The following is a 56,361-nucleotide window of genomic DNA, read 5'->3' on the forward strand; positions in this document are numbered from 1 at the left end:
CCGGGGGTACCGAAGAGGTACAGGATCAGGTCCTGGTCCAGGGTGATGCGGCCGAAGTCCATGGCGACCGTGGTGGTCGTCTTGTCACCGGTGTGCGTGAGGTCGTCGATGCCCGCGCTCGCGGACGTCATGACGGCCTCGGTCCTGAGCGGATTGATCTCGGAGACCGCGCCGACGAACGTGGTCTTGCCCACGCCGAAGCCGCCCGCCACCACGATCTTCGCGGAGGTGGTGGAGCGCGGAGCCGCTCCGCCGTCAGAGCTTGCGAAGTCCACTGAGAACCCTCTCGAGCAGCGTTACATCCGGCGTTCCGCCGGCCTCTCCATTGCCCGGCTGGTGGATGGCCACCATGCCGGCTTCCGCCAGGTCGGCGACGAGGATGCGGGCGACGCCCAGCGGCATCGAGAGCAGCGCGGAGACCTCCGCGACCGACTTCACCTCGCGGCACAGGGTGCAGATGCGCTGGTGCTCCGGCAGCAGGCCGGACAGGTGCATCGGGTCGGCCGTCGTGCTGACCAGCGCCTCGATGGCGAGCTGGTAGCGCGGACGGGTCCGGCCGCCGGTCATCGCGTACGGGCGGACGAGCGGCTGGTCGCCTTCCGAGTACGAATCTCCGTACGCGTCGGGGTAGGCGGGGGGCGGGGTCATTGATCCTCCGGGCTGGACAGCAGTGGTCAGCGTGCCGTCTGACAGGGCGGCCGGTGGGGGGACATGACGGCCTGTCGGGGGGTACTGGATTCCGGGTGTGCGGACCCGGTTCCCCGGCCGGAAGTACCGTCCGGCCGGGGAGGGGGTGTCAGATGAGCAGGCTTCCCTGGAGCTCCGCGCGCAGGTCCGGGGTGAGGACGTTGCCGGCGCGGTCCACGAGGAGGGCCATCTCGTAGCCGACGAGGCCGATGTCGCACTCGGGGTGCGCGAGCACGGCCAGCGAGGATCCGTCGGAGACGGACATCAGGAAGAGGAACCCGCGGTCCATCTCCACAACGGTCTGGTTGACGGCGCCGCCCTCGAAGATCCGGGAGGCACCGGCGGTCAGCGAGGTCAGGCCGGAGGCCACGGCCGCCAGCTGATCGGCGCGGTCACGGGGGAAACCTTCGGACATGGCCAGAAGGAGTCCGTCGGCGGAGACCACCACGGTGTGGGACACCCCGGGGGTGTTGTCCACGAAGTTGGTGATCAACCAGTTAAGGTTCTGCGCCGCCTGGCTCATCGAACTCAACTATCGCTCCTGCTGGTAAGTGGGGTCGATGTGGTAGCTCCCGGTCGCGGGGCCGGTGGTGCCGGCCTGGCGACCCTGCTGGATACCGCGACGGAGGTTGGTGAGACGGCCGCGGACGTCGTCCGGTGCACGCGAGACCTGCGGGCCGGCCTGGGTGTCGGCCTGCTGCTGGGCGGTACCCGCTACGAGGTTCGCACGCGGCACCCGGCGGGGCAGACCCGAGGTGGTGATCCCGCCGGCCGCGGGCTGGCGCACGCGCTCGGCCTGCCGCATCAGCTCGTCGTTCGGGGACGACTTCCAGCTGACCGTCGGGCTGCTGCCGGTGACCGCCGCGGCCGGCTCGGCCGCGGACTCCTGGCCGCGCCGCTGCGGGGCCGGTGCGACCGGTGCCGCCTGCTGCGACTGGTGCGGCTGCTGGGGTACGGCCGGACCCTGCCCGGCGGACTGCCGTCCGCCCTGGTGGGACCAGTTCGACTCCAGCGACTCGAAGATCGGGCTGCGGGACTCGGGGCCGTTCTGCGCCGGAGCCGGCGGCAGCGCCTCCGGCTGGTACGCCTGCGGGAGGCGCGGGGCCTCGGCGCGCGGGGCCGGCGCGGGGGTGTAACCGCCGGGCTGCCGGCCCTGCTGCTGCTCCCCGTAGCCGCCGACACCGGGGCCGCCCGGGCGGGCGAACTGGCCGGTGGAGGCCGGGTCCAGCGGGCCCGCGGGCTGCGGGCGCTCGAACTGGCCGGTGGTGCCGTTGCCGGGGCCGCCGGCGGCCTGCGGGGGCGGGGCGTTGAAGTCGGGGCGGGCGAACTCCGCCGTGGAGCCGGGGCCCGACAGCTCGTCGTGCCCGCGCGGGACCTCCTGGCCGCCCTGGGCCGCGGCGCCCCAGCTGGTGCCCTGCGGGACCCCGGCGGCCGGGCCGCCCGCGCCCGGGAGCTCCGGACGCGCGGCGCCGTCGCGCGCCGGCAGCTGCGGCCGCCTGCGCTTGACGGGGGCACCGGGCTGCTGCTGGGGCGTCCGGCCCTGCGGGGGCTGGGGCTGCTGGTGCTGCTGCGCCTGGCCCTGCGGCGGCTGCGGCCGCTCGAAGCCGTTGCCCTGCTGCGGGAACCCGCCGGGACCGCCCTGCTGCGGGAAGCCGCCCTGCGGACCGCCCTGCTGCGGGAGCCCGCCGGGACCGCCCTGCGGACCGCCCTGCTGCGCGAAGCCGCCGGGACCGCCGGCCGGCCGCGCCTGCGGAGCGCCGCTCTGACCGCGGGCCGGCAGCGGCGCGCCGCCGCCGAAGGCGCCCTGGCCCTGTGACTGGCCCGTCGGGGCGGAGGGACCGCCCTGCGGACGCGGACCCTGGCCCTGCGGGCCCTGCTGCTGGGAGCCGGGCGCGCCGTCGCGCCCCGGCAGGGCGGCGCGCTGGCCGCCGCCGGAGACCTGGCCGCGCTGCTGGCCGGCGCCCACGGTGGGACGTGCGCCCGCGCCGGGCACGGAGGGCTGCTGGCCGCCGGGAGCACCCGGAGCGCCGCCGGTACCGCCCTGGCCGCCGCCGGCACCCGGCATCGGGCCCGGCTTCTTGCCGCCCTGGGCGACGTCCACCGGGAGCATGACGAGGGCCGTCGTACCGCCCGAGTCGGAGGGGCGCAGCTGGATGCGGATGCCGTGTCGCAGGGACAGGCGGCCGACCACGAACAGACCCATCCGGCGGGACACCGAGACGTCCACGGTGGGCGGCGACGCGAGCCGCTCGTTGATCGCGGCGAGGTCCTCGGGGGAGAGGCCGATGCCGGTGTCGTGGATCTCGACGAGCACGCGGCCGTCGGGCAGCGCGTGACCGGTGACCTTGACCTTGGTCTGCGGGGAGGAGAACGAGGTGGCGTTCTCCAGCAGCTCCGCGAGGAGGTGCACGAGGTCGTTGACGACGCGGCCGGCGACATCGGTGCCGGGCACCGCCGCCAGCTCGATGCGTTCGTACTGCTCCACCTCGGACGCCGCGGCGCGGAGCACGTCGACGAGCGGGACGGGGCGGGTCCACCGGCGGCCCGGCTCCTCGCCCGCGAGGACGAGGAGGTTTTCGCCGTTACGGCGCATGCGGGTCGCGAGGTGGTCGAGCTTGAAGAGCGAGGAGAGCTGGTCCGGGTCGGCCTCGCGCGACTCCAGTTCGGAGATGAGCGAGAGCTGACGCTGGATGAGGCCCTGGGAGCGGCGCGAGAGGTTGGTGAACATCGCGTTGACGTTGCCCCGGAGGAGGGCCTGCTCGGCGGCGAGGCGGACGGCCTCGCGGTGCACGTCGTCGAAGGCCGCGGCCACCTGGCCGATCTCGTCGCGGGTGTGCAGGCCGACGGACTCCACGGAGGTGTCCACCTCGTGCGGGTCCGTCTCGGAGAGCTGCTTGACGAGCTCGGGCAGACGGTCCTGGGCGACGCGCGTCGCGGTGTCCTGGAGGCGGCGCAGCGAGCGGATCATGGACCGGGCCATGACGAAGGCGCCGATGAGGGAGACACCGAGGACGAGGAGGATCAGGGCACCGTTGACGATGGCGTCCTGCTGCGACTCGCTCTTGAGCTCGCGGGCCTTCTGCTCCATGTCCTCGAGCAGCGACAGCTCGATCGTCTGCATCGCGCGGATCTTGGTGTCGTCGGCGTCGTACCAGTCCATCCAGGAGCGGTTCTTCTCCTTGACGAACTGTCCCTGGGTGCTCAGCACGCGGCGGGCGTAGTGGTCGGCGCTGCCGATCTCGGAGTTGCCGTCGCCGAGCGCGCTGAGGAGTTCCTCGGGCTTGCCCTGGTAGACGAGTTCGAAGGTCTTTTTCGCCTGGCTCTCACCGCGCAGCGCGGAGAGGGCGTAGAGGCGGTCGTTCTCCTCCAGCTTGCCCTGCTTGTCGCCGCTCTCGGGAAGCGAGGCGGCGATGATGGCGCGCTGGATGGAGGCGTACTCCTTGGCGGACGAGAACGCCGCCAGGGCGCGGGTGCGCTTGATCATCTCGGGGTTGGAGGTGGCCTGGGCCATGTCCTGCGAGAGCGAGAGCAGCGAGACGATCAGCGCGTTGTACTCGGTGACGGTCTGCTGGGCGCCGTTCTGGTACGCCTTCTTGCGGATGTCCTCGATGCCGGTGAGCTGGCGGCCGATCTGGAGGATGTTGTTGCGGATCGACTTGAGGGTCTCGTCCTTGTCCTCCGCGTTGTCGACCTTGTCGGTCGCGGCGGCGAAGGCCTTGGCGGCGGCGTCGGTCTGGTCGCGGACGCCCTCGACGAGGCTGTTGGCCTTGCCGTCCTTGACGAGCGACATCGGACCGGCCGACTTGTCGCGCTCCTCCTGGAGCATGGCGGCGAGGCTGGTCGCCTGGCGGGTCATCGTCGTCAGCAGCTGCATGTGCTCGAGCTGCTGGATGTCCTCGAGCGAGTCGTTGATACGGAAACCACCGAGCGTGGTGGCGGCGACGACGGGCAGGGTCAGCAGCGACACGAGTCGCGTGCTGATGCGCCAGTTCTGCATGGCCAGACGGGAACCGGGCCCGGTGGGGGCCTTCGGTATCGCCTCTTCGGTCTCGGGCGACTCGGCCTTGCCCTTGGTCCTGCCCGGCTTGACGGCCTTGCCGGGCTTGCCGGGCTTCGGGGCCTTGCCGGACCTGCCGCGGCCCTTTGCCTTCACCGAGGAGGTGTCGGGTCCCGCTCCTTCGGCAGCCGGCCCGCGGTTCTGGGCGTGCTGGGGCGAGGAGCCACGGTCAATCCCGCCGCGCGGCTCCTGCTCCGCCGCAGCGCTGCCATCCCTCTTGAATCGTCCCTGCACTAGCGTCGCAACCTCTGGACCAGGCGCCCCGCCGGGTGAGCGGCGGAACGGTGTCGAGTCGTGGGGCACTGACGGCCCCGTGGTGGTCGTCGGTGACCGGCGCGTCTCCCTCTCCGTTGCCGCCGCGCGCGGCGCTCTCTTGCGCCACCTGCGCGCCGGCTGATACCCGCGGCGGTCCCGCGAATTCCAGCACAGTGGGGGATCTCCAACAAGGTGCGCGTGTCGCCCCGGCGAGCCGGTCACGGCTTGTGACGGATGGGCTACTCGATGTGGAGGCACTATGGGGAGGAAACGGACTTACGTCAACCAAAGCTGCTGTCCGGCAAGGTGTCCCAGTCGAGATGATCAGGAGCGGAATGGCGCATTCAGTGGCGCAATGTCCGTTTCGGCGGGCGCAATTGACCGCCTGTTATGCCCGTATTGCCCGCTCGCTGGTGAGCAAACTCACACGAGTGTGGCCATTACTTACCGGTTGAGTCGGGGATTCGGATGTTTAGCCTTGCCTGTTAAAGGGTTGGCGCCACATCCGGCGCATCCGACAACCCTCATCCCACGAAGCGACCCGAGGGCCCGAAACTCCGATGAAGACGACGCAGATGTTCCGCAACATAGCCAACCCCCGCCGCACCACGCTCGCGCACCTGAAGGACGCCGAGGAGCTGCAGGCGGCGCCGGCCACCCCGGAGCACTCCGTCGAGCTGCCGACCCAGACCGCGAACCCCCGCCGCACCGTCCTCATGGACGCGCCGGCCGCCGCGGCACAGTAGTCCCTCCGCAGTAGTGGCTGCGTAAAGGAGCGCGGAGCGTCGCCGCCCACCGCGTTAGCCTGGGGTCCGCAGACTCCAGCCAGCGGACATACAGAGGGGCAGACGCAACACGTGCGCATCGCCAGGTTCTCCATCGACGGCAATGTCGCGTTCGGCGCGGTCGAGGGCAGCACTGCCCCCGGCGCCGAGGGTGAGCTCGTCCTCGACATCATCAAGGGCATTCCGTTCGCGGACTTCGAGCTCTCCGGCACGAAGGTCCCGCTGAGCAAGGTCCGGCTGCTGCCGCCCGTGCTCCCGAACAAGGTCGTGGCCATCGGCCGCAACTACGCGGAGCACGCGGCGGAGCTCGGCAACTCCGTCTTCGACGACCAGGGCCGTCCCGAGGCCCCCGTCACCTTCTTCAAGCCCTCCACCTCCGTGGTCGGGCCGGGCGACCCCATCGTGTACCCCTCCTTCTCCCAGGAGGTGCACCACGAGGCGGAGCTCGCCGTGGTCATCGGCCGCATGTGCCGCGAGGTGCCGAAGGAGCGCGTCAAGGACGTGATCCTCGGCTACACCTGCGCCAACGACGTCACCGCCCGCGACGTCCAGCAGCGGGAGAAGCAGTGGGCCCGGGCCAAGGGCTTCGACAGCGCCTGCCCCCTCGGCCCCTGGATCGAGACCGGCCTCGACCCGGCGGCGGTCTCCGCGGGCCTGGCCGTCCAGTGCACGGTCAACGGCGAGCAGCGCCAGCTCGGCAGCACCAGCGACATGATCCGCTCCGTGGAGGACCTGATCGTGCACATCAGCGAGGCCATGACGCTGCTCCCGGGCGACGTCATCCTCACGGGGACCCCGGCCGGAGTCGGCCCCCTCAACGTCGGCGACGAGGTCGCCGTCACCATCGAAGGCATCGGCACTCTCACCAACAAGGTGATCAAGCGTGGCTAACGCGAACGTCCGCGTACGTTTCTGTCCCTCCCCGACCGGCAACCCCCACGTGGGCCTGGTCCGGACCGCCCTCTTCAACTGGGCGTTCGCCCGCCACCACGGCGGTACGTTCGTCTTCCGCATCGAGGACACCGACGCGGCCCGCGACTCCGAGGAGTCGTACGAGCAGCTGCTCGACTCGCTGCGCTGGCTCGGCTTCACCTGGGACGAGGGCCCCGAGGTCGGCGGCCCGCACGCCCCGTACCGCCAGTCCCAGCGCATGGACATCTACCGGGACGTCGCCCAGCGCCTCCAGGACGGCGGCTACGCCTACCACTGCTACTGCACCACCGAGGAGCTCGACGCGCGCCGCGACGCCGCCCGCGCGGCCGGCAAGCCCTCCGGTTACGACGGCCACTGCCGCGACCTGAGCGCCGAGCGGGTGGCCGCGTACGAGGCCGAGGGCCGCACCTCGATCGTGCGCTTCCGGATGCCCGACGAGACCATCACCTTCACGGACCTGGTCCGCGGCGAGCTCTCCTTCACCCCGGAGAACGTGCCGGACTTCGGCATCGTCCGCGCGAACGGCGCCCCGCTGTACACGCTGGTCAACCCGGTCGACGACGCGCTGATGGAGATCACGCACGTCCTGCGCGGCGAGGACCTGCTGTCCTCCACCCCGCGCCAGATCGCCCTCTACAAGGCGCTGATGGAGCTCGGCATCGCCACCGGCGTCCCGCAGTTCGGGCACCTGCCGTACGTGATGGGGGAGGGCAACAAGAAGCTCTCCAAGCGCGACCCCGAGTCCTCGCTCAACCTCTACCGCGAGCGCGGCTTCCTGCCCGAGGGCCTGCTGAACTACCTCTCGCTCCTCGGCTGGTCCTTCTCCAAGGACCAGGACATCTTCTCGATCGAGGAGATGGTGGCGAAGTTCGACATCGACGGCGTGAACGCCAACCCGGCGCGCTTCGACCTCAAGAAGTGCGAGGCGATCAACGCCGACCACATCCGCCGGATGGACCCGAAGGCCTTCGCGGACGCCTGCGCCCCGTGGCTGCGCGCCCCGCACGCCAACTGGGCGCCCGAGGACTTCGACGCCGACGCCTGGGCCCGGATCGCGCCCCACGCCCAGACCCGGGTGACCGTCCTCTCGGACATCACCGCGAACGTGGACTTCCTCTTCCTGAAGGAGCCCGTCGAGGACCAGGCGTCCTGGGACAAGGCCATGAAGGGCGACCCGGCGGCCCTGCTGACCACGGCGCGGGAGAACCTCTCCGCCGCCGACTGGTCGGACCCGGAGTCCCTCAAGCAGGCCGTCCTGACGGCCGGCGAGGCCCACGGCCTCAAGCTCGGCAAGGCCCAGGCCCCCGTCCGCGTGGCCGTCACCGGCCGCACCGTCGGCCTGCCGCTCTTCGAGTCCCTGGAGATCCTCGGCAAGGAGCGCTCGCTGGCCCGCATCGACGCGGCCCTGGCGAAGCTCTCCGCCTGACCCGCACCACCCCGTGGGGGCGGCAGCCGACACGGCTGGCGCCCCCAACGGCGTCGTCGGAGGGGGCCCCTAGGCTGCGTGCAGCCGATCACGCGCTCCACGGAAGGCCGTCCCGTGCCCCTCACCGCCCCCGACTTCGACCGGTACTTCACGCCGGGCCACTCCTTCGTCCTCGCGGGCGGCGAGCGCGGCACCCTCGCCGTGGCCGTCGCCGGCGACCTGTGGCTCCCCAGCGGCCGGGTGACCGCCTGCGACCCCTTCACCAGCCTGGGCGGGGGATGGGCGGCGCCCTTCACCGCGGAGGTGGCCCCCGGCCGCTACCGGGCCGAAACGGCGGTGGCCACCCTCACCGCCCCCGGCGCGGACCCCGGCGGCCGCCCGCACCTGCGCACGGCGGCCGCCCGGCTGGTGATCCGGGACACGGCGACGGTGACCTGGGAGATGGCCGTCACCGAGGGCCAGGACCCGTCCCGGCTCGAGGGCGACGCGTACTTCGGCTACGGGGTGGACGCGGGCACCGGCTGCTTCTATGACCCGGCCGCCGACGACTCCTTCCCGGAGTGCGAGGGCGACGAGGGCCCGCTCTGGGACGCCTTCGAGGAGGACGGCCACGGCCCCGGCCCGCATCTGGTCACCGGTGAGCACGGTCACGGCCTGGTGGCCTTCGGCTCCGGCTGGGGCGACGGCCACTACCCGACCTGGACCGGACGGGACGCGGACGGCGCGATCACCTGCTTCGTGACGGACTTCTTCGTCGTGCCCGCGCCCGGGGACGACGCGGCGTAGGCTCGGCCGCATGCCGATCCGCGCCGTGCTGTGGGACATCGACGACACCCTCTTCGACTACACGGGAGCCGACTCGGCCGGTCTGGCCGCCCACCTGCGCGCCGAGGGGCTCGCGGAGCGGTACGGATCCCCTCCGGAGGCCCTCGCGCTCTGGCGCAGGCTCACGGAGCTCCACTGGGCGCGTTTCGCCGCGGGCGAGGTCACCTTCCAGGGCCAGCGGCAGGACAGGGTCCGGGACTTCCTCGGGGAGCCCGCCCTGACGGCGGCGCGGGCCGACGCCTGGTTCGACAGCTACGTCGAGCACTACAAGGCCGCCTGGGTCCTCTTCCCGGACGTCCTGCCCGTCCTGGACGCCCTCGCCGTTAGCCACCGGCACGGGGTGCTCACGAACTCCTCCGCCGCCAACCAGGACCCCAAGCTGCGCCACCTCGGGCTGCGCGACCGCTTCGAGGTGCTGGTCTGCGCCGCCGAGCTGGGTGTGAGCAAGCCCGACGCCGCCGCCTTCCTGGCCGCCTGCGAGGCGCTGGGGCTGCCTCCGGGCCAGGTCGCCTACGTGGGGGACCAGCCGGAGATCGACGCGCGGGGCGCGCGGGACGCCGGGCTGACGGCCTTCTGGCTCGACCGGGAGGGGGGCCGGGGGTCCGGCCCCGCCGGTGTGCACCGGATCGAGGGACTTGACCGGCTGCCCGAGCTCCTGGCTGCGGATACCCGTTTTGGAGCACGGTCAGGCATCCGGTAATGTTCTTTCTGCGCCGCCCGGGCGGGCCGAAAGGCCGGACACGGAGGCGCTTACCAAACGAAAGGCCCTCAGGGTCTTGAAGTTCGGTGGGCTATAGTGTAATTGGCAACACGAGGGTTTCTGGTTCCCTTATTCTAGGTTCGAGTCCTGGTAGCCCAGCGCAGTGCAGCAGTAACGCAGTGCTTTGCCCCCGTTGTGTAGCGGCCTAGCACGCCGCCCTCTCAAGGCGGTAGCGCCGGTTCGAATCCGGTCGGGGGTACAGATCCTTCCCGCGGGATCTCCAGGGTCGCTCCCGGAGATCTTGATGCAGGATCGCTAGGGCCCCCGTTGTGTAGCGGCCTAGCACGCCGCCCTCTCAAGGCGGTAGCGCCGGTTCGAATCCGGTCGGGGGTACCAAGGTCTGGCAGGTCTAGACCATTGGGCTATAGTGTAATTGGCAACACGAGGGTTTCTGGTTCCCTTATTCTAGGTTCGAGTCCTGGTAGCCCAGCGCAGTACCGCAGTAAAGCTAGCCCCCGTTGTGTAGCGGCCTAGCACGCCGCCCTCTCAAGGCGGTAGCGCCGGTTCGAATCCGGTCGGGGGTACAAGAGGAGAGGCCCTCCGCGATCATCGCGGAGGGCCTCTTCCGTGTTTCCGGAGCCCCGGAGGGCCGACGGGTGCCGGACGCAAGTGCGGGCCCGGAGGCGCGAGTTCGGACGTGTGCGGCGTCGTACGCGCCCCCGGGCCCAGGGGTTGGAGTGGTGGAGGTCTACGGCCGCGGCGGCTCAGCCGGAGCGGCGCAGGGCCTCCGTGAGACGGGCGGCCGCGTCTATGACGGCCTGGGCGTGCATGCGCCCCGGGTGGCGGGTCAGGCGCTCGATCGGCCCGGAGACCGACACGGAGGCCACCACCCGGTTCGAGGGGCCGCGTACGGGCGCCGAGACGGACGCCACGCCGGGCTCCCGCTCGCCGATCGACTGCGCCCAGCCGCGGCGCCGTACGCCGGACAGGGCCGTGGCCGTGAAGCGCGCGCCCTGCAGACCTCGGTGGAGCCGCTCGGGCTCCTCCCAGGCCATCAGGATCTGCGCCGCCGACCCCGCCTTCATCGGGAGGGTGGAGCCCACCGGGACGGTGTCCCGCAGGCCCGACAGCCGCTCGGCGGCCGCCACGCAGATGCGCATGTCGCCCTGACGACGGTAGAGCTGCGCGCTCTCGCCCGTCACGTCACGGAGGTGCGTGAGCACCGGTCCGGCCGTTGCCAGCAGGCGGTCCTCGCCGGCCGCGGCGGCAAGCTCTGCCAGCCGCGGACCGAGGATGAACCGGCCCTGCATGTCCCTCGCCACCATCCGGTGGTGTTCCAGTGCCACGGCCAGGCGATGTGCCGTGGGTCGTGCGAGCCCTGTCGCCGCGACCAGCCCGGCGAGGGTGGCCGGACCGGACTCCAGTGCGCTCAGTACCAGAGCTGCCTTGTCGAGAACGCCGACGCCGCTAGAGTTGTCCATGAAACGATATTCACGTCTCACACTGTGAAACGCAAGTTCAAATTTTCCAAGAACGAGCGAGTCTGTATGTGCGGGTCCACGAACCACTGGGTCCGAGCCGTCGTTCCGCGGGTGGGGTAGCGGGCGATCAGGCGCACCAGATCTCTAAAGAAGCGCCGGCACAACCGGCCGGCCGGAGGGAAAGCGATGGGTAGGACACTCGCGGAGAAGGTCTGGGACGACCACGTCGTCCGGCGCGCCGAGGGCGAGCCCGATCTCCTCTTCATTGATCTCCACCTGCTGCACGAGGTGACCAGCCCGCAGGCTTTCGACGGTCTGCGCCAGGCCGGCCGCAAGGTCCGCCGTCTGGACCTCACCATCGCCACCGAGGACCACAACACCCCCACCATCGACATCGACAAGCCGATCGCGGACCCGGTCTCCCGGGCCCAGCTGGAGACGCTGCGCAAGAACTGCGCCGAGTTCGGTGTCCGCCTCCACTCCCTGGGTGACGTCGAGCAGGGCGTCGTCCACGTCGTGGGCCCGCAGCTGGGCCTGACCCAGCCGGGCACGACCGTGGTCTGCGGCGACTCGCACACCTCCACGCACGGCGCGTTCGGCGCGCTGGCCTTCGGCATCGGCACCAGCCAGGTCGAGCACGTGCTGGCCACCCAGACCCTGCCGCTGGCCCGCCCCAAGACGATGGCGATCACCGTCACCGGCGAGCTGCCCGAGGGCGTCACCGCCAAGGACCTGATCCTGGCGATCATCGCCAAGATCGGCACCGGCGGCGGCCAGGGCTACATCCTGGAGTACCGCGGCGAGGCCATCGAGAAGCTCTCGATGGAAGCCCGGATGACCATCTGCAACATGTCGATCGAGGCCGGCGCCCGCGCGGGCATGATCGCCCCCGACCAGACCACCTTCGACTACCTGGAGGGCCGCGACCACGCCCCGACGGGCGAGGACTGGGACGCGGCGGTCGCCTACTGGAAGACGCTGCGCACCGACGAGGACGCGGTATTCGACGCCGAGGTCGTCATCGACGGGGCCTCGCTGTCGCCGTTCGTCACCTGGGGCACCAACCCGGGCCAGGGCGCGCCGCTGTCGGCCAACGTCCCCGACCCGGCTTCGTACGAGGACGCTTCGGAGCGCCTCGCCGCCGAAAAGGCCCTGGAGTACATGGGGTTGACGGCCGGACAGCCGCTGCGCGAGATCAAGGTCGACACCGTCTTCGTAGGTTCCTGCACCAACGGCCGCATCGAGGACCTGCGCGCCGTCGCCGGGATCATCGAGGGCCGCAAAGTCGCCGACGGCGTACGGATGCTGGTCGTCCCGGGCTCGGTGCGGGTCGCCCTGCAGGCCGTGGAGGAGGGCCTGGACAAGGTCTTCAAGGAGGCCGGCGCCGAATGGCGGCACGCGGGCTGTTCGATGTGCCTGGGCATGAACCCCGACCAACTGGCACCCGGCGAGCGTTCCGCGTCCACCTCCAACCGCAACTTCGAGGGCCGGCAGGGCAAGGGCGGACGCACCCACCTGGTCTCCCCCCAGGTGGCCGCCGCCACCGCGGTACTGGGCCATCTGGCCTCTCCCGCCGACCTGTCCGACGCCCCCGTCACCGCCGGAGTCTGAACCATGGAAGCCTTCACCACCCACACCGGCCGGGCCGTTCCGCTGCGCCGCAGCAACGTCGACACCGACCAGATCATCCCCGCCCACTGGCTGAAGAAGATCACCCGTGACGGGTTCGAGGACGGGCTGTTCGAGGCCTGGCGCAAGGACCCGGAGTTCGTGACCAACCGTCCCGAGCGGGCGGGCGCGACGGTCCTGGTCGCCGGTCCCGACTTCGGCACGGGATCCTCGCGCGAACACGCCGTCTGGGCCCTGCAGAACTTCGGCTTCAAGACGGTCATCTCCTCCCGCTTCGCCGACATCTTCCGCGGCAACTCGCTGAAGAACGGTCTGCTGACCGTCGTCCTGCCGCAGGAGACCGTCGACCGGCTGTGGGAGCTGACCGAGGCCGACCCCACCGCCGAGATCACCGTCGACCTGGTCGACCGCCAGGTCCGAGCCGAAGGCGTCGAGGCGGAGTTCGAACTCGACGACAACGCCCGCTGGCGTCTGCTGGAGGGTCTGGACGACATCTCGCTCACCCTTCAGAACGAAGCCGACATCGACGCGTACGAAAGCGGCCGCCCGGCCTTCAAGCCCCGCACGATTCGCCACTGATTCCAGCCTGATCAGCGCTTATTCACCTTTGGGTGATCACATCGGCAACACTGTGCCCCCCGCCTTCCGGCGGGGGGCACAGCCGTATGTTGAGGCCCCGTGAGGCGACAACTCGCCCCAGATGGCACAATCTGTGCATGGAACGCGACAGTCAACTCGAGCTCTACGAACTCGTCGCGGACCGGTTGAAAGAAGCACACGCAAGGGTGCGCGCACTGCAAGTCCCGGAGGGCGTAAGGATGACGCTGTCCCGGAAGCTGTTGGTCGTCACTGCCGCGGCGAAGCACGATCTGGCCGATGCGGCAAGGCGCCTGGACAGGTTGATGAAGGACCTCGACGAGGGTCGATTCCCTGAAGGCGACTGATGCGAAGGAACTCCGTAACGACCTACATCGTTGCGGCACTAGGGTGATTAGCCCGTTTCGTGTTTGATTTGCGGTATATATCCGCCTAACGTGCGAAATAAGCTTGAACACATTCGTTCTGGCGATGTCTCCGAAGGGGAAGACGTGAACAAGGCGCAGCTCGTAGAAGCGATTGCCGACAAGCTGGGCGGCCGCCAGCAGGCCGCGGACGCCGTCGACGCGGTACTGGACGCCATGGTCCGCGCGGTCGTCGCGGGCGACCGGGTCTCGGTCACGGGCTTCGGCTCGTTCGAGAAGGTCGACCGTCCGGCCCGCTACGCCCGCAACCCGCAGACGGGGGAGCGCGTCCGGGTCAAGAAGACCTCCGTCCCCCGTTTCCGCGCGGGTCAGGGCTTCAAGGACCTGGTCAGCGGCACCAAGAAGCTCCCCAAGGGCGACGAGGTCGCCGTGAAGAAGGCCCCGAAGGGCAGCCTGACCGGCGGCGCATCCGCCACGGTCAAGAAGGCCGCCGCGAAGAAGGCCACCACGGCGAAGAAGACCGCCGCGAAGACCACGGCCGCGAAGAAGACCGTGGCGAAGAAGGCCGTCGGGAAGAAGGCCGCGCCGACCGTCAAGAAGACCGCCGCGAAGACCACGGCCGCGAAGAAGGCCACGGGCACGGCGACGGCCAAGAAGGCCGCCCCGGCCAAGAAGACGGCGACGGCGGCCAAGAAGACCACCGCCACCGCCAAGAAGACCGCCCCGGCGGCCAAGAAGGCCACCGCGACGAAGGCGCCCGCCAAGAAGACGGCGACGCGCAAGGCCACCGCGAAGAAGACCACCGCCCGCAAGAAGTAAGGGCACGGGTTACACACGCCGGGCCGGCTTCCCCATCCGGGGAAGCCGGCCCGCGGTGCGTCCTGCCGCGGCCGGAGCCCGGCGGCGGATCCGGGACGGGGCTCAGAAGGTCTGCAGGGTCACCAGCGTGATCCGCAGCGACGGGCCCTCGCCCTCCGTCTCGATGCGCACCCGCTGCCCGGGCCGCAGCAGCCGCAGACCCCCCGCGTCGAAGGCGGCGGCCTCGAAGGGCACCGGGGTGCCGTCGTCCAGCAGCACACTGCCGCTGCGGGTCTGGGAGTCGTACGTGTACGCGGTCGCCTGCATACGGGCACTGTATCGGGCCGTGTGCCGCCCCACCCCGAGGGCCAGGGCCGTCCGCAGGTCCGCCCCCGTGTCCACGTCCCGGCGTACGCTCTCCACGTCGGCGAGGGCTATTTCCACCGCGCCCGAGGCCGAATGCCGGGCGCGGGAGGGGCCGCCGAACGAAGGTGCCAATTCCACGTCGGGCCCGGCGGAAAGCAAGGTGGTGCCGATTCGGGCGGCATCCGCCAGAAATGCCCGGGGAAATTGCCCCGCGATATCGAGCACACGTAGCAATTCCGGCGGCCGCAGCGCCGGCAGATCGGCGTTCATCGCGGCCACCGCCGCCCCGGGCCGCACCGCCCGCACCGCCCGCGCCCCGTGGTCCAGCGCCGCGTTGAGCCCCGCGCCGGGGGCGTCCGGCAGGATCCGCGCCCCCAGCCGCGCCAGCTCCGCGCCCGCCACGGCGTCGTCCGTGACGACCACCACATCCGCGACCGAGGCGCAGGCCAGCGCCCCCGCCACGGTGTCCTGCGCGAAAGCCAGCGCGAGCCCCGGCCGGGAGGCGCCCACGGCCGCCGCGAGGCGGCTCTTGGCCAGCGCCAAGGGCTTCAGGGGGACCACCAGGCTCCATGCGGCGTTCGTGGCGGCCCCCTTCCCTCCGGTGCGCTGCGGCACCCGCCCGACCCGTCGGCAGGTCATGACCCGGTCATCACTCGGCCCATTGTCGCCCCCGAGCGGCCGCAGGGGGGCCTCGTGGTGCGAGCGGGGCGTACGGTGTCCTCGACAGAGACCGGACCCGGCGCGACACTTGTCCGGCGCCGAGGTGCCCAAGCCACGCACCGGTCCTAGAGGAAGGTGTCCGAGTGTCCCGCCGCAGAATCGGCTTCTGGTACCGCCTGGCGGCGGTCATCGCAAAACCGCCGCTGGTAGTGCTCTTCAAGCGGGACTGGCGGGGAATGGACCACATTCCGGCCGAGGGCGGATTCATCACCGCCGTCAATCACAACTCGTATCTGGATCCGCTCTCCTACGCGCACTTCCAGTACAACACCGGCCGGGTGCCGCGTTTGCTCGCCAAGGCAGGGCTCTTCAAGGTGCCTTTCGTCGGCATGATCCTGCGCGGCTCCGGTCAGATCCCCGTCTACCGCGAGACCACCAACGCCCTGGACGCATTCCGGGCGGCCGTGGACGCGGTCGAGCGCGGTGAATGCGTGGCCTTTTACCCGGAAGGCACCCTCACCCGCGACCCGGAGATGTGGCCCATGGCCGGCAAGACCGGCGTCGCCCGCGTGGCGCTGATCACCAAGGCCCCCGTCATTCCCGTGGCCCAATGGGGCGCGAATCTCGCGATGCCGCCCTACGCCAAGGAGAAGAAGGTGCGGCTGTTCCCCCGCAAGACCCTCCAGGTGCTCGCCGGACCGCCCGTGGACCTCTCGGCCTACTACGACCGCGAGCCCACGCCCGAGGTCCTCAAGGGCGCCACCGAGGCCATCATGGCCGACATCACCAAGCTCCTGGAAGAGCTGCGGGGCCAGAGCGCGCCCGCGCAGCCGTACGACCACCGCAAGGCCAGGGCGCAACAGCGGCGCAAGGCCGCGGGGGAGGGCAAGAAGTGACACGTCCCGTCAAGGCCGCCGTGTTCTCGGCGGGTTCCTGGGGCACCGCCTTCGGCATGGTGCTCGCCGACGCCGGCTGCGAAGTGACCCTGTGGGCCCGCCGCCGGGAGGTGGCCGACGCCATCAACACCGGACGCACCAACCCGGACTACTTCCCCGGAGTGGAGCTCCCGGCGAACCTCCGCGCGACCACGGACCCCGCCGAGGCCGCCCGCGGCGCCGACTTCACCGTGCTGTCCGTCCCCTCGCAGACCCTGCGCGGCAACCTCGCCGAATGGGGCCCGCTGCTGGAGCCCGACACCGTCCTCGTCTCCCTGATGAAGGGCATCGAACTCGGCACCGCCAAGCGGATGAGCGAGGTCATCGAGGAGGTGGCCAAGGTCCCCGCCGAGCGCGTCGCCGTCGTCACCGGCCCCAACCTGGCCCGCGAGATCGTCGCCCGGCAGCCCGCCGCCTCCGTCGTCGCCTGCGTGGACGAGGCCGTGGCCCGGCGCCTCCAGGCCGCCTGCCACACCCCGTACTTCCGCCCGTACACCAGCACCGACGTCATCGGCTGCGAGCTCGGCGGCGCCGTCAAGAACGTCATCGGCCTGGCCGTCGGCATCGCGGACGGCATGGGTCTGGGCGACAACACCAAGGGCTCCCTCATCACCCGAGGACTCGCCGAAGCGACCCGTCTGGGCGTGGCGATGGGCGCCGACCCGCTCACCTTCTCCGGCCTCGCCGGGCTCGGCGACCTCGTCGCCACCTGCTCCTCGCCGCTCTCCCGCAACCACACCTTCGGCACCAACCTGGGCCGCGGAATGACCCTCGCCGAGACCATCGCGGTCACCAGCCAGACCGCGGAAGGGGTCAAGTCCTGCCAGTCCGTGGCAGATCTGGCACGGCGGTACGGAGTGGACATGCCGATCACCGACACGGTCGTCGAGATCGTGCACCACGGCAAGCCCCCGCTGGTCGCGCTGAAGGAGCTGATGGGGCGCAGCGCCAAACCGGAACGCCGCTGACTCTGTTCCGGACGTGTGAGCGGGTACCCTCGTGGCGATATGAGCAGCGAGAACCTCCCCCAGACCCCTGAGCAGCAGGGCCGCAAGCCCCGCGTGGCCGTCGTGTTCGGCGGCCGCAGCTCGGAACACGCCATTTCGGTCGTCACGGCGGGCGCGGTGCTGCGCTCCATCGACCGCGCCAAGTACGAGGTGCTGCCGATCGGCATCACCACGGACGGCCGGTGGGCCCTGACCGCCGACGAGCCCGAGCGCATGGCCATCGCGGACCGGCAGCTCCCGAGCGTCGAGACGCTGCGGGAGTCCCCGGAGGGCACCGTCGTGCTCCCCGTGGACCCCGCCAGCCGCGAGGTCGTCTACACCGAGCCGGGCAGCGTCCCCAAGGCGCTGGGCGAGGTCGACGTGGTCTTCCCCGTCCTGCACGGCCCCTACGGCGAGGACGGCACCCTCCAGGGCCTCCTGGAGCTCTCCGGGATCCCCTACGTCGGCTCCGGCGTCCTCGCCTCGGCCGTGGGCCAGGACAAGGACTACATGAAGCGGGTGTTCACCTCCTTCGGGCTGCGCGTCGGCCCGTACGTGACCATCCGCCCCCGCGAGTGGGAGGCCGACCCGGCCGCCGCCAAGGCGAAGATCCTCGACTTCGCCGGCGAGCACGGCTGGCCGCTGTTCGTCAAGCCCGCCCGGGCCGGCTCCTCCATCGGCATCACCAAGGTCGACGACCCCTCCGGGCTCGACGCGGCGGTCCAGGAGGCGCGCCGCCACGACCCGAAGATCATCGTGGAGGCGCTGCTGCGCGGCCGCGAGATCGAGTGCGGCGTCCTGGAGTTCGAGGACGGGCCGCGCGCCAGCGCCCCCGCCGAGATCCCCCCGGTCTCCAGCCACGACTTCTACGACTTCGAGGCGAAGTACATCGACTCCGCGTCCGGGATCGTGCCCGCCCCGCTGACCGCGGAGCAGACCGCCGAGGTGCAGCGGCTCGCGATCGAGGCCTTCGAGGCCGCGTCCTGCGAGGGCCTGGTGCGCGCCGACTTCTTCCTCACCGAGGACGGCGACTTCGTCATCAACGAGATCAACACCATGCCCGGCTTCACGCCGATCTCGATGTACCCGCGGATGTGGCAGGAGTCCGGCATCGAGTACCAGGAGCTGGTGGACCTCCTGATCCAGGCGGCCCTGCGCCGCTCCACCGGACTGCGCTAGGTCCCGTCGTCAAAGTAGCGCCAGGCCAGGCGGGACTTTGACGACAGGGCCTGGCCGCGCGTCCGGCCCCGTACAGCCGACCGCCCGCTGGGAGGGAACCCAGCGGGCGGCGGTGTGCGCGTGGCGGGGGACCGGGCGGCCCCCCCGCGGTCAGTACGAGGAGATCCCCACGGGAACGGTCCTGGCCACGGCCGCGGACAGACCGACCAGCATGCTCGCATCCGTGGCATGCTCCTTGGCGACCCGGATCTCCGTGTACGCCAGCCTCGCCCCGGTGGTGAACCGCAGACCGCCCTCCTCGGGCTTCTCCACCAGCCAGGCGACGCCATTGACCTCGACGCCGTCCTGCTGGGGATCCGCCATCTTGGGGGGTTTGGGGATACCGCACCGCAGTACGATCGCCGAGCCGCCCCACGCGGCGGTCAGATCCGACTCCGGTGAGGTGGGGGTCCGCGCCAGTCCGTCCACCGTTTCCGGGAGCTCCTCGTGCAGAGCGGCACAGAGCTCCGCGACCGCGGCGGGCGGAGCGGGCGGCGGATCCACCCGGCCTCCGGAATCCGCCGGGGCACAGCCCGCGAGGGCCAGGAAGACCGGCACGGCCGGCAGGGCCAGTACACGGAGGGGCCGGCGGTGCAGCAATGACATCACCGGCCAAGACTAGACGGGGGCTACAGATGGACCACCGGGCAGGTCAGGGTGCGGGTGATCCCCTCCACCTGCTGGACCTTGGCGACCACCATGCGGCCGAGATCGTCGACGGTGTCGGCCTGGGCGCGCACGATCACGTCGTACGGCCCCGTCACGTCCTCGGCCTGGATCACCCCCGCGATCTTGGAGATGGACTCGGCGACAACCGACGCCTTGCCCACCTCGGTCTGGATGAGGATGTACGCCTGTACCACGGAACCTCCAGGGCGGCCACGAGGATCATTTCCCCTAACCTTCGGATGGGCCCGGGGACATCGGGCGGGCCCGGGGAAGAAGGGACGCCACGGTACCGCGTCGCCGCGTGCCACGGGGAGACCCGGGGGCCCGGCGCCACGCACAGCGGGGCGTACGCAGAGCAGAAGTTGACCTATCTGTTGACGGTACCCAGAGCTGTGACGGCTCGCGACCGCAAGCGGACTTGCCAAGAAGGGGCACAGCGATGAAGGGCACTGTGGGCGAGCTGGGGGAGTTCGGGCTCATTCGGGAGCTCACCTCACGGCTCACCACCACCCCGGCGGTCCGGCTCGGACCCGGCGACGACGCCGCGGTGGTGTCGGCTCCCGACCGGCGGGTCGTGGCCAGCACGGACATCCTGCTCGAGGGCAGGCACTTCCGCCGCGACTGGTCCACCGCGTACGACGTCGGCCGCAAGGCCGCCGCGCAGAACCTGGCCGACATCGCCGCCATGGGCGCCGTGCCCACCGCGCTGCTGCTCGGCCTCGTCGTCCCGGCCGAGCTGCCGGTCACCTGGCCCACCGAGCTGATGGACGGCATCCGCGACGAGTGCCAGGTCGCGGGCGCCGCCGTGGTCGGCGGCGACGTCGTACGGGGCGACACCATCACCGTCTCCATCACCGCCCTCGGAGACCTGCGCAACCACGAGCCCGTCCTGCGCTCCGGCGCCCAGCCCGGGGACGTCGTGGCCGTCACCGGCTGGCTCGGCTGGTCCGCGGCCGGCTTCGCGGTGCTCTCGCGCGGCTTCCGCTCCCCGCGGGCCTTCGTCGAGGCGCACCGGCGCCCCGAACCGCCCTACCACGCCGGCCCCGCGGCCGCCGGGCTCGGCGCCACCGCCATGACCGACGTCAGCGACGGCCTGATCGCCGACCTCGGGCACATCGCCGAGGCCAGCAAGGTCCGCATCGACGTGCGCTCGGGGGCCGTGGACATCCCGACCCAGATGCACGACATCGGGCAGGCCGTCGGCGTGGACCCGCTCCAGTGGGTGCTCACCGGGGGAGAGGACCACGCCATCGTGGCCACCTTCCCGCCGGACGTGAAGCTCCCGGCCCGCTGGAAGGTCATCGGGTCGGTCCAGCACCGCTCCGCGCTGCCCCAGGTGACCGTGGACGGCGCCCCCTGGACCAGCACCGGCGGCTGGGACCACTTCGGCGCCGACCCGGCCGACGGGGAAACCCCGTGAGCGCCTCCGGTGCCGTCCCGCCGGCGTGCCTGACCGTCGCCGGATCCGACTCCGGCGGCGGCGCGGGCATCCAGGCCGACCTCAAGACCATGCTGGCGCTCGGCGTGCACGGCATGAGCGTGATCACCGCCGTGACCGCCCAGGACTCGCTCGGTGTGAAGGGGATCTGGGAGCTTCCCGCCGAGGCCGTCACGGCCCAGTACCGGGCCGTGGCGGACGACATCGGGGTGCGGGCCGTCAAGACCGGGATGCTGTCCTCGGCCGTACTGGTGGAGACGGTGGCGCGGCTGCTGGCGGACACCCCGGCGCCCGCCGTGGTGGACCCCGTCGGGGTCTCCAAGCACGGGGACGCGCTGCTCGCCGCCTCGGCGCTGGACGCCGTACGCCGGGAACTGCTGCCCCGGGCCACGGTGGCGACGCCCAACCTGGACGAGGTGGCCCAGCTCACCGGGCTGGCCGTGGAGACCGAGGACGACATGCGGCGGGCCGCCGACGCGATCCTCGGCTACGGCCCCCGCTGGGCGCTGATCAAGGGCGGCCACCTCGGCGCGCACGGCGACGAGGCCGTGGACCTGCTGAGCGACGGCTCCCAGGAGCTGTGGCTGCGCGCGCCCCGGCACGACAACCGGCACACCCACGGCACCGGCTGCACGCTCGCCAGCGCGATCGCGGCGGGTCTGGCCAAGGGCCGGACCGTCCCGGAGGCCGTCACGGCGGCCAAGGAGTACGTCACCGGCGCCATCGCCGCCGGCTTCGCGCTGGGCGCGGGCATCGGGCCGGTGGACCACGCCTGGCGGTGGCGCTGACCCGGGCCGCCTCCCGGTGTCAGGAGGCGGCCCACCGGGGCCCGGACAAGGCAAAAGGCCGGTTCACCAGAGGTGAACCGGCCTTCTTGGCAACCGGAAAGGGCTGCGCTACGACGACGGGAGGCGTCAGCGCGAGACCTTGCCGGCCTTGATGCACGAGGTGCAGGCGTTGAGGCGCTTCGGCGTCCCATTGACCACGGCACGGACGCGCTGGATGTTCGGGTTCCAGCGACGCGAGGTGCGGCGGTGCGAGTGGGAGATGTTGTTGCCGAAGCTCGGCCCCTTGGCGCAAACGTCGCAGTTGGCAGCCACAGGTCACTCCAAGACTTCAGATGCAATTACGGTGGAATCCGGCACACCGTAATCAGAGATCTGAAGTGGCTTGCCGGACGAATGACCCGACTCTCGACGGGCAACCTGAGCAGCATACAACGACTGCTTGGGTCCGAGAAAACTACCACGACGGGGCCCGGCTCCGCCCCGGGCCCCCCGAGCGGAGGGCCCCCTTCGTTACCCTGCGGTGAACCCTGGCCCGCACAAGGAGGAACGCCCGGTGGCGCACGAGCCTGGCCCGCACACCCTGGACGCCGAAGCCGTGCGCACCTGGAGCTCACTGGCCCTGGCCGCACTGGGCCGGGCCCGCGAGGACATCGACGCGATCAACGTCTACCCCGTCGCCGACGCCGACACCGGAACCAACCTCTACCTCACCGCCGAGGCCGCCGGCCGCGCCCTGGACGAGTCCCTCGCCGGAGTGACGGACCGCACAGCCGGACCCGCCTCCCTCGCCGAGGCCGTACGGGCCTACGCGCACGGCGCCCTCATAGGCGCCCGGGGCAACTCCGGGACCATCCTCGCCCAGCTGCTGCGCGGAGTCGCCGACGTCCTCGGCGCCGACCCCGGCGGCCACGGCCCGGGCCCGTTGCTCGCCCGGGCCCTCGGCCGCGCCGCCGAGGAGGCCTACCGGGCCGTCGCGCACCCCGTCGAGGGCACCATGCTCACCGTCGCCGGCGCCGCCGCGCGGGCCGCGGCCGCCGCCGGGACCGGGGCCGCCCCCGCCGAGGTCGCCCGGGCCGCCTACGAGGGGGCCCGGGCCGCCCTCGCCGAGACCCCGGGGCAGCTGCCCGCGCTGAGAAAGGCCGGAGTGGTCGACGCCGGGGGCTGCGGGCTGGTCGCCGTACTCGGGGCCCTGTGGCAGGCACTGTCCGGCCGGGAACCAGCCCCCGACCCGGTACGCGGCCCCGCCGTACCCGTACCCGTACCGCTGGACCCGGAGCCCTGCGACCTGGACCAGGGCGGTCCCGCGTACGAGGTGATCTACCTGCTGGAGGCCTCCGACGAGGCCGTCGCCGGACTCCGCGCCGGCCTCGACCGGCTCGGCGACTCCCTCGTGGTGGTCGGCGGCGACGGGCTGTGGAACGTCCACGTGCACGTCGACGACCCCGGGGCGGCCGTCGAGGCCGGGGTGGAAGCCGGCCGGCCGTACCGGATCCGCATCACCCACTTCGGCGACCAGCGCCGCCGCGCCACCGGCCCCCGCGCCCAGCGGGCCGTGGTCGCCGTCGTCCAGGGGGAGGGCCTGGCCGCCCTGTGCGACGAGGCCGGCGCCACCGCCGTGCTGGCCCGCCCCGGGGAACCGCCCGCCGTCCTGGAACTGCTCGACGCCGTACGCCGGGCCCACGCCCGCGAGGTGGTCCTGCTGCCCGGCGGCCCCGAGCCCCGAGCCGCCGCGGCGGCCGCCGCCGAGCGGGCCCGCGCCGAGGGAGTGCGGGTGGCCGTGATCCCCACCCGCTCGGCGGTCCAGGGCCTGGCCGCCCTCGCCGTGCACGACCCGGACGCCAGCTTCGACGAGGACGTGGTCGCCATGACCGCGGCAGCCGGCGCCACCCGCTACGGGGAACTCGCCGTCGCCGAACGGCAGTCCTTCACCTCCGCCGGCATCTGCCAGGCCGGGGACGTCCTCGGGCTCATCGACGGCGACGTCGCCGTCATCGGCGCCGGCCTGCCCGAGACCGCCGAGGCCGTCCTGGAACGGATGCTCGGCTCCGGCGGCGAACTGGTCACCCTCGTCCTGGGACCCGAGGTGCCCGACACCCTCGCCGCGCGCCTGGAGGCGTACGTCCAGCACGCGCACCTGGCCGTCGACACCGTCACCTACCGCGGCGGCCGCTGGTCGGCACCCCTGCTCATCGGAGTCGAATAGCCGGCTTGTCAGCGCGATGGTGTGCAATGGAACACGTGCCCGCGCTCGACGAAGACCTCAAGAAGACCCTCGGCCCCGCCACCGCCAAGGTGCTGGCCGAGCAGCTCGGCCTGCACACGGCCCTGGACCTGCTCCACCACTACCCCCGGCGGTACGCCGAGCGCGGCGAGCTGACCTCGCTGGCGGACCTCGCCGACCAGCTCGACGAGCACGTCACCGTCGTCGCCCAGGTCGCCGACGCCCGCCTGCTGACCTACCAGGGCAGCCGCGGCGGGGGCAAACGCCTCGAAGTCACCATCACCGACGGCAGCGGCCGCCTCCAGCTGGTCTTCTTCGGCGCGGGCGTCCACAAGCCGCACAAGGAACTGCTGCCCGGCAGCCGCGCCATGTTCGCCGGCAAGGTCTCCCGCTTCAACCACAAGCTCCAGCTCGCGCACCCGGCGTACGAGCCCCTCGGCGCCGACGCCTCCGACCGGGACGCGGCCACCGCCTTCGCCGGCCAGCTGATCCCGATCTACCCGGCCTGCGCCAAGCTGGAGTCCTGGAAGATCGCCAAATGCGTGGACGCCGTACTGCCCCGCGCCCAGGAGGCCGTCGACCCGCTGCCGCCCGCCCTGCGGGAGGGCCGCGGACTGGTCCCGCTCCCCGAGGCCCTCCTCAAGATCCACCGGCCCGCCACCAAGGCCGACATCGAGGACGCCCGTCAGCGCCTGAAGTGGGACGAGGCCTTCGTCCTCCAGGTCGCGCTGGCCCGCCGCCGGCACGCGGACTCCCAGCTCCCGGCGGTCGCCCGCCGCGCCGCCCCCGGCGGCCTCCTCGACTCCTTCGACGCCAAACTGCCCTTCACCCTCACCGAAGGCCAGCAGACCGTCTCCCGGGAGATCTTCGACGACCTCGCCACCAGCCACCCCATGCACCGCCTCCTCCAGGGCGAAGTGGGCTCCGGGAAGACGATGGTGGCCCTGCGGGCCATGCTCGCCGTCGTCGACTCCGGCGGACAGGCCGCGATGCTCGCGCCCACCGAGGTGCTCGCCCAGCAGCACCACCGCTCGATCACCGAGATGATGGGCGAACTCGCCGAGGGCGGCATGCTGGGCGGCTCCGACCAGGGCACCAAGGTGGTGCTGCTCACCGGCTCCATGGGCACCGCCGCCCGTCGCCAGGCCCTGCTCGACCTGGTCACCGGCGAGGCGGGCATCGTCATCGGCACGCACGCCCTCATCGAGGACAAGGTGCAGTTCCACGACCTCGGCCTGGTCGTCGTCGACGAACAGCACCGCTTCGGCGTCGAGCAGCGCGACGCGCTCCGCTCCAAGGGGAAGCAGCCCCCGCACCTGCTGGTCATGACCGCCACCCCGATCCCGCGCACCGTCGCGATGACCGTCTTCGGCGACCTGGAGACCTCCGTCCTCGACCAGCTGCCCGCCGGCCGCTCCCCGATCGCCACCCACGTGGTGCCGGCCAAGGACAAGCCGCACTTCCTCGCCCGTGCCTGGGAACGGGTCCGCGAGGAAGTGGAGAACGGCCACCAGGCCTACGTGGTCTGCCCGCGCATCGGCGACGGCGAGGACGACCCCAAGGGCAGGAAGAAGGCCTCCGCCGAGGACGAGGCCGAGAAGCGCCCGCCGCTCGCCGTGCTGGAGATCGCCGAACAGCTCACCCGCGGCCCCCTCGCCGGACTGTCCGTCGAGGTCCTGCACGGGCGCATGGACCCCGCCGACAAGGACGACGTCATGCGCCGCTTCGCCGCCGGCGAGGTCAAGGTGCTGGTCGCCACCACCGTCATCGAGGTCGGGGTGAACGTCCCCAACTCCACCGTCATGGTGATCATGGACGCGGACCGCTTCGGCGTCTCCCAGCTCCACCAGCTGCGCGGCCGCGTCGGCCGGGGATCCGCCCCGGGCCTGTGCCTGCTGGTCAGCGAGATGCACGAGGCCAGCCCCGCCCGCGCCCGGCTCGCCGCCGTCGCCGCCACCCTCGACGGCTTCGAACTCTCCCGGATCGACCTGGAACAGCGCCGCGAGGGCGACGTCCTCGGGCAGGCCCAGTCCGGCGTCCGCTCCTCGCTGCGCATGCTCGCCGTCATCGAGGACGAGGAAGTCATCGCCCAGGCGCGGGAGGAGGCCGCCCGCGTGGTCGCCGCCGACCCCGGCCTGGAGCACCTGCCGGGGCTGCGCACCGCCCTCGACGCCCTGCTGGACACCGAGCGCGAGCAGTACCTGGAGAAGGGCTGAGGCGCACGACCTATCGTTGGAGGCCAGACGGAGGTCCCAGAACCTCCCCCGACCGCCCAGCGAAGGACCCCAGATGACCCGCGTGATCGCCGGCACCGCCGGCGGCCGGCGGCTGGCCGTGCCGCCCGGCACCGGCACCCGCCCGACCTCCGACCGGATGCGCGAAGGGCTCTTCTCCACCTGGGAGTCCCTGCACGGAGTCGAAGGCTCCAGGGTGCTCGACCTCTACGGCGGCTCCGGCGCCGTCGGGCTGGAGGCCCTCTCCCGGGGCGCCGCCCACACCCTGCTGGTCGAGGCCGACGCCAAGGCCTCCAAGGCCATCCGGGACAACATCAAGACCCTGGGCCTGCCCGGCGCCGAATTCCGGGCGGGCAAGGCCGAGCAGGTCGTGGCCGCCGCCGCGCCCGGGGACCCGTACGACATCGTCTTCCTGGACCCGCCGTACGCCGTCGAGCACGGCGATCTTGGCGAGATCCTGCTCACACTCCGGGCCAATGGCTGGCTCACCGGCGATGCGCTCGTCACCGTGGAGCGCAGCACCAGGAGCGGTCCGTTCCCGTGGCCGGAGGGGTTCGAGCCGCTGCGTTCGCGCAAGTACGGCGAAGGCACCCTTTGGTACGGTCGCGCCGCCTTCACCAGCGAAGACTCATGATGCCCGCACGGGAGACCGAGGGAGTTCAGTTGCGCCGCGCCGTCTGTCCGGGGTCGTTCGACCCCATCACCAACGGGCACCTCGACATCATCGGCCGGGCCTCCAGGCTCTACGACGTCGTGCACGTCGCCGTGATGATCAACCAGTCCAAGAAGGGGCTGTTCACCGTCGAAGAGCGGATCGACATGATCCGCGAGGCGACCGCCGACTACGGCAACGTCGAGGTCGAGTCCTTCCACGGACTGCTCGTCGACTTCTGCAAGCAGCGCGACATCCCCGCCATCGTCAAGGGCCTGCGCGCCGTCAGCGACTTCGACTACGAACTCCAGATGGCCCAGATGAACATGGGCCTCTCCGGGGTCGAGACCCTGTTCGTGCCGACCAACCCCACCTACAGCTTCCTGTCGTCCTCCCTGGTCAAGGAGGTCGCCGCCTGGGGCGGGGACGTCGCCCACCTGCTGCCCGCGCACGTCCACGCGGCACTGGTCGAACGGCTGCGCGCGAAGTGACCCGGGGGCGGACGGGCCGGGGTTCACCGGCTCGTCCCGCCCGTGCGTCCGGTGGCCCTACAGTCGTCTCGTCAGTCCGAGGCAGAGAGAGCGCGAGCCCCCCATGGACGTACAGAAGAAGCTGGACGAGATCGTCGCGGCCGTGGGCGGCGCCCGTTCCATGCCGATGTCGGCCTCCTGCGTGATCAACCGCGCGGAACTCCTCGCGCGGCTCGAAGAGGTACGCCAGGCCCTGCCGGGCTCGCTCGCCCAGGCCCGTGAGCTCATCGGCGGGCGCGAGCAGATGGTCGAGGAGGCCCGCCGGGAGGCGGAGCGCATCATCGAGTCCGCGCACGCCCAGCGCGGCTCCCTGATCTCCGACACCGAGATCGCCCGCCGCTCGCAGGGCGAGGCCGAACGGATCCTGGCGGAGGCCCGCCGGGAGGCCGCCGAGATCCGGGCCGAGGCCGACGAGTACGTCGACAGCAAGCTCGCCAACTTCGAGGTCGTGCTCAGCAAGACCATCGGCTCCGTCGACCGCGGCCGCGAGAAGCTCCTGGGCCGCGGCCCGGGAGCCGACGGGCAGGACCCCACCGGCTCCTACGACACCGACGCCCCCGAGCCCAGCCCGGACCCGCGGATCCGGCGCGAGCAGGCGGACGCGTACGTGGACCGGAAGCTGGCGACCTTCGAGGCGGTGCTGGCCAAGACCCTGGAGGCCGTCGGACGGGGCCGGCAGAAGCTCCTGGGCCGGGCCCCCGCCGACGACCTGGGCGCGCACATGGCCGCCCAGGACGCCGCCGGACCCCAGGGGACCCGGCCGTCCAGCGACGCGGAGTTCCTGGCCGGCCTCGCGGAGCCGGGCCCCGGACCGCTGCCGTTCCCGGACCGGCAGGAGCCCGCGTACGACACCTGCGCCGCGGCCTACGCGGCCCCGTACCCCGGCCAGCCGGTCCACCCCCAGCAGGACGGCTACGCCTACCAGGCCCCGTACGCGGGCTACCAGCAGCAGCCGGACCCGTACGGCGGCTACCAGCAGCAGCCCGACCCCTACGCGGCGTACCAGCAGCCGCAGCACCCCCCGCGGCCCGCCCTCGACGAGACCAGCTTCTTCGACACGAGCATGATCAACCTGGATCAGCTGCGCCAGTACGGGCAGGGGCGTTAGGGCCGGATTGGGCTCAGGGCGAAGCGCCGGGTATCCTGGCTGTTCGGTCGCGCCTATGCGTCGCGATCCATGCTGCCCGTGAGCGGCGGAATCTTTGATCTTCAGCGATCTGTGAAAGCAGGAACGGCCCTGAACACCCGCCTCGACCACCGCAACCCCCTCGTGTTCGACACGCACGAGCTGGGGCGGCGTCCTGGCGCCATGCAGCGGCTGTCCCGCGAGATCGCGGCGCCGGCGGACTTCGGTCTCGTCGACGTCATCGGAGTGCCGGAGGGCGCCCCGCTGAAGCTCAACCTCCGTCTCGAGTCGGTCATGGAAGGGGTGCTTGTCACAGGCACCGTCCGTGCATCGGCGGTGGGGGAGTGCGTAAGGTGTCTGGAGACCGTCGAGCGCGAGCTCAAGGCGGACTTCCAGGAGATGTTCTCGTACCCTGACGCCGACGACCGGGGCCGCGCCAAGGCGGAGCCGGCCGACGACGCCGAGGACGACGAGGACATGCTCTTCCTCGAGGACGGCTTGTTGGACCTCGAACCCGTGCTGCGTGACGCGGTGGTGCTCGCACTGCCGATGCAGCCGGTGTGCCGGGAGGACTGTCTCGGACTGTGCCCCGATTGCGGGCTCAGCCTGAACGACGACCCGGAGCACCACCACGACGCCGTCGACATCCGTTGGGCGGCTTTGCAGGAACTCGTCGTGACCGATCAGGACGACGAGAAGGACAACATGAGCGGCACTGCATCTGACGACGTTCAGAGCGCCGCCGAGAAGCAGGAGAAGTAGCCGTGGCTGTTCCGAAGCGGAAGATGTCGCGCAGCAACACGCGCCACCGCCGGTCGCAGTGGAAGGCTGCGGTCCCCACCCTGGTTTCGTGTGAGCGTTGCCAGGAGCCGAAGCTCCAGCACATCGCGTGCCCGAGCTGCGGCACCTACAACAAGCGCCAGGTCCTCGAGGTCTGAGCGGCTGGTGAGAGGCGCAATGTCTGAGCTGTCCAACGCTGAGAAGCAGGCAGACAGTAACAACGCGGCCTCGTCCCACACGCTTCTGGAAGGGCGGCTCGGGTACCAACTCGAGTCCGCCCTTCTGGTGCGTGCGCTGACCCACCGTTCGTACGCGTACGAGAACGGCGGCCTGCCCACCAACGAGCGGCTGGAGTTCCTCGGGGACTCCGTGCTCGGCCTGGTGGTCACGGACACGCTGTACACCACCCACCCCGATCTGCCGGAAGGCCAGCTGGCCAAACTGCGGGCCGCGGTGGTCAATTCTCGTGCGCTGGCGGAGGTCGGGCGCGGCCTCGAACTCGGCTCCTTCATCCGGCTCGGCCGGGGCGAAGAGGGCACGGGTGGCCGGGACAAGGCTTCCATCCTCGCCGACACCCTCGAAGCGGTGATCGGCGCGGTCTACCTCGACAAGGGCCTCGACGCGGCCTCGGAGCTGGTCCACCGGCTCTTCGACCCGCTCATCGAGAAGTCCTCCAACCTCGGTGCCGGCCTGGACTGGAAGACCAGTCTCCAGGAGCTCACGGCGGCCGAGGGCCTCGGCGTACCGGAATACCTGGTCACCGAGACGGGACCGGACCACGAGAAGACCTTCACAGCTGCCGCCCGCGTCGGTGGTGTCTCGTACGGCACCGGTACCGGCCGCAGCAAGAAGGAAGCGGAGCAGCAGGCCGCGGAGTCCGCCTGGCGCGGCATCCGCACCGCCGCGGACGAACGGAAGGCGGCGGAAGCCGCGGCCGTCGCCGCCCCGGCACAGGACGACGGGGCGCCGACGCCCGCCGAACCGGTGCCGGACGCCTGACCGCTCCCCTTCCGCAGTGACCCCGTCGCACCCCGGTGCGGCGGGGTTTCCTGTTCGACGCCCCTTCCAGGAGGAACACCATGCCCGAGCTCCCCGAAGTCGAAGTGGTGCGGCGCGGCCTGGAGCGCTGGGTGGCCGGGCGGACCGTCGAGGCGGTGGAGGTGCTCCACCCCCGGGCCGTCCGCAGGCACCTCGCGGGCGGCCCCGACTTCGCGGCGCGCCTGGCCGGCCGGACCATCGGGACGCCGCGGCGCCGGGGCAAGTACCTGTGGCTGCCCCTGGAGGGGTGCGAGCTGTCCGTCCTCGGCCACCTCGGGATGAGCGGGCAGCTGCTGGTGCAGCCGGCCGGCGCCCCCGACGAGAAGCACCTGCGCATCCGGCTGCGCTTCGCCGACGACACGGGCACCGAGCTGCGCTTCGTCGACCAGCGCACCTTCGGCGGGCTCTCACTGCACGAGACCGTCCCCGGCAGCGACGAGGGCCTGCCGGACGTGATCGCCCACATCGCCCGCGACCCGCTGGACCCGCTCTTCGACGAGGGGGCCTACCACCTGGCGCTGCGCGCGAAGCGCACCACCGTCAAACGGGCGCTGCTGGACCAGTCGCTGATCAGCGGGGTCGGCAACATCTACGCCGACGAGGCCCTGTGGCGGGCGAGGCTGCACTACGAGCGCCCCACCGCCACGCTCACCCGCCCCCGGAGCGCGGAACTCCTCGGCCATGTCCGCGAGGTCATGAACGCCGCGCTCGCCGTCGGCGGGACCAGCTTCGACAGCCTGTACGTCAACGTGAACGGCGAGTCCGGCTACTTCGACCGCTCCCTCGACGCGTACGGACGCGAGGGCGAGCCCTGCCGCCGCTGCGGTACGCCGATGCGGCGGAGGGCCTGGATGAACCGGTCCAGCTACTTCTGCCCGCGCTGTCAGCGGCCGCCGCGCGCCGCGTCGTAGGCCCCCCGCGAGACGAGTACCTCGTCCATGCTGCCCTCCAGGAAGTGGATCAGGGCGAGCAGCCGGTCGGCGACCTCCCGGCCCAGGGGGGTCAGCTCGTAGTCGACGCGGGGCGGGTTGGTCGGCTGTGCCTCGCGCAGGACGATGCCGTCGCGCTCCAGGGCGTGCAGGGTCTGGGAGAGCATCTTCTCGCTCACGCCGTCGACACGGCGGCGCAGCTCGTTGAAGCGGCAGGAGCCCTCGCGCAGCGCGCCCACGGTGAGGCTGCCCCAGCGCCCGGTGACGTGCTCCAGGGTTTCCCGCGAGGGGCAGGCGCGCGCGAAGACGTCGTACGGCGGGTCGGCCCGGTCGGCTTCGGTACAGGCTGGGTTCTCCATACCGCAAGCGTACCTCTGGGTAGCGCTAACTGTCTGCTTGCGCTTTCTAAAAGTTAGTGCTTCTCTTTCCTCGGCGCAGCCATGCGCCACGCCGGTCGCACTGCGGCGCCCCACGCCTTCGAGGAGAACAGTCATGTCCGCGAACGTCCCCGCCCCCGTCGTCTCCATCGCCTACCACTCCGGTTACGGGCACACGGCCGTCGTCGCCGAAGCCGTGCGTGCGGGAGCCGCCGCCACCGGCGCCACCGTCCACCTGGTCAAGGTCGACGAGATCACCGAGGCCGAGTGGGCGCTGCTGGACGGCTCGGACGCGATCGTCTTCGGCTCGCCCACCTACATGGGCACCGCTTCCGGCGCCTTCCACGTCTTCGCCGAGGCCACCTCGAAGCGCTGGTTCGGTGACGTGTGGCGGGACAAGGTCGCCGCGGGCTTCACCAACTCCGCCTCCAAGGCCGGAGACAAGCTGAACACCCTGCAGTTCTTCCAGATGCTGGCCTCCCAGCACGGCATGAGCTGGGTCAGCCTGGGCCTGAAGCCCGGCTGGAACTCCACCACCGGCAGCGAGTACGACCTCAACCGCCTCGGCTTCTCCTCCGGCGCGGCGGCCCAGACCAACGCGGACGAGGGTCCCGAGGGCGTCCACAAGGCCGACCTCGCCACCGCCGAGCACCTGGGCCGGCGCGTCGCCGAGCACACCCGCGTGGTCGTGGCGGGCCGGGCCGCCCTGGCGGCGGCCGCGGTGTGACGGCCGCCCGGCCGGCCGGGCCCGGTCGGCCCACCGGTGGCCTCGCGGGGCCGGCGGGTCTACGGCACGGCCTACGGGGGGCCGGTCAGAAGCCGAATTCCTGGGTCCACCAGGGGCCGCCGGAGCCGAAGTGGACACCGACGCCCAGGGTGCGGAATTCGCAGTTGAGGATGTTCGCCTTGTGGCCCGGGCTGTTCATCCAGGCCTGCATCACGGACCTCGCGTCCCCCTGGCCGCGCGCGATGTTCTCGCCGCCCATGCCGGAGATCCCCGCGTTCTGGGCCCGCTGCCAGGGGGAGTTCCCGTCCGGGTCGGTGTGGTCGAAGAAGCCCCGTACGGCCATGTCCTTGCTGAAGGCGCCGGCCAGCGCCGCGAGCGGCGGGTTCGCCCGGACCGGTACGCAGCCGGCCTGGGCGCGCTCCTGGTTCACCAGGGCGAGCACCTCGGCCTCCTCGGCGGAGTGCCCGTCGGCGGCCGTCGGTGCCACCGGCTTGGGCGCCGCGGGGGGCTTGGGGGCGGCGGGTGGTTCGGGGGCGGCGGGCTTCGGTGCCGCCGGCTTCGGGGTGCTCTGCTCCGGCGCCTTCGTGGAGGCCGAAGGGGACGGGGAGGCGGAGGCCGTGGGCGACGCCGACGGGGAGGGAGAGGCCGAGGCGGTGGGAGAGGCCGAGGGGGTGCCCGGGGCCGCGCTCGCCGGGGCCGAGGAGGCCCGCCCCGAGAGGTTCGCCAGGCCGTTCGGCTGATCCGCCCGCTTGCCGGAGGCGGCGGGCGAGGGCTCGGCGCGGGTCTGCGTCTTGTCGCCGGCGCCCGTGCCGACGTACGGGAAGGAGCCGCCGACCGGGACGAACCCGGTCGTCACGGCCGCAGTACCGAGGGCCGCCGCCACGGACGCGCCGAGCAGCCCGGTGCGCACGGCGGTGCGCTTGGCGCCGCGCCGAGGTGCGGCGTGGAGTCGGTGGCGTCCCATGGGTGCCGTGCCTTCCCTTTGCAAGATCAAACTTTGCTCACCCGAACGAGTGACTCATTGGTGGGGGACTGTAGCCGATGGGCCAAGGGGGGCGAGGGGCCCCCAAACGCCCGGCCCGGTTAGCGTTCATGCATGAATGAAGACGTCCGTATGACCGCCTGGGTGCGCGGCCGTGTACAGGGAGTGGGCTTCCGCTGGTTCACCAGGGCCAATGCTCTGGAGATCGGCGGGATGACCGGCTTCGCGCTGAACCTCGACGACGGCCGAGTGCAGGTCGTGGCGGAAGGTCAACGTGAGAATTGCCACCGGCTCCTGGAAAGGCTCCGCGCCGGCGACACGCCCGGACGGGTGGACGGGGTGACGGAGATCTGGGGCACGCCGCGCGGGGGCTACGACGGCTTCGAGATCCGGTGACCGGGCGGCCGGTCACGGACCGATTCGAGGTCCGGAACGCCGGCACCCGGTCGGATCTGCGCATTCGCCGCCGACACGTTGCCGCGACGGTCGATCCGTGGAAGGCTCGGACACGAGGTTGATCTCTCCGCCCCTCGCGCGGACCGGGCCGCCCGCCGATACGGGGCGTGATCGTGTTGACCGTCAAACTTTTTGGTGAGACGCTGGAAGCCCCGCGCACCCGAGCTGTTTGGCAGTGGTGGCACTGGCTAGTGCAGTGATTGTCCGTCGCTGCCGGACATCCGCGGGTGCGATTCCCTCACGACCCACACCGCTTCGGTCGGTCACTCAGTGTGGAGGACCATCCATCATGGCAAAGGCGCTTCTCGGTTACGTCGGCGGTTCCGACCCGCGACTCCTCGCCGAGATGCGACGGCTCCAGCAGCGCGTCCAGGACCTCGAGTCCGAGCTCGGACGGATCCAGTCCGAGAACGACGCTCTGACGGCGGCCGCCGCTCAGCACGGTGACTCGCTGCTCGACAGCATCGAGATCGACGTACCCCAGGCGGAGCCTGCGCTCACCTGATCCGCGCTCACTCGTCACTCGATTCCAGCCCCGAATGATCTGCAAGGGACGCCTCGGCGTCCCTTCTTTCTTTCCACCGGACCTCCGCCGGGCCGCCCGCGCCGCACCGCGTCTCGCGGGGCCATTGGGCCAGGTGGGGGAGTGATCCCTCCAACGTCTGATCTGCCCTGCACCTTCATGGGTGAAACCGGACGCGAAAGGTAGAGTCCGGCGGCGTGCACCTCAAGTCCCTGACCCTGCGTGGCTTCAAATCCTTCGCCTCCGCCACCACCCTGCGCTTCGAACCCGGGATCACCTGCGTCGTCGGCCCGAACGGATCCGGCAAGTCCAACGTGGTGGACGCGCTGTCCTGGGTCATGGGGGAGCAGGGAGCCAAATCCCTGCGCGGCGGAAAGATGGAAGACGTCATCTTCGCGGGCACCACGGGACGCCCGCCGCTCGGACGCGCCGAGGTCTCCCTCACCATCGACAACTCCGACGGCGCGCTCCCCATCGACTACGCCGAGGTCACCATCACGCGGATCATGTTCCGCGGCGGCAGCAGCGAATACCAGATCAACGGTGACACCTGCCGGCTCCTCGACATCCAGGAGCTGCTGTCCGACTCCGGCATCGGCCGCGAGATGCACGTCATCGTCGGACAGGGGCAGCTCGACTCCGTCCTGCACGCCGATCCGATGGGCCGGCGCGCCTTCATCGAGGAGGCCGCGGGCGTACTGAAGCACCGCAAGCGCAAGGAGAAGGCGCTGCGGAAGCTCGACGCGATGCAGGCCAACCTCGCGCGGGTGCAGGACCTGAGCGACGAACTGCGCCGTCAGCTCAAGCCGCTGGGCCGGCAGGCGGCGGTCGCCCGCCGGGCCGCCGTGATCCAGGCCGACCTGCGCGACGCGAAGCTGCGGCTGCTCGCCGACGACCTGGTGGCGCTGCGGAGCGCGCTGGACGCGGAGATCGCCGACGAGGCCGCTCTGAAGGAGCGCAAGGAGTCCGCCGAGCGGGACCTCGCGGACGCGCTGCGCCGGGAGGGCGAGCTGGAGGAATCGGTACGCCGCCTCGCGCCCCGGCTCCAGCGGGCCCAGCAGACCTGGTACGAGCTGTCGCAGCTGGCCGAGCGGGTGCGCGGGACCGCCTCCCTCGCCGAGGCCCGGGTCAGGAGCGCCTCCGCGCCCGTGGAGGAGGAGCGGCGCGGCCGGGACCCCGAGGAGATGGAGCGGGAGGCCGCGCGGATCCGGGAGCAGGAGGCGGAGCTGACCGCCGCGCTGGAGGCGGCCGAACGGGCGCTGGAGGACACCGCCGCGCACCGGGCCGGGCTGGAGCGGGCCCTCGCCGAGGAGGAGCGGCGGCTGCGGGACGCCGCACGGGCCATCGCCGACCGGCGTGAGGAACTGGCCCGGCTCACCGGGCGGCTGGGGGCGGCCCGGTCGCGGGCGGGCGCCGCGCAGGCGGAGATCGAGCGGCTCGTGGCGGCCCGGGACGAGGCGGAGGCCCGGGCGGTGGCCGCGCGGGAAGAGTACGAGGAACTGGCCGCGGAGGTCGGCGGGCTCGAGGACCCTTCGGCGGAGGAGGAGTACGAGGCGGCGAAGGCCGGGCTGACGGGGGCGGAGGTCGAGCTCGCGGCGGCCGGGCGGGCGCTGGCCTCGGCGGAGCGGTCCCGTGCGGCCGTATCGGCGCGGCGGGACGCGCTCGCGCTGGGGCTGCGGCGCAAGGACGGCACGGGGGCGCTGCTGGCCGCGCGCGAGCGGCTGGCGGGGCTGCTGGGACCGGCGGCGGAGCGGGTGACGGTGGCGTCGGGGTACGAGGCCGCGGTGGCCGCCGCGCTGGGCTCCGCCGCCGACGCGGTGGCCGTGGCCTCGGCGGGGGCGGCGGCCGGTGCGATCCGGCACCTGCGGGAGGCCGACGCCGGGCGGGCGACGTTCCTGATCGCCCCGCCCGCCGCCGTGATTCCGGGGCAGGCCCCGGCGGCCCCCGCCGCCCCGGGCGGTGCGGGCCTGCCCGGGCAGGCCCGCGGCCCCGAGGCCGGTGCCGGGACCGCCGTCGAGGGAAGCGCCCAGCCCGCCGCCCAGCCCGGCCCCGCCGCCGCCCACCGCGCCGGTCAGCCGCTCCCGTGCGGACCGGGCCCCGAGCCCCGGACGACGGCGGCGCCCGCGGTGGCGGCGGGGACGCCCGCGTACCTGGAGGCCGCTTCGCTCGTCCACGGGGACGAGGAGGTGCGGCGGGCCGTGGCGTGGGTGCTGCGGGAGCACGTGGTGGTCGGGAGCCTGGAGGAAGCCGAGGCCCTCGTCGCCGCGCGGCCGGACCTGGTCGCGGTGACCGCCGACGGGGACGTGCTCGGCGCCCACCTCGCGCACGGCGGCTCGGCGGGCGCCCCCAGCCTGATCGAGGTGCAGGCCGCCGTCGACGAGGCGGCGGCGGAACTGGAGCGGCTGGACGGCGAGTGCCGGGAGCTGGCTGCGGCCGAGGAGGGCGCCCGGCGGCGGCGCGCCGAGGTGGCCGCCCTCGCCGAGGAGCTGGCGGAGCGGCGCCGGGCCGGGGAGCGGGCCCGGGCCGGGGTCGCCCAGCAGCTCGGCCGGCTCGCCGGGCAGGCGAAGGGCGCTCTGGGCGAGGCCGAGCGCAGTGCCCGGGCGGCGGCCACCGCCCAGGAGGCGCTGGAGCGGGCGCGGGCCGACGTGGAGGAGTGCGCGGAGCGGCTCGCGGTGGCGGAGGAGCTGCCGCTGGCGGAGGAGCCCGACACCTCGGCCCGGGACCGGCTCTCCGCCGACGGGGCGAACGCGCGGCAGACCGAGATGGAGGCCCGCCTCCAGCTGCGTACCCACGAGGAGCGGGTGAAGGGTCTGGCCGGCCGGGCGGACGCGCTGGACAGGGGCGCCCGCGCCGAACGCGAGGCCCGGGCGCGCGCGGAGCGGCGCCGGGAGCGCCGGCGGTACGAGGCCGAGGTGGGCCGGGCCGTCGCCGAGGGGGCGCGGCAGCTGCTGGCGCACCTGGAGGTGTCCATCGGCCGGGCGGAGCTGGAGCGGACGGCCGCCGAGCAGGCCAAGGGGCTGCGCGAGCAGGAGCTCGGCGAGGCCCGCGGCCGGGGCCGTGACCTCAAGGGCGAGCTCGACAAGCTGACGGACTCCGTGCACCGGGGCGAGGTGCTCGGCGCGGAGAAGCGGCTGCGGATCGAGCAGCTGGAGGCGCGGGCGCTGGAGGAGCTGGGGGTGGATCCGGCCGCTCTGGTGGCGGAGTACGGGCCCGACCAGCCGGTTCCGCCGTCCCCGCCCGCCGAGGGCGAGGTGCTGCCGGAGGATCCGGAGCACCCCCGCAACCGGCCGGGCCCCTTCGACCGCGCCCGGCAGGAGAAGCGGCTGAAGGCGGCCGAACGGGCCTACCAGCAGCTGGGCAAGGTGAACCCGCTGGCACTGGAGGAGTTCGCGGCGCTGGAGGAGCGCCACCAGTTCCTGAGCGAGCAGCTGGCGGACCTGCGGAAGACCCGGGCTGATCTCCTTCAAGTGGTGAAGGAGGTCGACCAGCGGGTCGAGCAGGTCTTCACCGAGGCGTACCGAGATACCGCCAGGGAGTTCGAGGGGGTCTTCTCGCGGCTGTTCCCCGGCGGCGAGGGGCGTCTGGTGCTCACCGACCCGGACGACATGCTGGCCACCGGTGTGGACGTCGAGGCCCGGCCGCCCGGCAAGAAGGTCAAGCGGCTGTCGCTGCTGTCGGGCGGCGAGCGGTCGCTGACGGCCGTGGCGCTGCTGGTCTCCATCTTCAAGGCGCGGCCCAGCCCCTTCTACGTGATGGACGAGGTCGAGGCGGCCCTGGACGACACCAACCTCCAGCGGCTGATCCGCATCATGGAGGAGCTCCAGGAGAGTTCGCAGCTGATCGTCATCACGCACCAGAAGCGGACGATGGAGGTGGCCGACGCGCTCTACGGCGTCTCGATGCAGGGCGACGGAGTCTCGAAGGTGATCAGCCAGCGGCTCCGCTGAGCCGCCTGCTGCTTCAAGAAGTGAAATCAAGATCCCTCACTCGACCTTAATGAGACCTTCACATCACCTATTGACTTCAGGAAATGAACACATAGGCTCTGTGCTGCCTCCCGCCTTCCAGTGGTGCCCGATCTTGACCTGTGCGCCACTGAGGAGAACGGACACAAACCCCCCACGGAGCACACCTTGAGCAGCAGCACAGCGCAGGCACCGGCACCCGGCGGCGGACGCGCGTCCCAGCCCGACCACCTCGGGCACGTCATCTTCATCACCGCGGCCGCCGCGATGGGCGGTTTCCTCTTCGGATACGACAGCTCCGTCATCAACGGGGCCGTCGTCGCGATCCGCGACCGCTTCGACATCGGGTCGGCCGCGCTGGCCCAGGTGATCGCCGCCGCGCTGATCGGCTGCGCGCTCGGCGCCGCCACCGCGGGCCGCATCGCCGACCGGATCGGCCGTATCCGCTGCATGCAGATCGCCGCCGTCCTCTTCACGGCGAGCGCCATCGGCTCGGCCCTCCCGTTCGCGCTCTGGGACCTCGCCATGTGGCGCGTCATCGGCGGCTTCGGCATCGGCATGGCGTCCGTCATCGGCCCCGCCTACATCGCCGAGGTGTCCCCGCCCGCCTACCGGGGCCGGCTGGCCTCCTTCCAGCAGGCCGCCATCGTCATCGGCATCGCCATCTCGCAGCTGGTCAACTGGGGCATCCTCAACCTCGCCGACGGCGACCAGCGCGGGAAGGTCGGCGGGCTGGAGGCCTGGCAGTGGATGCTCGGCGTGATGGTGGTCCCGGCCGTGCTCTACGGGCTGATGTCCTTCGTCATCCCCGAGTCCCCCCGCTTCCTGATCTCCGCGGGCCGCACCGCCGAGGCGCGGAAGGTGCTGGCCGAGGTCGAGGGCGCGCACGTCGACCTGGACGCGCGCGTCGCCGAGATCGAGGCGGCCATGCGCTCCGAGCACAAGTCCACCTTCAAGGACCTGCTCGGCGGCCGCTTCGGCCTGATGCCCATCGTCTGGATCGGCATCGGCCTCTCGGTCTTCCAGCAGCTCGTCGGCATCAACGTGATCTTCTACTACAGCTCCTCGCTGTGGCAGTCCGTCGGCATCGACCCGACCAGCTCGTTCCTCTACTCCTTCACCACGTCGATCATCAACATCATCGGCACGGTGATCGCGATGATCTTCGTCGACCGGATCGGCCGCAAGCCGCTCGCGCTGATCGGCTCGGCGGGCATGGCCGTCTCCCTCGGCCTCTGCGCCTGGGCCTTCTCGTACAAGACCGGCACCGGCGACAGCATCTCCATGCCCGACACCCAGGGCACGGTCGCCCTGATCGCCGCGCACGCCTTCGTGCTCTTCTTCGCCCTGTCCTGGGGCGTGGTGGTCTGGGTGCTGCTCGGCGAGATGTTCCCGAACCGGATCCGGGCCGCCGCGCTCGGCGTCGCCGCCGCGGCCCAGTGGGTCGCCAACTGGGTCATCACCGTCACCTTCCCGAACCTGTCGGACTGGAACCTGTCCGGCGCGTACGTCATCTACACGGTCTTCGCCGCGCTCTCGATCCCGTTCATCCTCAAGTGGGTGCCGGAGACCAAGGGCAAGGCGTTGGAGGAGATGGGGTAACAACTCCCCGCCACCACCCCTCCCTCCGCGGTGCTGCCCCGGCTCAGTCCTTGAGCCGGGGCAGCACCTTTTCGCACAGCAACCGCAGGCTGCGCCGGCCCTCGTCCACCGGCATGCCCCCGCACAGCGGGTGCAGCACCAGGTTCCCCGCCTCGCCCGCGGCGCGGGCGTACGCCACCGCCTGCTCCGGGGTCAGGACCCGGTAGACGCCCTCCGCGCGCAGCTCCTCCACCGAGCGCGCGGCCGACCGTACGGCGCTGCGGATCCCCTCGGACTGCCACGAGGCGTACGTGGCCGCCTCGTGCAGGAAGCGCTCCCCGTGCTCCGCCCACACCCGGTCCGGGTCCTCCGCGACGTGCAGCAGCGGGGTCTCGGCCGCGGGCATCATGCAGAAGCCCTCCGTGCCGTGCTCCGCGAGCTGCTCCCGGTAGTAGGCCTCCAGCTCCGGCAGGTGCGCGCTGGGGAAGAAGGGCAGGCCCAGCCGCGCCGCCCGGCGGGCCGCCGCCCTGGAGCTGCCGCCGACCAGCAGCAGCGGGTGCGGCCGGGTGAAGGGGCGCGGGGTGACCCGTACCGTCCGGCCGCGGAAGGCGAACGGCTCGCCGGTCCACGCCTTCAGCAGGGTCTCCAGCAGCTCGTCCTGGAGCCGGCCGCGCCGGCCCCATTCCACGCCCTGCCGCGCGTACTCCTCCGGCCGGTAGCCGATCCCCGCCACGGTGACCAGCCGGCCCCCGCTCAGCAGGTCGAGCACCGCGATCTCCTCGGCGGCCCGCAGCGGGTCGTAGAGCGGCCCGATGATCGCCGAAACGGTGACCGCGATCCGGCGGGTGGCGCCGAAGACCGCGCCGGCGAAGGCGAAGGGGGAGGGCAGCCAGTTGTCGGGGACGCCGTGGTGCTCCTCCGTCTGGACGGTGTCGATCCCGTGGTCGTCCGCGTACTTCGCCATCTCCAGCGCCGCCCTGTAGCGGGCGCCGAGGCTCTCGGGGGTGCCGTCCGGGTCGACGAGGTTGAACCGGACCACGGTGATGGGCATGGAAAGGTCCCCCTTCGCCGGACGCGCCCCTGCGCCGGATGCGGCGGGGCGGGCGAGGGGGGACCTTAGCTGACGCAGCGTCAGTTGGACAGGGCTCCGGCCGGCTCGGGCTCCCCGCCGGACACCGGCGCCGCCGGCGCCGGTGTCCGCGGCAGTACGGCGTACAGCGCGGCGGACACGAGGATGCCGGTCACCCAGCCGAGGCCGTTCCGCCCGATCCAGGTCGAGGCGAGCGGCCCGCTGAACCAGTCCACCTTGGTGAAGAGCAGCCCCGCCACCAGGGCCGCGCCCCAGGCCGTCATCGCCTGCCAGGCGAAACCGCCCCGGTACCAGTAGGCGCTGCCGGGCGTCGTGTCCAGCAGCGCGGCGCCGTCGTAGGAGGTGCGGCGCAGCATGTCCACGCCGAAGACGCCGATCCAGGCGGAGAACGCCACGGCCAGCAGGGTCAGGAAGGAGATGAACGAACCGAAGAAGCTGGTCGCCACCACCATCAGCAGGAAGCCGAAGACCAGGCTGATGGCGGCGTTGACGCTGACCGCCCACGTGCGCGGCACCTTGATGCCCAGGGTCTGCGCGGTGAAGCCGGCCGAGTACATCGACATCGAGTTGATCAGCAGCATCCCGATCAGGGCGATCAGCAGGTAGGGCACCGCGATCCAGGTCGGCAGCAGTTCGCCGATGAAGGAGACCGGGTCCTGCGCGCTCGCCAGGTCCGGCGTGCCGACGGCCATCACCGCGCCCATCAGCACCATCGGCAGGACCACCACGCCCGCACCGCCGATCGTCGCGCCGACCATGCCCCGGGCGGAGGCGGTGCGGGGCAGGTAGCGGGTGAAGTCCGGTCCGGACGGCACCCAGCTGATGCCGCCCGCCGCGATGGTGCCTATGCCCGCGACCATCATCGCCGTGGAGCCCGCGGGCTTGCCGAAGACGGCGGACCAGTCGGTGGTGAAGAGCAGGTAGCCGAGGACGAGCACGCTGAAGCCGCCGAAGAGGTACGTCGACCACTTCGAGCAGACGCGCAGCGCGTTGATGCCGAGCCCCGAGACCACGAAGGTGCAGCCCACGAAGAAGAGCAGGGTGACGACGATGAGCGCGGTGTTGCTCTTCACGCCGAAGAGCAGGTCGAGGACCGTCAGTACGGCGTAGGCGCCGCTGACCGCGTTGATGGTCTCCCAGCCCCAGCGCGCCACCCAGATCAGGGCGCCGGGGAAGAGGTTGCCGCGCTGGCCGAAGACGGCGCGCGAGAGCGCCATGCCCGGCGCGCCGCCGCGCTTCCCGGCGATGGAGATCAGGCCGACGATCCCGTACGAGACCACGGGCGCGGCGAGCGCGACGACGAGCACCTGCCAGATGTTGAGCCCGTTGAAGATCACCAGCCCGGCACCCATGGTGAGCAGCAGCACGCTGATGTTCGCGGCGACCCAGGTCGGGACCAGCTCGCGCACGCGGCCGGTGCGCTCGGCGTCGGGCACGGGCTCCAGCCCGCGGGTCTCTGCTGCGGTCTTGCCGGTGGCCTGGGCTGCGGTCTCGGCGGGGGCCGGTATCGCGCCGGCTGCGGGCTCGGCGGGCATGCGGTTGCTCCGTGGGGCGTGCGGGGACGGGGGAGTGCCGCCCATCATCGTAGATTTGCGCCGAAAACCATAAATAGGGGCTTAGGGCCCGGTACGGCCGCCGAGGTCCGGGCTCCGGGGCCGCCGTGGCCGATACTGGGAGCGTTATGGAAATCCTCATCCTTGCCGTAGTCATCGCCCTGGTCGCGGTCGGCGCGATCAGCGGCCTCGTGGTCAGCAGCCGCAAGAAGAAGCAGCTGCCCCCCACGGCGCCGCCGGCCACGCCGACCATCACTGCCCCGCCCGCCGAACCGCAGGTGGGGGAGGACTCCGCACAGACGGTCGAAGAGCCGCGCCGGACCATCGAGGAGGTCGTGCTCCCCGAGACGGAGACCGCGGTCCCCGAGACCCCGGTCGCGGAAGCGCCCGTCGCGGAGGCCGCCCCGGCCGCGCCCGAGATCGAGGTGCCCGAGCCCACCGCCGGCCGTCTGGTCCGGCTGCGCGCGCGGCTCGCCCGTTCGCAGAACTCGCTCGGCAAGGGGCTCCTCACGCTCCTGTCGCGCGAGCACCTCGACGAGGACACCTGGGAGGAGATCGAGGAGACCCTCCTGATCGCCGACGTCGGTGTCGCCCCGACGCAGGAGCTGGTGGACCGGCTCCGCGAACGGGTCAAGGTGCTCGGCACCCGCACCCCCGCCGAGCTGCGCACCCTGCTGAAGGAGGAGCTGCTGACCCTGGTCGGCACCGACTTCGACCGCGCCGTGAAGACCGAGAGCGGCACCGACACCCCGGGCGTCGTCATGGTCGTCGGCGTCAACGGCACCGGCAAGACCACCACCACCGGCAAGCTCGCCCGGGTGCTCGTCGCCGACGGCCGCAGCGTGGTGCTCGGCGCCGCCGACACCTTCCGCGCCGCCGCCGCCGACCAGCTCCAGACCTGGGGCGAGCGCGTGGGCGCCCGTACCGTCCGCGGCCCCGAGGGCGGCGACCCCGCCTCCATCGCCTACGACGCGGTCAAGGAGGGCATCGCCGAGGGCGCCGACGTGGTGCTCATCGACACCGCCGGCCGGCTGCACACCAAGACCGGACTCATGGACGAGCTCGGCAAGGTCAAGCGCGTCGTGGAGAAGCACGGCCCGCTGGACGAGGTGCTGCTGGTCCTCGACGCCACCACCGGCCAGAACGGCCTGACCCAGGCGCGCGTCTTCGCCGAGGTCGTGGACATCACCGGCATCGTGCTGACCAAGCTCGACGGCACGGCCAAGGGCGGCATCGTCGTCGCCGTCCAGCGCGAGCTGGGCGTCCCGGTCAAGCTCATCGGCCTCGGCGAGGGCCCCGACGACCTGGCCCCCTTCGAGCCGGAGGCGTTCGTCGACGCCCTCATCGGCGACTGAGGCGGCCACCGCCGCCGGAGGATCCGTCCCGAGGATCTACGCAGACCAGTGCCCCCGCGTCCGTAGGACCCGGGGGCACTGCCGTGGGCGGGGGCCGTCAGCGGCGGAAGCGGTGGCAGGTGTAGGCGAGGGTGCCGAGCAGCAGCCGGGCCTGCGGGGGGCCGCCCGCGCTGTCCAGCGCGGGCCCGCGCAGCCAGGCCGCCGGGCCCAGGCCCGCGCGGTCGGAGGGCGGGGCGGTCAGGAAGGCGCCGTGGCCCAGGGCGCGCAGGTCCAGATCGGCGTCGTCCCAGCCCATCCGGTACAGCAGCTCAGGCAGCTCGGCGGCGGCACCCGGGGCGACGAAGAACTGGGCCCGGCCGTCCGGGGTCGCCGTCACGGGCCCGAGCGGCAGCCCCATCCGTTCCAGCCGGACCAGGGCGCGCCGCCCGGCCTCGGCGGAGACCTCGATGACGTCGAAGGCGCGGCCGACCGGGAGCATGATCGCCGCGCCTGGATACTCGCCCCAGATCTCGGAGACCTCGTCCAGGGTGGCGCCTCCCGGGACGGTCGGAGCGAAGTCCAGCGGGTGCGCCCCCGGCGCGCCGCAGTTCGTATGACCGCAGGAGCAGTCGCGGCCCGGACCCGCGGCGCGGGCCCCGGGGACGGCGTCCCAGCCCCAGAGCCCGGTGTACTCCGCCACCGTCGTGCACTCCGCGGTCCGCCCGCGGCGCCGGACGCCGGAACGGAACTCCTTGGTGCTGCGGCTGCCGCCGATCGTGAAGCCCATGCCCATGCCCCCTCCAACGGGTCGGACGCGCCGGTGGTTACGACGTCGGCGAGACCTGTCGGAGGCCGGGTGGGGCGCGCCCTCCGCCGAGGACGCCCGGCGCACTCCTCGCCGCGCGCGCCCCGAGCGCACTCCAGCCCAACCATTGCCGTTTCGCCTTGGTGTCAAGTGAATCGCGCCCGGCCGCCGACGAGTTCATTCAAAGGGGTGGCGAATGGTGGCGTTTCCCGAATCGACCTCGCTGACGGGGTGATCGTAGGATTACTTTCGGTGCACGAAGCCGGTCGGCAGGCCCGTCCGTGGGTATGCCGGAGGCAATCGGTGGAGGACCTGTGAAGGTCCCAGGTCACGCCGGCCACACCGGTCAGGGTTTCGTGTGAAGAGGCGATGCGGATGGGGGCGTTCCAGTGGGCGGCAACGGCGCAGGCGGAGCGAGCGGCGAATCCGCTGTCCGGAACGAACAGCTGACCTCGTGGTTCGTCCGCAGCGGCTGGTCCAAGGGCGAACTCGCCCGCCAGGTCAACCGCCGCGCCCGGCAGATGGGCGCCCACCACATCAGCACCGACACCTCCCGGGTGCGCCGCTGGCTCGACGGTGAACAGCCCCGCGAGCCCGTGCCGCGCATCCTCTCGGAGCTCTTCTCCGAGCGCTTCGGCTCCGTCGTCGCCATCGAACAGCTCGGCCTGCGCACCGCCCACCAGACCCCCTCCGTGTCCGGCGTCGACCTGCCCTGGGCGGGCCCGCAGACCGTGGAACTGCTCAGCGAGTTCTCCCGCAGCGACCTGATGCTCGCCCGCCGGGGCTTCCTCGGGACCTCGCTCGCCCTCTCCGCCGGCCCCGCCCTCATCGAGCCCATGCAGCGCTGGCTCGTCCCGGCCCCGACCGCCGACCTCGGACCGCGCCCCGAGAGCGGGCCGTCGGGCGCGCTCGGCGGACACCGGCCGCCCCGGCTGTCCGAGCCGGAGCTCGACCTCCTCGAAGCCACCACGGTGATGTTCCGCCAGTGGGACGCCCAGTGCGGCGGCGGACTGCGCCGCAAGGCCGTCGTCGGCCAGCTCCACGAGGTCACCGACCTGCTCCAGGAGAGCCACCCGGCCCCCGTCGCCAAGCGGCTCTTCAAGGTCGCCGCCGAGCTGGCCGAACTCGCCGGCTGGATGAGCTACGACATCGGCCTGCACCCCACCGCGCAGAAGTACTTCGTCCTCGCCCTGCACGCCGCGAAGGAGGCCGGCGACAAGCCCCTGGGCTCGTACATCCTGTCCGGCATGAGCCGGCAGATGATCCACCTGGGCCGCCCCGAGGACGCGCTGGAGCTCATCCACCTCGCCCAGTACGGCAGCCGCGACTGCGCCGGACCGCGCACCCAGGCCATGCTGTACGCGATGGAGGCCCGGGCCTACGCCAACATGGGCCAGCCCAGCCGCTGCAAGCGGGCCGTGCGCATGGCCGAGGACACCTTCTCCGACGTCGGCTTCGACGGCGAGCCCGAACCGGACTGGATCCGCTTCTTCTCCGAGGCGGAGCTCAACGGCGAGAACTCCCACTCCTACCGGGACCTGGCCTACGTCGCCGGGCGCAGCCCCACCTACGCCTCCCTCGCCGAACCGGTGATGGAACGGGCCGTGGAGCTCTTCGCCAAGGACGAGGAGCACCAGCGCTCGTACGCCCTGAACCTCATCGGCATGGCCACCGTCCACCTGCTCCAGCGCGAGCCGGAACAGGCCACCGTCCTCGTGGACCAGGCCCTCGACGTGGCGAGAAAGGTACGGTCCGAACGGGTGAACACCCGGCTCCGCAAGACCGTCGACACCGCCGCCCGTGAATACGGGGACGTCGCCGAGGTGGTCCGGCTGACCGACCTCCTCGCCTCCCGGCTGCCCGAGGCCGCCGAGGCCGTCTGAGCCCGCTCCCGGCGCGGGCGGGCCCCTGACCCGGGCCCGACCCGCCCCTGACCCGTACATGACCCCGACCGGACCCGCACTTCACCGGTTCATGGAGGCGTAACACGCCGGACCTCTTCGTCATCGGCGCGAAACACCCAGCGGCGCCGCCGGAAACCCTCCTGCGCGAATCTCAGGGCCAATAACCGGCCAGCCCTTACGCCGCCGCTCAGGTTTCCCACGATCGCCCGCACGCGAACGTACCGACGACGAGGAGACGCCGATGGCATCAGCCATCACGACCCTCGCAGCAGACGCCCCGACCCTGTCTGCCGCGAACACCGGGTTCATGCTCATCTGCTCCGCCCTGGTCATGCTGATGACCCCGGGACTCGCCTTCTTCTACGGAGGCATGGTCCGCGTCAAGAGCAGCCTCAACATGCTGATGATGAGCTTCATCAGCCTGGGGATCGTCACGATCCTCTGGGTCCTCTACGGCTTCAGCCTCGCCTTCGGCACCGACACGGGCTCGCTGATCGGCTGGAACTCCGACTACGTCGGCCTCAGCGGCATCGGCCTCACCGAGCTGTGGGACGGCTACACCATCCCGGTCTACGTCTTCGCCGTCTTCCAGCTGATGTTCGCCGTCATCACCCCCGCCCTGATCAGCGGCGCCCTCGCCGACCGCGTCAAGTTCAGCGCCTGGGTGCTCTTCACCGCCCTGTGGGTCACCGTCGTCTACTTCCCCGTCGCCCACTGGGTGTGGGGCTCCGGCGGCTGGCTCTTCGAGCTCGGCGTCATCGACTTCGCGGGCGGCACCGCCGTCCACATCAACGCCGGCGCCGCCGCCCTCGGCGTCATCCTGGTCATCGGCAAGCGCGTCGGCTTCAAGAAGGACCCGATGCGCCCGCACAGCCTGCCCCTCGTGATGCTCGGCGCCGGCCTGCTGTGGTTCGGCTGGTTCGGCTTCAACGCCGGATCCTGGCTCGGCAACGACGACGGCGTCGGCGCCGTCATGTTCGTCAACACCCAGGTCGCCACCGCCGCCGCCATGCTCGCCTGGCTCGCCTACGAGAAGCTGCGCCACGGCTCCTTCACCACCCTCGGAGCCGCCTCCGGCGCCGTCGCCGGCCTCGTCGCCATCACCCCGGCCGGCGGCTCCGTCAGCCCGCTCGGCGCGATCGCCGTCGGCGCCATCGCCGGTGTGCTGTGCGCCATGGCCGTCGGCCTGAAGTACAAGTTCGGCTACGACGACTCCCTCGACGTCATCGGCGTCCACCTGGTCGGCGGCATCGCCGGCTCCCTCCTCGTCGGCTTCTTCGCCACCGGCGGCGTCCAGTCCGAGGCCAAGGGCCTCTTCTACGGCGGCGGACTGGAGCAGCTCGGCAAGCAGGCCATCGGCGTCTTCGCCGTCCTCGCCTACTCCCTCGTCGTATCCGCGATCCTGGCCTTCCTCCTCGACAGGACCATGGGCATGCGGGTCGCGGAGGACGTCGAGGTCTCCGGCATCGACCAGGTCGAGCACGCCGAGACCGCCTACGACTTCAGCGGCGCCGGCGGCGGGATCTCCGCACGGAACACCGCCGCACCCGCCCCCGCAGCCGCCGCGCACAAGAAGGTCGACGCATGAAGCTGATCACCGCCATCGTCAAGCCCTACAAGCTGGACGAGATCAAGGAAGCCCTCCACGCCTTCGGAGTCCAGGGCCTCACCGTCTCCGAGGCCAGCGGCTACGGACGCCAGCGCGGCCACACCGAGGTCTACCGCGGCGCCGAGTACACCGTGGACCTCGTACCGAAGATCCGCATCGAGGTGCTCGTCGAGGACGAGGAGGCCGAGGAGCTCATCTCCGTCATCGTCAGCGCCGCCCGGACCGAGAAGATCGGCGACGGCAAGGTGTGGAGCGTCCCCGTGGACTCGGTCGTCCGGGTCCGCACCGGCGAGCGCGGCGCCGACGCGCTCTAGACGACGGGAGCCCCGGGTGACGAGCGTCGAAGAGACCACGCAGGACGACCCGGCCGGCTCCGGTCCCGGCGGCTACGCCGCGGCCCGGCTGCGACTCCTCCAGGAGGAGTCGCGGTCCGGGCCCTCCCGGCGTTCCGCCCTCTCCGGGCTGACCGACCAATGGCTGAACGCACAGTTCGCGCGGGCCGCACGGGAGACCGGCGTACGGGGCGCCGCCCTCGTCGCCGTCGGCGGCTACGGACGCGCCGACCTCTCCCCGCGCAGCGACCTCGACCTGCTGCTGCTCCACGACGGCAAGGCGCGCCCCGCCGAACTGAGCGCGCTCGCCGACCGGCTCTGGTACCCCGTCTGGGACCTCGGCCTGGCCCTCGACCACTCCGTACGCACCCCCGGCGAGGCCCGCAAGACCGCCGCCGAGGACCTCAAGGCCCACCTCGGACTGCTCGACGCGCGGCTCGTCTCCGGCGACGCCGGACTCCTGGCCGGGCTGCGCACCTCGGTGCTCGCCGACTGGCGCAACCAGGCCGCCAAGCGGCTCCCGCAGCTGCACGCCCTGTGCCGGGAGCGGGCCGAGCGGGCCGGGGAGCTGCGCTTCCTGCTGGAACCCGACCTCAAGGAGGCGCGCGGCGGCCTGCGCGACGCCACCGTCCTGCGGGCCGTCGCCGCGTCCTGGCTGGCCGACGCCCCGCGCGAGGGACTGGCCGAGGCCCGGCGGCGGCTGCTGGACGCGCGCGACGCGCTGCACCTGGTGACGGGCCGGGCCACCGACCGGCTCGCCCTCCAGGAACAGCCCCAGGTCGCCGCCCGGCTGGGACTGCTCGACGCCGACGCGCTGCTGCGCGAGGTGTACGAGGCCGCCCGGGTGATCGCGTACGCCGCAGACGTCACCTGGCGGGAGGTCGGGCGGGTACTGCGCGCCCGGGCCGCCCGGCCGAGACTGCGCGGACTGCTCGGGAACCGGGCCACGGCGGCACCCGAGCGGGCGCCGCTGGCCGACGGGGTGGTGGAGTCCGACGGGGAGGCCGTACTGGCGCTGGCCGCGCGGCCCGAGCGGGACCCCGTACTGCCCCTGCGGTTCGGGGCGGCCGCCGCGCAGGCGGGCCTGCCCGTCTCGCTGCACGCCGTACGGCGGCTCGCGGCGCAGGCCAGGCCGCTGCCCGTGCCGTGGCCGGCGGAGGCGCGGGAGCAGCTGCTGACCCTGCTGGGGGCGGGCGAGCCGATGGTGGGGGTGTGGGAGGCGCTGGAGGCCGAGGGGCTGATCAGCCGGCTGCTCCCCGACTGGGAACGGGTGCGCTGCCGGCCCCAGCACAACCCCGTGCACACCTGGACGGTGGACCGGCACCTGATCGAGACGGCGGTGCGGGCCTCGGCGCTGGCCCGCCGCGTGGGCCGCCCCGACCTGCTGCTGATGGCGGCCCTGCTGCACGACATCGGCAAGGGCTGGCCCGGCGACCACTCCCTGGTGGGCGAGACCATCGCCCGCGACATGGCCGGGCGGGTCGGCTTCGACGCGGAGGACGTCGCCGTGCTGGGCACGCTCGTACGCCACCACCTGCTGCTCGTGGACACCGCGACCCGCCGCGACCTGGACGACCCGGCGACCGTACGGGCCGTCGCGGACGCCGTCGGCTCCCTCTCCACCCTGGAGGTCCTGCACGCCCTGACGGAGGCCGACGCCCTGGCCACCGGCCCGGCCGCCTGGAGCACCTGGCGGGGCTCGCTGGTCGCCGACCTCGTGGGGCGGGTCGCCGCCGTGCTGCGCGGCACCCCGCCCGCCGGCACCGAGCCGGAGATACCGACCACCGAACAGGAACGCCTGGCGGTCGAGGCGCTGCGCACGGGCGAGCCGGTGCTCGCGCTGCACGCCCGACAGGAGGACGACGCCGTCGGGGTCGAGCTGGTCGTCGCCGTCCCGGACCAGCCCGGGGTGCTGCCGGCCGTGTCCGGGGTGCTGGCGCTGCACCGGCTGACCGTGCGGGCCGCCGACCTGCGCTTCCTGGAGCCGTCGGGTCTGACGGGCGAGGTGATCGTGCTGCGCTGGCGGGTGGCGGCCGAGTACGGGGCGCTGCCGCAGGCCGCCCAGCTGCGGACCGACCTGGTCCGGGCGCTGGACGGCACGCTGGACGTCCCGGCGAAGCTGGCAGCCCGCGAGGCGGCGTACCCCCGGCGGCGGGGCGTGGTCCCGCCGCCGCCCCGGGTCACGGTGGTGCCGGAGGTCTCCTCCCTGGCCACCGTCCTGGAGGTGCGGGCGCCCGACGCGGTGGGGCTGCTGCACCGGATCGGCCGGGCCCTGGAGTCGGCGGGGGTACGGGTGCGCAGCGCGCACGTCTCGACGCTGGGCGCGAACGCGGTGGACACGGTGTACGTCGTCGACGGCGACGGCAAACCCCTCCTCCCGCCCGAGGCCGCCGCCCTGGCCGCACGGGTGGAGGCGGCCCTGGCGTGAGGCCCGTGACCACCGCGCCCGTGGGGGTGATCCGCCCGGGCGGCACGCGGTGAAGAGGGGCACGGCGCGCTCCCCGGTCTCCGGGGCCACCGACCTCGCCCGCCGAATCCGGCGGGCGAGGTCGATTCGTTTGCGGGGCCGGATACCCTGGAGGGCGATCCACCGCCCCCGACCCCCAAGGACCAACGAGCGCCGTGTTCGATACTCTCTCCGACCGCCTGGCGAATACTTTCAAGGGCCTCCGTGGCAAGGGGCGCCTCAGCGAGCAGGACATCGACGCGGCGGCGCGGGAAATCCGTATCGCTCTCCTTGAGGCCGACGTCGCCCTCCCCGTCGTCCGCTCGTTCATCGCGAACGTCAAGGAGCGGGCACGCGGCGAGGAGGTCAGCAAGGCGCTGAATCCCGGCCAGCAGGTGCTCAAGATCGTGAACGACGAACTCGTCACGATCCTCGGCGGTGAGACCCGCCGGCTGCGCTTCGCCAAGACCGCGCCCACCGTGATCATGCTGGCCGGTCTCCAGGGTGCCGGTAAGACCACCCTCGCCGGAAAGCTCGGCTTCTGGCTGAAGGGGCAGGGCCACGCCCCTCTCCTCGTCGCCTGCGACCTCCAGCGCCCCAACGCCGTCAACCAGCTCAGCATCGTCGCCGAGCGCGCCGGCGTCGGCTTCTACGGCCCCCAGCCGGGCAACGGCGTCGGCGACCCGGTCCAGGTGGCCAAGGACTCCGTCGAGTACGCCCGTGCCAAGCAGCACGACATCGTCATCGTCGACACCGCCGGCCGCCTCGGCATCGACCAGGAGCTGATGCAGCAGGCCGCGGACATCCGTGACGCGGTTTCGCCGAATGAGATCCTCTTCGTCGTCGACGCCATGATCGGCCAGGACGCGGTCAACACCGCCGAGGCCTTCCGCGACGGCGTCGGCTTCGACGGCGTGGTGCTGTCCAAGCTCGACGGCGACGCCCGCGGCGGTGCGGCGCTCTCCATCGCGCACGTCACCGGCAAGCAGATCATGTTCGCCTCGAACGGCGAGAAGCTCGACGACTTCGACGCCTTCCACCCCGACCGCATGGCGGGCCGGATCCTCGACATGGGTGACATGCTCACCCTCATCGAGCAGGCGGAGAAGACCTTCAGCCAGGCCGAGGCCGAGAAGATGGCGGCCAAGCTGGCGAAGGGGCCGAAGGAGTTCACGCTCGACGACTTCCTGGCCCAGATGGAGCAGGTCCGCAAGATGGGCTCCATCTCCAAGCTGCTCGGCATGCTGCCGGGCATGGGCCAGATCAAGGACCAGATCAACAACATCGACGAGCGGGACGTCGACCGCACCGCCGCGATCATCAAGTCGATGACCCCGGCCGAGCGCCAGGACCCGCACATCATCAACGGCTCGCGCCGCGCCCGTATCGCCAAGGGCTCCGGTGTCGAGGTCAGCGCCGTGAAGTCGCTCGTGGAGCGCTTCTTCGAGGCCCGCAAGATGATGTCCCGCATGGCCCAGGGCGGAGGGATGCCCGGCATGCCCGGCATCCCGGGCATGGGCGGCGGCCCCGGCCGGCAGAAGAAGCAGGTCAAGCAGGCCAAGGGCAAGCGCAAGAGCGGCAACCCGATGAAGCGCAAGGAAGAGGAGGCCGCCGCCGCGGCCCGCCGAGAGCAGGGCCCGCAGCCCGGCGCTCCGGCCGCGGGCGGCAGCCCGTTCGGGCTCCCCGCCGGCGGCGGGCAGCCGGGTCAGGACTTCGACCTGCCGGACGAGTTCAAGAAGTTCATGAAGTAAGGGACGCGCAAGCGGACATCGAAGGGCCCCGGGCGCCAGGCGACCGGGGCCTTCCCCGTCTGCGCGGGCAGTGGGGCGATTTGTCGCTTATGGTCGGCCGGGAGGACGGCATAAGGAGGCCCACGTGCCCAGCCCCACCCCCGTACCGCCACGCGACCGGGCCGACACCCCCTGGCGCTCGGAGGGCGCCCCGCCCGCCCCGCCCGCCAAGCGGAAGATGCCCGGCGGCGGCTGGCGCGGACTGGTGCTCGCCGCCCTGATCGTCTTCCTGCTGACCAACCTCGTGCTGTCCTTCTACAACGAGGGCGACGAGCCGACGATCTCGTACACGGAGTTCAGCAAGCAGGTCGGCGACGGCAACGTCTCGAAGATCTACTCCAAGGGCGACGCCATCCAGGGACAGCTCAAGAGCGAGCGGCCCGTCCCCGGCGGAAAGGGCGACTACACCAAGTTCGTCACCCAGCGCCCCGCCTTCGCCGACGACCAGCTGTGGTCCAGCCTCACGGCCAAGGGCGTCACGGTCACCGCCTCCCCGGTGGTCGTACAGCGCAGCTTCCTGGCCAACCTGCTCATCTCGCTCGCCCCGATGCTGCTCCTGGTCGGCCTGTGGCTGTTCATCGCCCGCCGGATGGGCTCGGCGATGGGCGGGATGGGCGGGCTGGGCCGCAAGGGTCCGCCCAAGCCCGTGGAACTGCAGGCCGGCGCCCCGCGCACCACCTTCGACGACGTCGCCGGCATCGACGAGGTGGAGGGCGAGCTCAACGACGTCGTCGACTTCCTCAAGAATCCGCAGCGCTACCGCGACATGGGCGCCCGGATGCCCGGCGGCGTCCTCCTCGCCGGTGCGCCCGGCACCGGCAAGACCCTGCTCGCGCGGGCGGTCGCGGGCGAGGCCGGGGTGCCGTTCTTCTCCGCGTCCGCGTCCGAGTTCATCGAGATGATCGTCGGGGTCGGCGCCTCCAGGGTCAGGGAGCTCTTCGCCGAGGCGCGCAAGGTGGCCCCCGCCATCGTCTTCATCGACGAGATCGACACCATCGGCCGGGTGCGCGGAGGCGGCGCGGCCATGGGCGGCCACGACGAGCGCGAGCAGACCCTCAACCAGATCCTCACCGAGATGGACGGCTTCTCCGGCTCGGAGGGCGTCGTCGTCCTCGCCGCCACCAACCGGGCGGACGTCCTCGACCCGGCCCTGACCCGGCCCGGCCGCTTCGACCGCACGGTCGTGGTCTCCCCGCCCGACCGCGACGGCCGCGAGGCCATCCTGCGCATCCACACCCGCGACATCCCGCTCGCCCCCGGGGTCGACCTCGCCCAGGTGGCCCGGACCACCCCCGGGATGACCGGGGCCGAGCTCGCCAACCTGGCGAACGAGGCCGCGCTGCTGGCCGTCAAGCGCGAGCAGCGGGAAGTCGGCCAGGCGGACTTCTCCGACGCCCTGGAGAAGGTCCAGCTGGGTGCGGAACGGCCCCTGGTGATGCCGCTGGAGGAGCGGCGCCGCACCGCCTACCACGAGAGCGGCCACGCCCTGCTGGGCATGCTCCAGCCGGGTGCCGACCCCGTACGCAAGATCACCATCGTGCCCCGGGGCCGGGCCCTCGGCGTCACCCTCTCCACCCCGGACGCGGACCGGTACGCGTATACGGAGCAGTACCTCCGGGGCCGCATCATCGGCGCGCTCGGCGGCATGGCGGCCGAGGAGACCGTCTACCACGTGGTCACCACCGGCGCCGAGAACGACCTCGAACAGGTCACCAACATCGTCCGGGGGATGGTCGGCCGCTGGGGCATGAGCGATCGCGTCGGCAAGCTGACCGCCATCCCGTCCGACGGACAGGGCCCGTACGGCCTGTCCGCCGCCCCCACCACCCTCGACACCGTGGACCACGAGATGCGGCGGATCGTGGACGAGTGCTACGAGGAGGCCTGCCGCCTGCTGCGCGAGCACCGGCCGAAGCTCGACGCCCTGGCCGAGGCCCTCCTGGCGGCCGAGACCCTGGACGAGCAGGCGGCGTACGCGGCGGCCGGCATCCCCCGCCTCGCGAAGTAGGCGGCGCCCCCGCCCCGAGAGGCGGGCGGCGCCCCCGGTCAGGCCACGCGGGCGACGACGTAGCGGAAGATGTTCGGCAGCCAGACGGCGCCGTCGGCCCGCTCGTACGGGTGAAGGGCCTCCGACAGCTCCTTCTCCGCCTGGCCGGGATCCGCCGCGCCGTACAGCCCGGTCGACAGCAGACCCCGTACCGCGCTGTCCACGTCCGCGTACCCGAAGGGGCAGAACACCCGCCCCGACCCGTCGGGGACCAGCCCCGCCCGCGCCGCCAGCGCGTCCAGGTCCAGGGCCGCCGGGCCGCCGCCCAGCACCGCCGGCACCGTGCACCGCTCCGGGGGGCCCCAGCCGGCCAGCACCACCGCGCCGCCCCGCCGGACCGCCGGCAGGGCCGCGGCCAGGGCGCCCGGGGAGGGCGCGAAGGCCAGCAGGACGTCGTAGGGCCGCGCGGGGGGCACCGGGGGAACCGGCACCACCTCCAGCAGCCGCTCGCGGGCCAGCGCCCGGCGGGCCGGATCCGCCTCCACGCCGGTGGCGGCGGCACCCCGCCCGCCGGCCAGCAGCAGGGCCAGCCCGGCCCCGCAGTCGAGGCCCAGCAGCCGGTCACCCGGCCCGATCTCCAGCCGGTCGTAGACCGCCTCGTACAGCGGTACCAGCATCCGTTCCTGGATCTCCGCCCAGTCCCGGGCGGCGAGCGTCGCCGTCGGCGTCGGTGTCATCGAAAGAGCGCTCCTGATTCCGTGTCGCCCCCATGCCCCCGTTGCCAGGGAACTCCCCATTCGCCCCCGCGTCCAGAGGAGCGCGCCACCCGATTCACGCTCGACCCGCCCGGCGCCGTACCATTCGCGCCATGGCAAAGGCACCCGTTCTCACCCCGCAGGCGGAGGATTTCCCCCGCTGGTACCAGGATCTGATCAACAAGGCCGAGCTGGCCGACAACGGTCCGGTCCGCGGCACCATGGTCATCCGTCCGTACGGCTACGGCCTGTGGGAGCGGATGCAGCAGGAGATGGACGCCCGCATCAAGGACGCCGGCGCCCAGAACGCGTACTTCCCGCTGTTCATCCCGCAGTCGTACCTGACGAGGGAGGCCGAGCACGTCGAGGGCTTCGCCCCCGAGCTGGCGGTCGTCACCCACGGCGGCGGCAAGGAGCTGGAAGAGCCGGTCGTCGTCCGGCCCACCTCCGAGACGATCATCAACGATTACTTCTCCAAGTGGGTCCAGAGCTACCGGGACCTGCCCCTGCTGATCAACCAGTGGGCCAACGTGGTGCGCTGGGAGATGCGCCCCCGCGTGTTCCTCCGTACGAGCGAGTTCCTCTGGCAGGAGGGCCACACCGCCCACGCCACGTACGAGGACGCCCGCGACTACGCCGCCCGCATCCACCGCGACGTCTACGGCGACTTCATGACGAACGTGCTCGGCATCGACGTCGTGCTCGGCCGCAAGACCGCCAAGGAGCGCTTCGCCGGCGCCATCAACACCCTCACCCTCGAGGGCATGATGGGTGACGGCAAGGCCCTCCAGATGGGTACGAGCCACGAGCTCGGCACCAACTTCGCCAAGGCCTTCAACACCCAGTACCTCTCGAAGGAGGGCCGGCAGGAGCTGGTCTGGCAGACCTCGTGGGGCGTCTCGACCCGCATGGTCGGCGGTCTGATCATGTCCCACGGCGACGACAACGGCCTGCGGGTGCCGCCGCGCCTGGCGCACGTCCAGGTCGTCGTCATGGCGATCAAGGGCGACGAGGCCGTGGCGAAGGTCCGCGAGCTG

General features: G+C 72.1%; 50 protein-coding genes, 5 tRNA genes and 1 pseudogene (1 of these 56 only partly in view). 41 read left to right on the forward strand and 15 right to left on the reverse strand.

Features of this window, described 5'->3' with window-relative positions:
• The 4 genes from ACZ51S_RS27740 to ACZ51S_RS27755 all read right to left on the reverse strand — a co-directional run.
• On the reverse strand, positions 1-275 hold a 275-nt coding region (locus ACZ51S_RS27740), incomplete at its 3' end, for an ATP/GTP-binding protein (protein ID WP_468887326.1).
• Positions 256-648 carry a DUF742 domain-containing protein gene (locus tag ACZ51S_RS27745; RefSeq protein WP_007266775.1) on the reverse strand — a complete coding sequence of 131 codons (393 nt, stop codon included), beginning with the start codon at positions 646-648 and terminating at the stop codon, positions 256-258. The genes ACZ51S_RS27740 and ACZ51S_RS27745, both read right to left, overlap by 20 nt.
• Positions 649-796: 148 nt before the next feature.
• Positions 797-1,210, reverse strand: coding sequence for a roadblock/LC7 domain-containing protein (locus tag ACZ51S_RS27750; RefSeq protein ID WP_007266776.1), 414 nt, complete (start codon positions 1,208-1,210; stop codon positions 797-799).
• Between the two features lie 9 nt (positions 1,211-1,219).
• On the reverse strand, positions 1,220-4,978 hold the full coding sequence (locus tag ACZ51S_RS27755; RefSeq protein WP_468478169.1) for a sensor histidine kinase: 3,759 nt from the start codon (positions 4,976-4,978) through the stop codon (positions 1,220-1,222).
• A gap of 581 nt (positions 4,979-5,559) precedes the next feature.
• On the opposite strand from ACZ51S_RS27755, the gene ACZ51S_RS27760 reads away from it, so the two are divergent.
• The 10 genes from ACZ51S_RS27760 (at position 5,560) to ACZ51S_RS27805 (ending at position 10,252) form a co-directional block, all read left to right on the forward strand.
• The gene (locus ACZ51S_RS27760) at positions 5,560-5,745 is read left to right on the forward strand and encodes a hypothetical protein (RefSeq protein ID WP_388942148.1); all 186 of its coding nucleotides are present in this window, start codon (positions 5,560-5,562) and stop codon (positions 5,743-5,745) included.
• A gap of 111 nt (positions 5,746-5,856) precedes the next feature.
• On the forward strand, positions 5,857-6,675 hold the full coding sequence (locus ACZ51S_RS27765; RefSeq protein ID WP_468478170.1) for a fumarylacetoacetate hydrolase family protein: 819 nt from the start codon (positions 5,857-5,859) through the stop codon (positions 6,673-6,675).
• Positions 6,668-8,143 carry a glutamate--tRNA ligase gene (gene gltX / locus ACZ51S_RS27770; RefSeq protein ID WP_468478171.1) on the forward strand — a complete coding sequence of 492 codons (1,476 nt, stop codon included), beginning with the start codon at positions 6,668-6,670 and terminating at the stop codon, positions 8,141-8,143. The genes ACZ51S_RS27765 and gltX overlap by 8 nt, the downstream gene beginning before the upstream one ends.
• Before the next feature lie 114 nt (positions 8,144-8,257).
• Positions 8,258-8,929 carry a DUF4241 domain-containing protein gene (locus tag ACZ51S_RS27775; RefSeq protein ID WP_468478208.1) on the forward strand — a complete coding sequence of 224 codons (672 nt, stop codon included), beginning with the start codon at positions 8,258-8,260 and terminating at the stop codon, positions 8,927-8,929.
• Between the two features lie 10 nt (positions 8,930-8,939).
• The gene (locus ACZ51S_RS27780; RefSeq protein ID WP_468962329.1) at positions 8,940-9,668 is read left to right on the forward strand and encodes an HAD family hydrolase; all 729 of its coding nucleotides are present in this window, start codon (positions 8,940-8,942) and stop codon (positions 9,666-9,668) included.
• A gap of 87 nt (positions 9,669-9,755) precedes the next feature.
• Positions 9,756-9,827: transfer RNA gene (locus ACZ51S_RS27785), tRNA-Gln, on the forward strand.
• 27 nt (positions 9,828-9,854) lie between these two features.
• Positions 9,855-9,927: transfer RNA gene (locus ACZ51S_RS27790), tRNA-Glu, on the forward strand.
• Between the two features lie 61 nt (positions 9,928-9,988).
• Positions 9,989-10,064: transfer RNA gene (locus ACZ51S_RS27795), tRNA-Glu, on the forward strand.
• A gap of 22 nt (positions 10,065-10,086) precedes the next feature.
• A tRNA-Gln gene (locus tag ACZ51S_RS27800) sits at positions 10,087-10,158 on the forward strand.
• Between the two features lie 21 nt (positions 10,159-10,179).
• Positions 10,180-10,252, forward strand: a tRNA-Glu gene (locus ACZ51S_RS27805).
• Positions 10,253-10,432: 180 nt separating this feature from the next.
• Here the strand turns inward: ACZ51S_RS27805 and ndgR are convergent.
• Complete coding sequence (gene ndgR / locus ACZ51S_RS27810) at positions 10,433-11,149, reverse strand: IclR family transcriptional regulator NdgR (protein WP_007266782.1); 717 nt, start codon at positions 11,147-11,149, stop codon at positions 10,433-10,435.
• A gap of 186 nt (positions 11,150-11,335) precedes the next feature.
• On the opposite strand from ndgR, the gene leuC reads away from it, so the two are divergent.
• The 4 genes from leuC to ACZ51S_RS27830 all read left to right on the forward strand — a co-directional run bounded on the left by leuC (position 11,336) and on the right by ACZ51S_RS27830 (position 14,559).
• A complete protein-coding gene (gene leuC / locus ACZ51S_RS27815; RefSeq protein WP_388942134.1) occupies positions 11,336-12,760 on the forward strand; it encodes a 3-isopropylmalate dehydratase large subunit in 1,425 nt (474 codons plus the stop codon).
• Positions 12,761-12,763: 3 nt separating this feature from the next.
• On the forward strand, positions 12,764-13,357 hold the full coding sequence (gene leuD / locus ACZ51S_RS27820) for a 3-isopropylmalate dehydratase small subunit (RefSeq protein WP_467891192.1): 594 nt from the start codon (positions 12,764-12,766) through the stop codon (positions 13,355-13,357).
• Between the two features lie 137 nt (positions 13,358-13,494).
• Complete coding sequence (locus ACZ51S_RS27825; RefSeq protein WP_007266785.1) at positions 13,495-13,722, forward strand: SCO5555 family protein; 228 nt, start codon at positions 13,495-13,497, stop codon at positions 13,720-13,722.
• Between the two features lie 144 nt (positions 13,723-13,866).
• Entirely contained in the window at positions 13,867-14,559 is a 693-nt protein-coding gene (locus ACZ51S_RS27830; protein WP_468478173.1) for an HU family DNA-binding protein, read from the forward strand.
• A gap of 303 nt (positions 14,560-14,862) precedes the next feature.
• On the opposite strand, the pseudogene cofC reads toward ACZ51S_RS27830, so the two are convergent.
• Positions 14,863-15,543: pseudogene (gene cofC / locus ACZ51S_RS27835) on the reverse strand (2-phospho-L-lactate guanylyltransferase); the annotation flags it as partial.
• 164 nt (positions 15,544-15,707) lie between these two features.
• On the opposite strand from cofC, the gene ACZ51S_RS27840 reads away from it, so the two are divergent.
• From ACZ51S_RS27840 to ACZ51S_RS27850, 3 genes are read left to right on the forward strand one after another with little or no spacing between them, the layout of a single operon-like run.
• Positions 15,708-16,460 carry a lysophospholipid acyltransferase family protein gene (locus tag ACZ51S_RS27840; protein WP_388942124.1) on the forward strand — a complete coding sequence of 251 codons (753 nt, stop codon included), beginning with the start codon at positions 15,708-15,710 and terminating at the stop codon, positions 16,458-16,460.
• The gene (locus tag ACZ51S_RS27845; RefSeq protein ID WP_388942121.1) at positions 16,457-17,467 is read left to right on the forward strand and encodes an NAD(P)H-dependent glycerol-3-phosphate dehydrogenase; all 1,011 of its coding nucleotides are present in this window, start codon (positions 16,457-16,459) and stop codon (positions 17,465-17,467) included. Before ACZ51S_RS27840 ends, ACZ51S_RS27845 begins: the two co-directional genes overlap by 4 nt.
• A 39-nt stretch (positions 17,468-17,506) precedes the next feature.
• On the forward strand, positions 17,507-18,664 hold the full coding sequence (locus ACZ51S_RS27850; protein ID WP_468962332.1) for a D-alanine--D-alanine ligase family protein: 1,158 nt from the start codon (positions 17,507-17,509) through the stop codon (positions 18,662-18,664).
• A gap of 150 nt (positions 18,665-18,814) precedes the next feature.
• On the opposite strand, the gene ACZ51S_RS27855 is transcribed toward ACZ51S_RS27850, so the two are convergent.
• Both ACZ51S_RS27855 and ACZ51S_RS27860 read right to left on the reverse strand, forming a co-directional pair.
• A complete protein-coding gene (locus ACZ51S_RS27855; protein WP_468800514.1) occupies positions 18,815-19,309 on the reverse strand; it encodes a DUF3515 family protein in 495 nt (164 codons plus the stop codon).
• A gap of 23 nt (positions 19,310-19,332) precedes the next feature.
• The gene (locus ACZ51S_RS27860; protein WP_007266792.1) at positions 19,333-19,566 is read right to left on the reverse strand and encodes an Lrp/AsnC ligand binding domain-containing protein; all 234 of its coding nucleotides are present in this window, start codon (positions 19,564-19,566) and stop codon (positions 19,333-19,335) included.
• 245 nt (positions 19,567-19,811) lie between these two features.
• Here ACZ51S_RS27860 and ACZ51S_RS27865 point away from each other — a divergent pair, with 245 nt between their 5' ends.
• Positions 19,812-20,792: a thiamine-phosphate kinase gene (locus tag ACZ51S_RS27865; RefSeq protein WP_467891175.1), complete on the forward strand. Its 981-nt coding sequence runs from the start codon at positions 19,812-19,814 to the stop codon at positions 20,790-20,792.
• The gene (thiD, locus tag ACZ51S_RS27870; RefSeq protein ID WP_468478175.1) at positions 20,789-21,598 is read left to right on the forward strand and encodes a bifunctional hydroxymethylpyrimidine kinase/phosphomethylpyrimidine kinase; all 810 of its coding nucleotides are present in this window, start codon (positions 20,789-20,791) and stop codon (positions 21,596-21,598) included. Before ACZ51S_RS27865 ends, thiD begins: the two co-directional genes overlap by 4 nt.
• A 126-nt stretch (positions 21,599-21,724) precedes the next feature.
• Here the strand turns inward: thiD and rpmB are convergent, their stop codons facing one another.
• The gene (gene rpmB / locus ACZ51S_RS27875; protein WP_007266795.1) at positions 21,725-21,910 is read right to left on the reverse strand and encodes a 50S ribosomal protein L28; all 186 of its coding nucleotides are present in this window, start codon (positions 21,908-21,910) and stop codon (positions 21,725-21,727) included.
• A gap of 241 nt (positions 21,911-22,151) precedes the next feature.
• Here rpmB and ACZ51S_RS27880 point away from each other — a divergent pair, with 241 nt between their 5' ends.
• From ACZ51S_RS27880 to mutM, 9 genes are all read left to right on the forward strand, one after another.
• The gene (locus ACZ51S_RS27880; RefSeq protein ID WP_468800509.1) at positions 22,152-23,801 is read left to right on the forward strand and encodes a DAK2 domain-containing protein; all 1,650 of its coding nucleotides are present in this window, start codon (positions 22,152-22,154) and stop codon (positions 23,799-23,801) included.
• A gap of 26 nt (positions 23,802-23,827) precedes the next feature.
• Positions 23,828-26,035 carry an ATP-dependent DNA helicase RecG gene (gene recG, locus ACZ51S_RS27885; RefSeq protein WP_468478177.1) on the forward strand — a complete coding sequence of 736 codons (2,208 nt, stop codon included), beginning with the start codon at positions 23,828-23,830 and terminating at the stop codon, positions 26,033-26,035.
• 73 nt (positions 26,036-26,108) lie between these two features.
• On the forward strand, positions 26,109-26,687 hold the full coding sequence (gene rsmD / locus ACZ51S_RS27890; RefSeq protein ID WP_388942101.1) for a 16S rRNA (guanine(966)-N(2))-methyltransferase RsmD: 579 nt from the start codon (positions 26,109-26,111) through the stop codon (positions 26,685-26,687).
• Between the two features lie 29 nt (positions 26,688-26,716).
• Positions 26,717-27,196 (forward strand): pantetheine-phosphate adenylyltransferase, encoded by a 480-nt coding sequence (gene coaD / locus ACZ51S_RS27895; RefSeq protein ID WP_388942099.1) that lies wholly within the window; start codon positions 26,717-26,719, stop codon positions 27,194-27,196.
• Positions 27,197-27,299: 103 nt separating this feature from the next.
• Complete coding sequence (locus ACZ51S_RS27900) at positions 27,300-28,343, forward strand: DivIVA domain-containing protein (protein WP_468478178.1); 1,044 nt, start codon at positions 27,300-27,302, stop codon at positions 28,341-28,343.
• A gap of 69 nt (positions 28,344-28,412) precedes the next feature.
• Complete coding sequence (locus tag ACZ51S_RS27905; RefSeq protein WP_468962335.1) at positions 28,413-29,123, forward strand: YceD family protein; 711 nt, start codon at positions 28,413-28,415, stop codon at positions 29,121-29,123.
• A 2-nt stretch (positions 29,124-29,125) separates the two neighbouring features.
• Complete coding sequence (gene rpmF / locus ACZ51S_RS27910; protein ID WP_003965982.1) at positions 29,126-29,299, forward strand: 50S ribosomal protein L32; 174 nt, start codon at positions 29,126-29,128, stop codon at positions 29,297-29,299.
• A 19-nt stretch (positions 29,300-29,318) separates the two neighbouring features.
• Positions 29,319-30,140, forward strand: a complete 822-nt coding sequence (gene rnc, locus ACZ51S_RS27915; RefSeq protein ID WP_468478180.1) for a ribonuclease III — start codon at positions 29,319-29,321, stop codon at positions 30,138-30,140.
• Positions 30,141-30,220: 80 nt separating this feature from the next.
• Positions 30,221-31,090: a bifunctional DNA-formamidopyrimidine glycosylase/DNA-(apurinic or apyrimidinic site) lyase gene (mutM, locus tag ACZ51S_RS27920; protein ID WP_468478181.1), complete on the forward strand. Its 870-nt coding sequence runs from the start codon at positions 30,221-30,223 to the stop codon at positions 31,088-31,090.
• Here the strand turns inward: mutM and ACZ51S_RS27925 are convergent.
• A complete protein-coding gene (locus ACZ51S_RS27925; protein ID WP_468962337.1) occupies positions 31,063-31,467 on the reverse strand; it encodes a winged helix-turn-helix transcriptional regulator in 405 nt (134 codons plus the stop codon). The genes mutM and ACZ51S_RS27925 overlap by 28 nt on opposite strands.
• A gap of 133 nt (positions 31,468-31,600) precedes the next feature.
• On the opposite strand from ACZ51S_RS27925, the gene ACZ51S_RS27930 reads away from it, so the two are divergent.
• A complete protein-coding gene (locus tag ACZ51S_RS27930) occupies positions 31,601-32,212 on the forward strand; it encodes a flavodoxin family protein (protein ID WP_468800495.1) in 612 nt (203 codons plus the stop codon).
• An 85-nt stretch (positions 32,213-32,297) separates the two neighbouring features.
• Here the strand turns inward: ACZ51S_RS27930 and ACZ51S_RS27935 are convergent, their stop codons facing one another.
• A complete protein-coding gene (locus tag ACZ51S_RS27935) occupies positions 32,298-33,176 on the reverse strand; it encodes a CAP domain-containing protein (RefSeq protein ID WP_468962339.1) in 879 nt (292 codons plus the stop codon).
• 132 nt (positions 33,177-33,308) lie between these two features.
• On the opposite strand from ACZ51S_RS27935, the gene ACZ51S_RS27940 reads away from it, so the two are divergent.
• The 4 genes from ACZ51S_RS27940 to ACZ51S_RS27955 all read left to right on the forward strand — a co-directional run bounded on the left by ACZ51S_RS27940 (position 33,309) and on the right by ACZ51S_RS27955 (position 39,740).
• Entirely contained in the window at positions 33,309-33,590 is a 282-nt protein-coding gene (locus ACZ51S_RS27940) for an acylphosphatase (RefSeq protein WP_468962341.1), read from the forward strand.
• A 349-nt stretch (positions 33,591-33,939) separates the two neighbouring features.
• Positions 33,940-34,155 carry a hypothetical protein gene (locus ACZ51S_RS27945; RefSeq protein ID WP_362457577.1) on the forward strand — a complete coding sequence of 72 codons (216 nt, stop codon included), beginning with the start codon at positions 33,940-33,942 and terminating at the stop codon, positions 34,153-34,155.
• A 215-nt stretch (positions 34,156-34,370) separates the two neighbouring features.
• Positions 34,371-38,120 (forward strand): AAA family ATPase, encoded by a 3,750-nt coding sequence (locus ACZ51S_RS27950; RefSeq protein WP_468962342.1) that lies wholly within the window; start codon positions 34,371-34,373, stop codon positions 38,118-38,120.
• 186 nt (positions 38,121-38,306) lie between these two features.
• Positions 38,307-39,740 carry a sugar porter family MFS transporter gene (locus ACZ51S_RS27955; RefSeq protein ID WP_468800483.1) on the forward strand — a complete coding sequence of 478 codons (1,434 nt, stop codon included), beginning with the start codon at positions 38,307-38,309 and terminating at the stop codon, positions 39,738-39,740.
• A gap of 43 nt (positions 39,741-39,783) precedes the next feature.
• On the opposite strand, the gene ACZ51S_RS27960 is transcribed toward ACZ51S_RS27955, so the two are convergent.
• Positions 39,784-40,770, reverse strand: coding sequence for an LLM class flavin-dependent oxidoreductase (locus ACZ51S_RS27960; RefSeq protein ID WP_468478188.1), 987 nt, complete (start codon positions 40,768-40,770; stop codon positions 39,784-39,786).
• An 80-nt stretch (positions 40,771-40,850) separates the two neighbouring features.
• Positions 40,851-42,344, reverse strand: coding sequence for a cytosine permease (locus ACZ51S_RS27965; RefSeq protein ID WP_468962343.1), 1,494 nt, complete (start codon positions 42,342-42,344; stop codon positions 40,851-40,853).
• 146 nt (positions 42,345-42,490) lie between these two features.
• On the opposite strand from ACZ51S_RS27965, the gene ftsY reads away from it, so the two are divergent.
• Positions 42,491-43,717 (forward strand): signal recognition particle-docking protein FtsY, encoded by a 1,227-nt coding sequence (gene ftsY / locus ACZ51S_RS27970; RefSeq protein WP_468478190.1) that lies wholly within the window; start codon positions 42,491-42,493, stop codon positions 43,715-43,717.
• Positions 43,718-43,814: 97 nt separating this feature from the next.
• Here ftsY and ACZ51S_RS27975 read toward each other — a convergent pair whose 3' ends face one another.
• Complete coding sequence (locus ACZ51S_RS27975; RefSeq protein WP_467891125.1) at positions 43,815-44,483, reverse strand: bifunctional DNA primase/polymerase; 669 nt, start codon at positions 44,481-44,483, stop codon at positions 43,815-43,817.
• Positions 44,484-44,890: 407 nt separating this feature from the next.
• Here ACZ51S_RS27975 and nsdA point away from each other — a divergent pair, with 407 nt between their 5' ends.
• The 6 genes from nsdA (at position 44,891) to ftsH (ending at position 54,590) form a co-directional block, all read left to right on the forward strand.
• Entirely contained in the window at positions 44,891-46,384 is a 1,494-nt protein-coding gene (nsdA, locus tag ACZ51S_RS27980) for a transcriptional repressor NsdA (protein WP_468478191.1), read from the forward strand.
• Positions 46,385-46,646: 262 nt separating this feature from the next.
• A complete protein-coding gene (locus tag ACZ51S_RS27985; RefSeq protein WP_388942051.1) occupies positions 46,647-47,993 on the forward strand; it encodes an ammonium transporter in 1,347 nt (448 codons plus the stop codon).
• The gene (locus ACZ51S_RS27990; protein ID WP_361610247.1) at positions 47,990-48,328 is read left to right on the forward strand and encodes a P-II family nitrogen regulator; all 339 of its coding nucleotides are present in this window, start codon (positions 47,990-47,992) and stop codon (positions 48,326-48,328) included. The genes ACZ51S_RS27985 and ACZ51S_RS27990 overlap by 4 nt, the downstream gene beginning before the upstream one ends.
• Before the next feature lie 16 nt (positions 48,329-48,344).
• A complete protein-coding gene (locus ACZ51S_RS27995) occupies positions 48,345-50,774 on the forward strand; it encodes a [protein-PII] uridylyltransferase (protein ID WP_468962344.1) in 2,430 nt (809 codons plus the stop codon).
• Between the two features lie 194 nt (positions 50,775-50,968).
• The gene (ffh, locus tag ACZ51S_RS28000) at positions 50,969-52,543 is read left to right on the forward strand and encodes a signal recognition particle protein (RefSeq protein WP_468478193.1); all 1,575 of its coding nucleotides are present in this window, start codon (positions 50,969-50,971) and stop codon (positions 52,541-52,543) included.
• Positions 52,544-52,667: 124 nt separating this feature from the next.
• Positions 52,668-54,590, forward strand: coding sequence for an ATP-dependent zinc metalloprotease FtsH (ftsH, locus tag ACZ51S_RS28005; RefSeq protein ID WP_468478194.1), 1,923 nt, complete (start codon positions 52,668-52,670; stop codon positions 54,588-54,590).
• Between the two features lie 38 nt (positions 54,591-54,628).
• On the opposite strand, the gene ACZ51S_RS28010 is transcribed toward ftsH, so the two are convergent.
• A complete protein-coding gene (locus ACZ51S_RS28010) occupies positions 54,629-55,306 on the reverse strand; it encodes a methyltransferase type 11 (RefSeq protein WP_388942037.1) in 678 nt (225 codons plus the stop codon).
• Between the two features lie 131 nt (positions 55,307-55,437).
• Between ACZ51S_RS28010 and proS the strand changes: the two genes are divergently transcribed.
• On the forward strand, positions 55,438-56,361 hold the 5' portion of the coding sequence (gene proS, locus ACZ51S_RS28015) for a proline--tRNA ligase (protein WP_468962346.1). The gene runs 489 nt beyond the window's last position; only the first 924 of its 1,413 coding nucleotides appear in the window; it begins with the start codon at positions 55,438-55,440; its stop codon lies beyond the right edge, outside the window.

The sequence above is a fragment of the Streptomyces sp. NPDC034043 genome (genome assembly GCF_055575675.1).

Coding starts and splice junctions, on each gene's coding strand:
- rnc (WP_468478180.1), top strand. CDS start 29,319: ATGTCTGAGCTGTCCAACGCTGAGAAGCAGGCAGACAGTAACAACGCG.
- ACZ51S_RS27745 (WP_007266775.1), bottom strand. CDS start 648: ATGACCCCGCCCCCCGCCTACCCCGACGCGTACGGAGATTCGTACTCG.
- ftsY (WP_468478190.1), top strand. CDS start 42,491: ATGGAAATCCTCATCCTTGCCGTAGTCATCGCCCTGGTCGCGGTCGGC.
- ACZ51S_RS27900 (WP_468478178.1), top strand. CDS start 27,300: ATGGACGTACAGAAGAAGCTGGACGAGATCGTCGCGGCCGTGGGCGGC.
- ACZ51S_RS27960 (WP_468478188.1), bottom strand. CDS start 40,770: ATGCCCATCACCGTGGTCCGGTTCAACCTCGTCGACCCGGACGGCACC.
- ACZ51S_RS27855 (WP_468800514.1), bottom strand. CDS start 19,309: ATGTCATTGCTGCACCGCCGGCCCCTCCGTGTACTGGCCCTGCCGGCC.
- ACZ51S_RS27975 (WP_467891125.1), bottom strand. CDS start 44,483: ATGGGCTTCACGATCGGCGGCAGCCGCAGCACCAAGGAGTTCCGTTCC.
- ACZ51S_RS27990 (WP_361610247.1), top strand. CDS start 47,990: ATGAAGCTGATCACCGCCATCGTCAAGCCCTACAAGCTGGACGAGATC.
- ACZ51S_RS27760 (WP_388942148.1), top strand. CDS start 5,560: ATGAAGACGACGCAGATGTTCCGCAACATAGCCAACCCCCGCCGCACC.
- ACZ51S_RS27935 (WP_468962339.1), bottom strand. CDS start 33,176: ATGGGACGCCACCGACTCCACGCCGCACCTCGGCGCGGCGCCAAGCGC.
- mutM (WP_468478181.1), top strand. CDS start 30,221: ATGCCCGAGCTCCCCGAAGTCGAAGTGGTGCGGCGCGGCCTGGAGCGC.
- rsmD (WP_388942101.1), top strand. CDS start 26,109: ATGACCCGCGTGATCGCCGGCACCGCCGGCGGCCGGCGGCTGGCCGTG.
- ACZ51S_RS27825 (WP_007266785.1), top strand. CDS start 13,495: ATGGAACGCGACAGTCAACTCGAGCTCTACGAACTCGTCGCGGACCGG.
- ACZ51S_RS27945 (WP_362457577.1), top strand. CDS start 33,940: ATGGCAAAGGCGCTTCTCGGTTACGTCGGCGGTTCCGACCCGCGACTC.
- ACZ51S_RS27930 (WP_468800495.1), top strand. CDS start 31,601: ATGTCCGCGAACGTCCCCGCCCCCGTCGTCTCCATCGCCTACCACTCC.
- ACZ51S_RS27865 (WP_467891175.1), top strand. CDS start 19,812: ATGAAGGGCACTGTGGGCGAGCTGGGGGAGTTCGGGCTCATTCGGGAG.
- ACZ51S_RS27905 (WP_468962335.1), top strand. CDS start 28,413: ATGCTGCCCGTGAGCGGCGGAATCTTTGATCTTCAGCGATCTGTGAAA.
- leuC (WP_388942134.1), top strand. CDS start 11,336: ATGGGTAGGACACTCGCGGAGAAGGTCTGGGACGACCACGTCGTCCGG.
- ACZ51S_RS27780 (WP_468962329.1), top strand. CDS start 8,940: ATGCCGATCCGCGCCGTGCTGTGGGACATCGACGACACCCTCTTCGAC.
- ACZ51S_RS27850 (WP_468962332.1), top strand. CDS start 17,507: ATGAGCAGCGAGAACCTCCCCCAGACCCCTGAGCAGCAGGGCCGCAAG.
- ACZ51S_RS28010 (WP_388942037.1), bottom strand. CDS start 55,306: ATGACACCGACGCCGACGGCGACGCTCGCCGCCCGGGACTGGGCGGAG.
- ACZ51S_RS27965 (WP_468962343.1), bottom strand. CDS start 42,344: ATGCCCGCCGAGCCCGCAGCCGGCGCGATACCGGCCCCCGCCGAGACC.
- ACZ51S_RS27985 (WP_388942051.1), top strand. CDS start 46,647: ATGGCATCAGCCATCACGACCCTCGCAGCAGACGCCCCGACCCTGTCT.
- ACZ51S_RS27940 (WP_468962341.1), top strand. CDS start 33,309: ATGAATGAAGACGTCCGTATGACCGCCTGGGTGCGCGGCCGTGTACAG.
- leuD (WP_467891192.1), top strand. CDS start 12,764: ATGGAAGCCTTCACCACCCACACCGGCCGGGCCGTTCCGCTGCGCCGC.
- recG (WP_468478177.1), top strand. CDS start 23,828: ATGGAACACGTGCCCGCGCTCGACGAAGACCTCAAGAAGACCCTCGGC.
- ACZ51S_RS27750 (WP_007266776.1), bottom strand. CDS start 1,210: ATGAGCCAGGCGGCGCAGAACCTTAACTGGTTGATCACCAACTTCGTG.
- ndgR (WP_007266782.1), bottom strand. CDS start 11,149: ATGGACAACTCTAGCGGCGTCGGCGTTCTCGACAAGGCAGCTCTGGTA.
- ACZ51S_RS27925 (WP_468962337.1), bottom strand. CDS start 31,467: ATGGAGAACCCAGCCTGTACCGAAGCCGACCGGGCCGACCCGCCGTAC.